This is a genomic window from Microbulbifer maximicatervae (SeqCode), from assembly GCF_052468295.1.
The window spans coordinates 4,360,001-4,415,567 of sequence record NZ_CP174340.1 but is presented as its reverse complement, the minus strand read 5'-3'; the positions used below and the strand labels follow the sequence as shown (position 1 = coordinate 4,415,567).

The following is a 55,567-nucleotide window of genomic DNA, read 5'->3' as shown; positions in this document are numbered from 1 at the left end:
TTGCAGGAGGGAATGACATTTACCATTGAGCCCATGATCAATCAGGGAAATCGTAAAACTAAACTTAAGAAAGATGGCTGGACTGTAGTAACTAAGGATAAAAAGCTATCTGCTCAATGGGAGCATACGATTTTGGTAACCGGTGACGGTTATGAAGTATTAACGCTAAGGGATGAAGAACGAGTTTCTGGAGTTAAATAGTGATTGATGATGAGCTTTAGATAAATAACGGTGGATAGCGAGGTAGCAGATATCCTCACTATCCATTTTTTGCTTAGTTTATTTTAGGCAGCTAGGGTTTGCCGTATCAAAAGTATTCAGTCTCCAGGTATTAGGACCAGTGCAATCACCGGGGTCACTCTCATCCTCTAAATCGAAGGAATTGAGATCAGAGTTGTCCTGGGATATGTTATCAATAATTTTATTGAGTTCACTATTATCGTCAAGTATACCAATACCACCTCCTGAATTTTTCTCTACTGTATTTTGTGTGATCACCGTATTAGAGGTTTGGCGTACAGGAATACCCCAGTTGAAATTAGAGGTAATATGATTTTGTGAAATGATGGAGAAGTCGGCATTATCGTCCTCATTACCCCCCCCTACGGCAATTCCATTAGAAACAGTAGAAATAGTATTTGAAAATACATTGGTGAATTGTCCATTTACTTCGATACCTTCACCAAGGTAGCCACTTATGTCGTTATGGCTGATATTATTAAAAACCCCATTCAGCTTGATGCCATCACTATCAGGCAGTCCGCCTGCAATAAAATTTTGGGTTACTGTATTAAAGTCCTCTTGAATATCTATGCCATCGCCGGTACTAGGTACACTTCCGATAAGAGTATTGTCTTTCACTACGGTGTGATTGGTTTCTATATAAATTATGTCGTCATAACTATCTTCAATCATCATAGAGTAAATGCTATGTGATCCATTCCCTTTGGCCACAATGCCTTTTGTGCAGGCGAAAATCATCCCATTATATAATTGTGCACTAGTTCCGCTGAGCAGAATGCCTGTACCTGACTGACTAGAGTCAGCGCCAACACAGGTTATGCGATAGCCATTCATGTCAAGTGAGCCCGATGGCCCTTCCACAGTTAAAACGACTTGATCTGCGTCTGTTACCTCACAGATAAGCTCCTCTGTCAGCGTGGTTGGAGCAGTAATAGTATCGCCACACTCAACTGCTTTTGCGAAAAGTGGAATAAAAAATCCTAAGAATATAGTAGTTGCATAAACGTGATGTATTTTCATAGTGCGAACCTATTGGGCGTTATAATTTCCATGCTATCTATAGTGTTCAGCATGCATATTTTGTACAACCTAGAGAACTTTATTTCTTTTGAATAATACATAATTGAAATTTATTTTTTACTAGTTATAAGGATTTAAAATTTAATAAGCTATTAATGGATTAATGCGCCAGAGACTCATTTATGTCCTCATAAGGTAAAATGTATTTTTTCCGAATAGTGAAAGTGGTGGCGTTAATTTATTGTCTCCTTGACAGATCCACAGGAAACCAAGATATACTGTATTTTTATACAGTATATTGAGTGGTTGATTATGCGCCCCAGAGTTATAGTTTTTGATAGTGAGCCGATTCGTATCTGCCGCTATCGATCCAGTTACGACAACCGCCCTATGTACGCGATTAGTATTTTGAACTATGAAAAGTACGTACGTCGGTTTTCTGTTGCTGTGGGAGTGGATTTACGCAAGGAATTGGAGTTAACCTTGTGCCAGATGAGAGGGATTGAGAGTAATTTAAGGTGGCTGTCCGAATATACTGAGAAAACCAGTTCAGCGGGATAAGTGGGAGGCTCTGGGTGTGTAGTGTCTTTGATGTCAGTGATCATGCGGGTATGGAGCGCTTTCTCGATACCTATGGTATTCGAGGTGCCGGACATATGATTTACGGTAGACGCCGGAGGCCCACCCAGCAGGTGTCTATCGTAACTACTCGGAAGAGTGCTGCTCAAATAGAAAATGCCATTTGGCATCTCTACCTTGAAAGGCATGGTGATACTTGGCGGCCCCATAAAAAATACTGGTCCATCAACAGTAATTGGAAGAAACTGGACTCCAGACCGGAATATCGCAAGTCTCGTTGCTTAATACCCGCTACAGCCTGGGTGGAAAGCCAAGGTGGTAAAAATCCGGTGGAATTCAGTTATGGTGAGCCTTTTTTCTTTTGTGGTTTGTATAAAATCTGGGGAAATTTACTCAGTTGCTCAATCATTACTTTGGACTCTCACCCAGCCACTAAGCGCTATCATGAAAAGTCACTTCCCATGGTTGCGCCCAATCGCCCAGATTTTGTAGAGTCCTGGTTAAATTGTACGGGGTCGACAGAAGATTTTAGCCCATACCTGAAACCATCCATTGAGTACTCGGGAAAAATGCTTACGGCTCATCCTTTGCTGAGGGCAACCTCTACGGAGTATATTGGGGACCCTATCCCCGTAATTGAATAATTATTTTCCCTGGGGTATTGGGGTATTGGGGTATAGAAAAATTTAAATTGCATAACCTAAATTGTACTCCCTGCGCGGTATATCAATTAGATTCGTTCTTGAACTTATACTTCTTTCGTGAGGTGCAAAGTATGCGCTGGTTTCATCTAGAAGATCTACAAAGCGATTAAGCCGATGAATTTGTTTTTGGTTTAAATTATCTTGAGCAAGAAGTGCATTGATTTCTGTGCTAGCCAGCTCCTTTGCTGCTATATCTTCTGGCAGGCCACTGCGAGTACATAATCCATAAGTCCCCTCAATAAAGTGTTGCCATTCTTCTTCGATATGTTGAGAAATTCCGGATGAAAATTTTGGGTTGCTGGATTCGTATCCTAAATTTCGCAATTGAGCTGTCTTAGCTATGTATCGATTAGCAAAGCACTGATAAATAGAGTTAAAGTCTTGCTTAGCCTCTATGATACCAATCCAGCTGGCGTAGCCTTTTGCAAAGTACTCAACTGTCTGTTTTTCGGAGTGGGGTCCAAAAAAGGATTCACAGTCCCATTGAATATTGAGCTTATAAGAGGGCTTTGGCATAACACCCTTATCCTGGTAGCGCTGCAATTGTAGTTCGCTGATTTGAGTAGCCTGAATAAGCTGTTCTTTGGTTAGGAAGTGTTTATCCAGATAATTAAGCAATTCCACTGAATGTGCTCCAAGGTAGAAATCGAATGAAATTCTAGCGCCTGGAGCACTTAATATTTCGATGTGAGCCGAAGCATCTTTTCCCTTTCAACAGGTCTTGGAGAATTTATTCCTGCAGGAAGAGAATATCCGTTCTAATAATATATTTGATTCCTCGGGTGATTGGAGTAGAGCTGTGAATTCTGTGTAAGGGATGCATTCCATGGGGGAAGCACAGTACGGCTCCGGCAGGTGTGCGGACATCGATGTCTAATAAAGAGTCCCGACTGGGTTGTTTTAGGGGATCATCTGCATTCACCCTGAATCGGGTTGCACCACCTTCAAAATCTTCACTCAGCAGTACTAAAAACGTCATTTCACTATAGCGATCGGGGTAGCCATTGGTGATCAACTGGTTGTTGTCAATGCGGCTACCGGGCCAGGCGCCATCGGTGTGGAACTGGAAGAAATCTCCCTCACCATAGCGATAAAAGCGAAAACGCCGATTGATGCCGACAGCCTCTCTTCCACCAAAGTAGCCATTTAAGTCCTGCGCCAGGTCTCGGCATCGCTGCCAGATCTGCCGCTCTGTAACCTCGTCAACCACCCAGGTCAGGTTGTCGTTATGGCGGACCTCCCGGGGCAGGGAGACGGCTGCATCCGGTAAATAACCCACCGCTTCAGTGATATCAATGAGCCGTTGGCATTCCTCTTTTGAAAAGACATTGAGCAATTGGAAGGCTCCGGGTACCTCGGCGATATCTCGTCGTGAAACCGGTTGCGGTGCTTGATCGGCCAGCGCCGCCGGGTTTTTACTGCGAGTAGCCCAGGTGGGTAGAGCCGGGTGTTCTGCTCCGGGTTCGCGGGCGATAACAAAAAAGTCATCCAGGTGGGTGACAGTATCAATACTTTCAGTCGTGGACATCTTCTGTACTTCTATAGAAAAACTTTTAAAAGACTTAGCGGTTTAAAACGGTAATTTGGGCAAACTGCCGGTGCCCTTCAGCTCCACCGTGGAAGCCAAAGCCACTTTGCTTGGCGCCTACCCAAGGTGAGCCGCCGGCGCCCTGGTTGATGCCAATCATTCCCGCTTGCAGCTGGCTGGCGACTTGCTCGGCCTGTTTGCTTTCACCAAACACAACCGCACCGAGACCGTAAACAGAGTTATTGGCCCGCTCGACCACATCGTCTACTGAGCTAAAGCGGTCGATGGCTACGATAGGCCCAAAAGTCTCATCATCTTCCACCAGCATGCCCGGTCGAATACCGCTGATAACTGTGGGCGGAATAAACGGCACCTGTGGATCGCGCTCCCCTAAAAGAAGCTTTGCGCCTTTATTCAGGGCATCGTGGATATGCTCCACCACCTTTTGGTGTTGGCGGTGATTAACCAAGGGGCCGATATCCACCTGTGGCTCCTGCCACCCGCCGACACGATATTGCTTCGCCAATGCCACCACGGCATTTTCGAATTTATCGGCAATTTTTTCGTCCACATAAATACGCTCTGTGGAGGTGCACATCTGGCCTGAATTCTCAAAACTGGAGCCAACGGCAAATTGTGCCGCCTGGGGAATATTGGCGCTCTGCAACACGATCATCGGGTCATTGCCACCCAATTCCATAACCAGGCGTTTCAATGCCGGAGCGGCATTGGTCATAATTTTTTGGCCCGTTGTTCGCGATCCGGTAAAGGCGACCATATTGATGGGGGATTTCACCAAGGCTTCACCGGTGGCGCCATCGCCGTGAGCAATTTGTAAAATGTCTTGGGGCAGGGTTTGATTGAGTGTTTTCACCAATAAGTCAGCGACCAATGGCGATTCTTCTGAAGGTTTCAAAATCACAGCGTTGCCGGCGACCAGGGCGGGAACAATCAGGTTATTGGCCATGGCAAGTGGATAATTCCAGGGGGAGATAACCGCAACAACGCCCAGTGGTCGATATTGAATTTCGCTGCCGCCACTGCGTTTTGCCCGCAGGGCTTCTCCGGCATCCCCCGCTAACCAGGCACCGCCTTGGACTACGCCGCCGGCTTCATATTGTGCACGCCGGGCATCTTTGCCCATTTCACGGCTGATAAGTTGTGCCAGCTCTCCCTCTTCCGCATTCAGTTTTGTGTAAGCCTGCTGAAGTAGTTGTACCCGCTCCTGAAGAGATTTTCTCGACCACACTCGCTGCGCTTTGTGGGCTTTCTCCACCATGTTCTGAATATCTTGGGGCTTGCTGACAGGTAACGATCCGATGGCCTCTCCGGTTAGTGGATCAATCGATCGAAGTATATTTTCCATAATGAGGTCTCACTCAATCCGGCCACTTTATTGAGTGGCCGGGTGTTTTCTTAAAAGCGTTGGTGTTATTGGTCAAACAGGACAATTGTGCGAATTTCCAGGCTGGTTCTGCGTGGAGCCCCTGCACTTCCCGGCAGGTCGAAAGCGCAGTGGGGAACACCGGTTACATCGCCTCGGTGCTGGCTATCGAAGACCCGCAGTAAAATGCCTTCGCCGGGCTGCATATCGCTAAACCAAATCCAGCGGTGAACCGGGTTGAAACTCAACACCGAAATCTGCCCTTTTCGCTCTGGGTAAATTAATCGCATATTGTGGAAATCACTGGCGGCGACAGTGCGCAGGTCCACCATTGCCAACGGCGACTCCTGCACCGGGCGCAATAGGGGCAGCCAGAGATTAATAAACTGGTAGCGCGGATAATCTGATGGCTTGTACCCCCGGGCCTCCAGGGTTTCCTTTAGCTGGCGCTCCGCGGACCAGGGTGTGTAGTCGTTGTGCACCAGTTTCACCGGGGATCGGCGACTGCGGCTCAGCTCTGGTGTCGCATCAGTCGATGGCTGGGCTCGCAATGTGTGGTCAAAGGTCAGTACCTTTGCTGCACCCAGGTGAGCGGCTATCCAGGATTCAATGGCTGGATACCATTGGGTGCGAATCAACTGGTCGCGCTCCTCAGGGCTGGGGCCACTCCCTGAGGGTTGGTCCAGCGCGTGTAGCGCATCATCCAGCTGGCGCAGGTTAATGCCGAGCATAGGGCGTACCAGCTCAAATCCCTGGGTATCGATACGAAAACGCTCCCCGGCGGTTTTCAGGGCGCGACCATCGTAGATGTGAACCTGCTGGGAAATAACATTCTCGACCAGATTGGCGGGCCCTGGGCCCTCTGAACGCTTGTCGTACACCAGATCGCTACTGGGATCAGCGTAGTGAATAATTGCTGTAACTAATTGATCCTGAAAGGAGGATCGGGCTGCGGTTTGCATAGTGAACTCTCCCCCCACCGAAGTGGATGCCATACGGGCCAATCTACTCACAATGCTAGGGTTACGTGGATACAATGAAAACCTAGTAACAGTTGTGAGTGATACAGGTTTGAGCAGAAATCATCGGGCGAACCCACTGGAGAGGCTGGAGTTACGTCAACTTCGCTTAATGAACGCTATCTTGCGGGAACTGAACTTATCCCGGGTGGCTGACCAACTGGGTGTGAGCCAGCAAACAGTCAGTGAACAATTGAAACGCCTGCGGGAAATCTTTGATGACCGGCTTTTTATTCGCACCAGCAACGGTGTTATTCCCACCCCCCTGGCCGAGCGCCTGGCTCCCAAATTGGATGAGATCCTGAATAATGTCGCGGCGCTGCTGCGTACGGATGAATTTGATCCGGCACAGCATCGGGGCATCTTTACCATCAGTGCAACGGACTTTGAGCAACGGGTGGTACTGCCAGTTCTCCTCAAGCAACTGCGTCAGCAGGCCCCGGATATAAAAGTCGTGGTGCTTAAGTTGGAGATTGATCGCATGGCCCAGCAACTGCAAACCGGTGAAGTGGATCTGGTGTTTAGCACGCCGGGATTTGTGCCGGATAACAGTCCCAGCATGTTGTTGTATCGAGAGCACTACGTCTGTGTATGTTGTCAGCACACCGATATGCTGCACAGCGCCAATCAGCCTTTGGAAATGGAAGAGTTGGCGGCATTGCCACAGCTGGTGGTATCACCTTCCAGGGGAGATCTGCGGGGCATGGCGGATAGTTGGTTTGAGCAGTTTGGTTTGGAGCGCAATGTGGTGCTTTCTGTCCCCTCTTTTGCCGCCGCAGCCGAGTGCATTGCCTCTACCAATACCGTTGCCTTTTTGCCCTCGCGACTGTTGCCTGACCCCCGCCTCAAAACACTGCCTATTATCGAACAGCCCCCGGGATTTGATGTGATTGCCGCCTGGCATACCCGCAGCAGTCAGGACCCTTTGCACAAGTGGATTCGCGCCCTGTTAGCACAACAATTTCCCAGTAATTAGCGAGGGAGGCAGCGCTGCTAAACTTGAGCATTCCAAGGGTTCAGCTAGTGGTCGCCATGCGTGCAGCATTTTTTCTACTGATATTTTTAAGCGCTTCTGTTTACGCTCATACCGATTTTACCGAGCAAGTGGGTATCCCCCACTTATTTGCCAAGGACGCATTGGTTGAGGAAATTAAAAAAGTGGATTGCACCCTCTCTGAGGGGCGCAAGACCCAATGCTGGATGATTGTGGTAAAGGCTGAACCCAAACATAAAATGGGGCCCTGGTGCCCACACAATGTTGTCGACCCAATTACGTCTGGCGGCATGATGTTTATCAAGCAGCAGATAGTGCCGATTGATGGACCTTTCGTTAAAAATGCCGCGACCTTTTTCTCTGATCCAAAATGGAGCCTATATGATCCCAAAACCGGGGCGATAAAGGTTACCGATTCGAAGCAGGCCTGCGAGATGGCCGCGCGGCCTGATGTGGCACCGCAATACAACAATTACTGCGTGGAGTGCCTGGCCAGCTATATGGGCCCGGATTTTCATACCCGCTACCTGATCCCCGTACAGCCTGAGAAGGCCAAGTCAAAGCAGAACCCCGATGGTTTTTCCGGTTATGGAGTCGCTTTTAATGGGGCTAAATTTGATATCGCCGCGCCTATCGGCGCAATTTTAGGTGCACACACCTTAGCGCCAGTGGATGCCTGTGGTGGTCATGTAAACCCCCATGTGGGCTATCACTACCATGCTGCCCTGGGTTGCAGCCAAGCCTACCCATCTGCCGCAAGCCATGCAGCGATTGTCGGTGTCGCCATAGATGGCTACCTGATCTATGCGCGGGAGAATGCCGATGGCCGCGAGCCCGATGACCTGGACGAATGCCGTGGCCACGAGTTTGCCGACCTGGGCTACCACTACCACGCCAACCTCGCTGCAGAAAACGATATCCTGCATTGCCTAAAAGGGGAGAGAGGTTGTGCCCTGGCCGGCAATCAAAGCCAGTGCGATTTCTCCCACCGGGGACCTCCCGGATCACCCAGGCGTTAACTCAGGCCCAATTGTTGCTTTAAATAGTGAAAGATGAAGAGAGCCTCAGCGCTCTCTTTGGTATTGATATCAATAAATGGCGTCGAATAACTGCCTTATAAGTCCAGGACTTGATCTGACCGTCAGGTTTCCTTAATGGCCCTGGGAGATAATGCCTCTAACTATTTCAGGTAATCCGGAATACCAACAATGAGCAATGGTACAAATTTCTATCTGATCCGAATGGTGGAATCCCTCGGTGTGCTGGTGCGCACTCGCCTGTGGATGCAGATAGTGGTCGCCATGATCCTGGGGCTAACTGTCGGCCTGCTGCTATCTCCTGAAGGGGCCGCGCTGGTGAGCCAGGATCTCAGTGCGGCATTGGCCAGCTGGTTTAAGCTGCCGGGCTCCATCTTTCTGAATATGATCCAGATGGTGGTGATACCGCTGATTATGTCCTCAATCATCCTGGGGCTCAGTGGCAGCGGGAATGTCAGTCAGCTTAAACGGGTCGGGCTGCGCATCGCCCCCTACTTTGTAGGCACTACCACCGTTGCGGTGATTATTGGGATTATCCTGGTCCAGTTGATCCAACCCGGCGACTATATCGATGAGTCCCTGCTCAGCGCCGCCACCGAGTTGCAGGTTGCGAGCGCGCCCCAGGTTATGGAGTCCAAACCGCTTCCCGAGCGTATTGCTGAATTGATTCCCGCCAACCTCAACGAAAGTATCGCCATGCGCAATATGTTGCAGCTGGTGGTCTATGCGATTTTTATTGGTGTTGCAGTGATGCTGTTGCCGCAAAAGCAGCGGGAAACGGCGGTATACGCTTTTGGCATTATTCAGGAGGTGGCACTTAAGGTAGTTGGCTGGGCCATGCTGTTTGCGCCCCTGGCCGTATTTGGCCTCCTGGCAGATATTGCTATTCGCGTCGGTCTCACTGCAATTCTCGGGATGTCCGTGTACGTGGGCACCGTGATTCTGGGGCTACTTATTCTTCTCAGCTTTTACCTGATAATTGTTTCCCTGGTGACCTCCGTCGGCCCGATCACATTTTTGCAGAGAATTAGCGGAGTGCAGCTGCTGGCATTCTCCACATCCAGCTCTGCTGCGGTAATGCCGCTGTCAATGAAAGTTGCAGAAAGTCCCCTGGGAGTAAAACCATCCATCGCCAAATTTATTGTGCCCCTGGGCGCTACTGTGAATATGGATGGCACAGCGCTGTATCAGGTGATTGCCGCGGTATTTTTAACTCAGGTATATGGCATTGACTTAACCACTGCACAGTTGGTTGGTCTCACCGTGACCACTGTGGGAGCATCTATTGGGTCTCCCAGTACTCCCGGAGTGGGTATTGTTATCCTTGCTACTATTCTGGCCGGTATTGGTGTCCCACCGGAAGGTATTGCGCTGATTCTGGGGGTGGATCGGATTCTCGATATGTGCCGTACAGCAGTCAATGTGACCGGGGATCTGACAGCCTGTCTGGTGATGGACCGCTTGTTAGGCAGTGACAACCTGGAGGAGGAAGCCGCCCAAACGGCCTGACTGTTAAAGTGATGGCTTAAATGAGGGTTCCCGGTTTCTATTGCGGCATACCTAGAATTTCCAGAATACGAGGGTCTTTTTGACTCTCGTAGTATTTCTCCAGGACTGTATCAAACAAAGTTCTACCCTCTTCTGCCAATGCGAATAAGTCCATAGAATATTTCATCTTTAAATCTTAATTACTTCTATTGTATCTAAAGGAAGCTTGAAATAGAGAAAAAGTGGCATATGTAAAGTATGGGTGATCTTTATAAAATGAAAAAATAAATATAAGCTATTTAATATCGTACTAGTCATTATATTTTATCAGAATTTATCTGGTTTAAAAATATGTATAAATACTAAAAATAATTTTTAGAGATAAAACCCCAAGTCTGTTCATACAGTAATTGATGTCCCTTGGGGTTTGCATGGAGGCCATCCTCTGAGAGAAGGGTAATAAATTCCTGATCTCGCCATAAATTGTCAAACTCCAGTATGGGGATCATTTCGGCAGTGGCAGATTCTCTCATAGCTTGGTTATAAAGGTCCGCATCAGCCTGATAGAAATAGCTATCACTATTCCGAAAGGGAGTAGTTCGTTGCTCATCGAACGGAATACCTGTCATTAGGAATGACGGCGCGATGGTTTTAGACGTCTGTAATATCTGTCGCACTGTTTGACGGAAAGAGTCCAGCGCTACAGAGTTCTCAGCCTTTGGCCCCCCGATGCGGCAAATATCATTGAAACCAGGATATATCCCGATTAAGTGTGGCCTTCTTGGAGGCAGTTCTCGGGAAAGTCTTATGGCTAAAGAGTTCGCGTTCTCTCCGAATATTCCCAGAGCGTAAACTATATTATGGGGATCTAAAGTTTCGAACCGAAACCGGAATCGTTGAACAAATCCGCCTAGTTCTGTATCACCTTTTCCATAGATAGAACTGGAGCCAATAAAGACAATTTTTTTGGGGACTCTTCGTGCCATAGAAAGTCGCTAATTTGACTGAACTTTGGATTTTATTTGCCGTTACCATTATAGACATCGACCAAGTCCAGGTTGTATTGATTAGTATCAAATCGTGATTTCGAAAAGTTGAGAGTTCAAGACTGGAGTAGGAATAGCCTTGTTAAAAAACAATTAGAAATCGAATGGAGAGAGTTCTAAGGTGGGTTGTAGATTTACAGTTTCTTTGGAGGGGGGAAAGAGGTGCTGATCGGTTTGGCTTAAAATGATGAGGAAAATTTAATACGGGTAGAGTGGTAGATTCTGTGAGTATGGATACTATAGCTTATACGCCAATATAGTGGTTTAGATCATGATTGCCATCCAGCCTTTCGATCATAAAAAAAGCCCCATCCTTGCGGGCAACTAATGTTGGACAGGAACTTTCAGTATCTCGAAAGTACGAAGGTCCTTCTGTCCTTCATAGTATTTTTCCAGCACCTCATCAAATAGCTTATTTTTGGGATCGGCGATAGAAAATAGCGTCATGGATGACTTAAGTTTTACATCATCCGGTGAGCCGAATATCTGGTAAGCGGAGTAATTATTCAGTTGCAATAACTCCTTGCAGCACTCTTTGAGCCTGGGGCCGAGCACAGGGTGCTCCAGGTAAGCCCGGGCTTCATCCAGGTTTTTAATTGCAAAATGTTCGGATGTCGCGCTGTGCCCCAGGCCGGAGATCTGGGGGAATATATACCACATCCAGTGGGAGCGCTTATGGCCGCTATGTAACTCACTCAGGGCACTTTCATAAGAGCTTTCTTGCGCCGTCACAAAACGCTCAAGGTGAAATGGTTGGGCCATGCTTTGATTCCCTTTATTCTTATTCCTTTGCAGGCCCAAGGTTAGCAGCAATAAGGATGAATGCGAGAGGATGAACTGCCTGACGGCTGAACTTCCACCAATTAATTGATATTCATCATGATCTCAGCAAGGGCGGGCTCCTTGGCTCCCACTGGAGAATCTCCCAATAGGTTCTTCATATCGGCATAGGAAAGTTGAATTAGCCGATGTATGTCATTGGAAGTGTCAGCAGTACAAGGAAAACTACCGCTGACAAAGACGGAAATTGAATTTGTTCGCTGAGTATTAAAAATACGAATTTCCCGCCTGAAAAAATCATTGCCGCGACAGGATGCCGCTCTTCCTGATGGAATACTATTGCCTGCGGGAACGCTTAGCAGTACTTCTTTAGATCTTTCTTCAAAGGGGCCACGTCTGTAAATTAGCATCTCTCGTAGGCCTTTAGACACCGGGTGGTTAAATTCCAAATCTCTAATCGCATCGACAACCTGCACACTTTTGATATCGTAGTAGCTGTGAGCCTGTCGATCAAAAGGCCCTTTCAATCCATAGAGAAGCTCGCGCAAACGTTGAGAAACATCAGATTTAATAGGTTGTTTTTCAATTTCTCCAATTAATTCAGGATCTGTGGGTAAATAGAAATTGCCAAACTCTTTAAGTAACGCCTTGGATTCACGCCGAGCTTCTTCGTCCTGAAAGAGTTTGTCCAGTACAGCTCTAATTGAAACTGCACTGTTGTTACCATCCACTTGTAGTTCTAGCTCGCTATTTCCTACTTTGATACGTAAAGAGCCAATTTTTTCACTTTTATATAGCAAAAAGCAAAAACTCAACACAATTAAAACGAGAATGCTCCCGTAGATAATATGAATATTTTTATTGGGCTTTCCCGCTGACATCTACATACCTCTGATATAAAGCAAGAATTTATCTATTATTGATGGCTTTGTTGAGCCTGCACTTGATGCAGAAAAAAGCACCCATTAGAATATTTTACTACAAAAAGCGTGTATTAAAAAATTTATTTGTGGGTCTAGACAGTGAGTGTGGTGTATATATTTATTAGTGCCCACCGGCCTGGGCATGGGAGGCAGCCCGATAGACTGCAATTACAATCGAACCCCACTAAATACTTAGGATCAGGCTGTGGTAAAGGGTTGCAGGAGATCTCTGAGCTAGTGGGAGCCATTGCACTTTTCAGTCACCCTAGATAAAGATTCATAGTTATTTTATTCCTTTATTTATAAGGCTAGCGAAATTAGGCTGAATAACTCAACAAATCGGCGTCTGCCGAAAACTAAATTCACCATATCAATATTAATGCAGTCACGCACAAGCCCAATGGTTCGAGCGAGAACTCTGCCCTGGTTACCTCCCATGAATCCAGGTACATGCACAATGCTCTCCTAGATATTTAGCGATTGATGCTTGCCAAAGAGCTAAACTAAGGTAGCCCATCGCCTCCAGTGTGCTCTTAAACTTATCGATATAAAAGAGCTGTCCGTACAAAATTTTTCGAGTATAGTCATACAGTAATGCAAACTCCTATGAAGTATGCATATCAGCTGTGGTTACCTCATATTCACGTATTAATTTATGTTTGTTGTCCATGCAGATTTAATTCTTTTATCTGTAACATCTCTCATTGCTTTTCTTAGTCTAGTGAGTATCAAAGTCTTACTGTTACTTGGTTTTTAGGTTTTTCCTGCTTACTTTAAAATCTTACCTAATTACCACTCTTGCTAAGTTATGCGTAACTGTATATAAATACAGCTATCTCGTTGATCTGCAAGGGAATACGCCATGGCTCGCAACAAGGTACAGTTTCAGAAGGGTATTAGTTTGACCCAATTCCTCAAAATGTACGGCAGCGAGGAACAGTGCTTCGATGCACTGTCGCAGTGGCGTTGGCCCAATGGCTTTAGTTGTCCTCACTGCGGGCATGACAAGCATTGCGACCTCGCTTATCGCAAGCTTAAGCAATGTAACCATTGTCGGCGTCAGACATCGATTACCTCTCGTACAATTTTTGACTCCACGAAGCTCCCCCTCACCACCTGGTTTCTCGGTATTTTCCTGATTACTCAGGATAAGAAGGGCATTTCCTCTATGGAGCTATCTCGACATCTAGGTATCTCTTACAACGCAGCATGGCGTATGAAGCAGAAACTCATGCAAGTGATGATGGAGCGAGACCAACGATACAAACTGTCCGGTTTTATTGAACTAGATGATGCCTATCTCGGTGGTGAGCGTACTGGATGCAAGCCCGGGCGCGGAGCCAAGGGTAAAACTCCCTTTGTGGCGGCCGTTGAAACAACCAAGGAGGGACGCCCAACCCGTATTAAGCTCTCAATTATCAAGGGCTTCAAAAGCAGTGAAATTTCAACCTGGAGTAAAAAGTACCTTTGCAGTGGCAGCACAGTCATCTCAGATGGTCTTCCATGCTTCAATGCCATTAAGGAGGCCGGTTGTGCACATGACAAAATTGTTTGTGGTGGTGGCCGAGCTTCTGTTGAAGAGCCTGAGTTCTATTGGGTAAATACAGTACTTGGTAATTTAAAGAGTGCGCTACGTAGCACTTACCATGCTATTAGGCCGAAATATGCACAGCGCTATTTGGCAGAATTTCAATATCGCTTTAATCGGAGGTTTGATTTGTCGGCACTCATTCCAAGATTGATTTACGTCTCTCTTCGGACACCACCGATGCCAGAAAGGTTGCTAAAAATTGGCTTAGCATAAGTGGTAATTAGGAAATCTTATATACCTAACTTCCTCATTTTCTTCTCGACTACTTCAGTAGTTCGGTATATTGATAAAGTTGGCATAAATTATTTGTACTTCTGAGCACTATATATTTACGTTTTAAGATGGAATTGATATCCGAAAGTGGGTATTTCATGATTCTTATCCGTATTAGTTATTCCAAAAGTAGACAGGTTGTTTTCGCGTGTTGAGTGTGTTGTATATTAAGCTAGATGTAGATATAAAGTTTTTATAAAAATAGGCCTTTCATAAGGCGAATGTATTTCGCCAGATGTTAAAAACTCTTTAATAGTAGTTCTATCTAGTTCAGAATATTTTAAATTGTCTAATTTTTAGAGGTGCGCTAAATCTAGAATAACTATTCGGTAGACGCTCTTATAGTGTATTGAATTACAAAATCTTACAGGCTTGGTACTTACGTATAGCTTATTCCTTATAATTTTATGTGATTTGGCTTTTTTTTAGTCAAAAAAACGCTTTAAGTGGGGCGAAAGCTCCATTTTCGATTTGAATGGCACAGCTGTGCTTTTTAATCATCTGTTCTTCGATTTTTGTTTGTTTTAAGATTCGCGCCTTCTTAAACCTCAAGTTGGAAATTAAAAATGATAAATAAAAAAAATGTAGTATTAGCTTCATTTCTTGCAATATTTATTGGTGGATGTGCTTCTTCTGGTGGTAATCAGGCTCTAAAAGAGGAAAGTGAAACTAGTGTTCAAGAAAAAATTACGGAAGGTGTAACCACTAAATCTGATATTAAGTCTATGTTTGGATCTCCGAATAGTACCAGCTACACTGATAGTGGGAAAGAAATTTGGCACTATTTTTTGACGGAAAGCCAAGTTGACGCAGTGAGCTATGTTCCCGTTGTAGGTTGGTTTGGGGGTTCTACATCAGGAACACAAAAACAACTCGTAGTTATGTTTGAGGGCGATGTAGTCAAAAAATATAACATGTCAGAATCTGATATCAGCAGCAAGTCAGGTGTTTTTAATAACTAGAGAGGCCTTAGGAAATTGGTTTTTCATCCGGCACTTCACGTTATCGTAAAAGAGCTGGCTATTTTTCTGAATCCCAATTTTCTATATAGGTGTATCCCCATTTGATTACTTGAAACCTGAGACCTTCGGGTTTCAAGTATATTTATGCTGAACTAGTGGGTCACGCGGAAAGTAATACTTAGATTGTCAGTATAATTGACGCAAGCATACTCGCTAGAAACTTCAGCGAACGCAAGTACTTAAACATTTTCCTTGAAAGCCCTCAGTGATAAATTATTTAGCAACTGAGCGGTTTTTATATTTCTTTAGTTTCATTCGTTTAATAGTTTATTTAGAGTCAGCGCTTTTCAGTTCACGATCAAGTACCTTCATGACGAAATTAATCTGAACCCCATGCCGCAGATGCAATAGCGAGATATAAGTATTCTCACAAATTATAGTAAAAACGACTGAGCTGAATAACTCTATTCATTGGGAGCTACGATCTGGTATCGTTCTTTCAAAGCAGATGGCTGGAATGAATTTCCATGAAACTCCTGGCTTGTTGGTGTGGAAACTGCCTGATATATAGTCAGTTGGTCTTCTTCGTTATCATCATGTGTGTCGGTTATTGTAGTAGTCTAGGTTTGAATTTATCGTATGTAGGGGATTATTATTTTTGAAATTAAGATTGAGCTTTTCTTTATTCTCAAAAAGTTATCCAAAAGTTGTCCTATATTTTCTTTCTTTTTTAGTTGTATTGGAGTCATTTTTTCTGAAAGTAGATGAAATTTTTGTGCCTTATACTGAATGCAAGTTCATATCGGCTGCTGCTTTCAATTCATGATCCGGCCTTCCTTGAGCGGCGTAGCTTGTGATTATTTTAACTTTATTTGATTTTTATTATCACAAACAAAGATGGAAGGTTGGGAAGAGTTTATCTTGTCATTATGTTTAAATAAAGAATGACTCGGTAATGGTGTAGAGTGAATAATAAAAATATGCACCCAAGTAATTCGATTGTACCATTTACACGCCATTAATAACTGTAATTAATATAGCCAAGTTATCTTTATTGCTAGAAATAATCTGATACTATGATAAATTGTATGTTGTGTTAAAGCGGATATTTATGGCTGAAGAATTATATGGTCTGCTCGAAAGGCGAGCTCTTAGTGGATACTTGAGATATCATTTCCCTAGATTTGAAATTTTATTTGATACCGTTAGTCATTATCATGAAGATGGGTTTCGAATCTTAGATATTGGTAGGTCTGATTTTACTGAAGTCCTGATCAGTAAGTTTCAAAATGTAGACACATTAGGTCTTGAGCGCGAAAGTGATAACTCTATCTCCCGTCACTTTAATTTTAATTTAAATGATTGTAGAGATAGGTCATTGTGGAGAAGGGATGTCCCTAAATACGATATAATAATATTTTCTGAAGTTATTGAGCATTTATATACTTCCCCAAGTCAGGTTTTAGGCTTTCTTAAGACTCTTCTAAATAAAGGGGGCGTTATTATAATACAAACGCCCAATGCCGTTGCTCTACATAAAAGGCTGAAGATTATATTTGGTAGAAATCCATATGAGTTGATCCGAGAAAATCATAACAACCCAGGGCATTTCCGTGAGTATACCAAAAAAGAATTGAGTTTTTATTTGGCAGAGCTAGGCTTTAGTCTGCTAAAGTTTAGATATGAAAACCATTTTGATTATAGATTTTCAGATCACTCAAATAAAAATGTCCTCTCAAAAAATGATAAGCGGAAGATTTTTAATATTATCTCCTCGGCTCTTCCTGGGCCGCTCAAGCCTGGTATGTTTTTTGTTGCTCAAAACCCCTGAGTGTAAAGAGTTAAGTTTGCCTATAGTTCACTTCTTAGATGTTGTCGCTAATGTGAATTGAAGGTAAGGGCGCTAATCGGGGCAACACTATTTAAGACTATACATGGAATCTGCTTTCTTTTAGTTTCTTAAAGTTGCGCCGATTATCGGGCTGCTTTTTCTGCTAGTCCCTAGCGCAAGTTTTGGCTTTGTATCGGTTGAAGTGCCAATGTAGTTTAACGCTAGGATACCCTTAAGGGTTGGGCTTTAGTGCGAGACATGGCGTTGGCTGAGGGGTTGCTTTAGGGGCATAAAAAAAGCCCCATCCTTGCGGATGAGGCTTTTGGATATGGTGCCCGGAGGCGGAATCGAACCACCGACACGGGGATTTTCAATCGCCTTTGATTAACAATACACCATACTTCACAATAGGGGCAATTTATGTAACTTATTGATTTGTAAGTATTAATTGATTGGCTTAAGCTGTTTTTAACTGCTGCTTATTCAGGGGAACTGTGACAGCAGTGTGACGTAACTATTGTTGATGAACTTCTGACTCAACAAGATGCAGTATCCACCACTGGGTCTTGGGAATTGAGCGATAAAACTCGCCGTTACTTGATACCCAAACCCCTTCATTCAAGCCGAAATTATTCTCTTTTCCGCATTGCCAATGCTTTCGGCTGATTATTTTACAATCCTTGTGTTCATTTATTGGCCAGCCTTCACTTGTTTCCCAAGATAACACTGTTCCAGTCGATTCATTGACTTTAAAAGTTCTCCTTGGGATGTGGGCCCACTTACATTCCTCTCTGTCATCACACTTCTTTTGCTCAAACTGGACAGTTACTTCGTCCTTCCAAGGTCCCCTGATATCAAAGTGCCAGCATGCCCAGATAATTCCTGCAAGTATCAGTACGGGTGTTATGTCGGCTTTTAGCAAGTGCATGAAGTAGGTGTCCTAACATGGCAGATATGTATAAAGGTGCCCTTCAGAGAGCCCTGAGTGGATATCAGAAGTATTTGAGGCTAGACCGTCTGAGAGCCATACAGAGAACTGGGTTGCGGAGAATAGGGCCTTGTGAGGGCCCTGGCTAGTCCGTTAGCGGGACTGGGAGTTTTGTATTGAGGAGTGCATTGCGAGTGGAATAGGTGGTGCTGCTGTATGTTTTACCTCGAGCTTGCCTGCACATTCATCAATGGGAAGCCATGTAAAGGCATAGAGGCTGCATTTGTTGAGGCCACCTTGCCGGGTAAGCATTACCAGGTCCACATCTATAAGGGCCTTGAGCGCTCTTCTAAGGGTGCTGTTAGAAGTCCAACCTCTTGAACCCATAACCTTTAGAGTTACGCTAAAATCACCGTTATTGCGCCCGTTATACTGCCTTGCCATGTCCATAAGTAGCGACTTGGCTGGGTGTGGAAGTGCAATGTAGGCTGGAAGGTCTAATAAACGATGGTATAGCTGGAAAAAGGGTGGTGAAGCGCCCTTCTTCCTCATTTTTAGTCGGCTCCTAGCCATCTCATTTCTCGCTATTTCGCCGTTTTTCCCAGGTCAGAACCTTAAAAGCATACTTTTGTCCTTGTTCTCCCGCGCGCATGATTTCTTCTGAAGGCAGGTAGTACACACAGTAGCGGGCATTGCGCCCAGTGGGGTCTAAAGTACGCTCTTCGCGCCATTGGCTGATGATAGGCCAGCCGAACTCATTTCGAAGCCTCTCTATGGGAGCAGATAGTCGATAAGAGGCCGTTTCATTTTGAAAGGTGCGATGGGAAATTCTTTGGGCCCGGAGTAAACGAGTGAGTGCTCTGGAGGGCATTGCTCCAATTTGTGGAGGGTACTTCACCTTATAACCCTCCTTTATCAGCTTGTTCGTCAAGCCAGGATTCAAAGGCATCAAGGTCTATCAATACTTTCCTGCCGACTCTAACAATGCAGACTGAGAAGCCATTTTGCGATGCATTAAAGATTAACCAGCGTATGCTGCTTGGAGTGAAACCTGCATCAGGGTAGTAAGATGGTAGGTTCTTTACTGTGGTAAGTCGTTTCGTGGTAGGCATTTATAGTTCCATTCATTAAGAGTGAGGCTTAATTGTGGATTTTGGCTGCCTCCCAAGAAACGGGAGTATTTAGCAATTTAAAAACTGAAATTATCTCCTTGCTTTTTTTAAGATGTCTTTAACCCTGTCGGAGATGTATTTGACGTCATATCCAGGGTATATACCCATATGAAATAGGCACGTAGCGGTAAACTGCTGATTTTTCTTTATCGCTTCATCGTTTTTACTTTTGAAATAGAGCTCGTTTAAATCAAATACAAGGTCTTCAATTAGCAGCCTCTCTATATTCTTGGGGCCCCTCTTATCTGAAATACTATCTAGTATTTTCAGGTTTTGGTTAGCATTTTCAGCTAAAATATCTAGTGTTTCTTGAAGCTCAAAAAAGTTGAAAGAAGTGTGTGGGCACTGGCTTTTTAGTGAGCGCTTTTCTTGAAGAGAAAGCTTGTTAATAACCTCTGAGAGCCCCCCAGCTAGTTTTGAAATATTCTTATACTTCGGTACTGACTTAGTCTTTGTCGGAGCTCTTTTGTCCTGTTCCAGATTTATGTAGTGATTGTTATATAGCCCATTTAAAAAAGTGGCGATGTCTTCTGGTGAAATCTTAGTTAAATCAAATTCTTCAATGATATCCTGACAATTATGCTTACCATCAGCTAGCTCTTCAGTCGTTGGAACGAATGGATTATTTACTTCCCAGGAGGTCAGGGAGTCATCACTCAAATTTTGATTCATTTTCATGAGCCAACCCCAAAGATGGTGCTATTCATCGACTCAAGTACCTTAGAAGTGTGTTGCTCGGATAGATGTGCATACCGCTTAACCATTTGTAAGGTTTTGTGCCCTAGAATTTCTGCAATCTCAGTTAGGGATGCGCCGTTCATGGCGAGATAGCTAGCTGCTGTATGGCGGAGGTCGTGGAACTTGAAATCGCTTATAGCAGCCTGTTTAAGGGCTTTACCCCAAGGCGAGCGGATAAAAATTGGAGCTGTGGGTTTAGAATCACTGAAAAAGAGTAAGTCAGTATCTAGGCGGCGAACTTTGGCTAGTTCCGATATGAGCCCTTTTGCGTGTCCAACGAGAGGAACAGAGCGACGCTCCCCATTTTTTGTTTCGTGTAAAGTGATGTAACCACGGTTAAGGTCTATATCGCTCCATTTCAGCCCCATAATTTCTGACTGACGCATGCCTGTAGACAAGGCCAGAACGACTACCGGATATAGCTGCCTGCAGTTTGAACTTTTACAAGCAACAAGAAGTTTTTGTCTTTCGCTCTCACTAAGGAATCTCACCCTCCCTCGTGGTTCTTTGGGTTTACGAACTTTACGTAAGGGGTTTTCTTCGAGCCACTCCCATTCGTTAACTGCGACTGTGAAGGCATGAGAGAGAGCTGCCATGTATCTAACAACAGTCGCCGGTTGGCGCCCTTGGTGAAGTTTGTCGCGGGTTTCTGAGAGAAGTGCGGGTGTAACATCAGCTAAAGGGCGATAGCCTAGTTCATTTTTCCACCAGGTAAGTTGTCGCCCTTGAGCGTTCATGCTCTTTGGTTTGGTCGGGAGTACATCGCTGATGTAACGATCGATTAATTCGGCAAGTGTTCGGCGTTTAGATTCTGTTGTTTTAAAATGGCGGCCTTCCCGAATAGCTGCTTCGGTTTGTTGAATCCAGCGCTTCGCATCAGTCTTGCGAGTGAAAGTTGCGTTCTGCGGAGGGAAACCTTTTAGGCGTACTTGTGCCTGGTAGCGCACCTCCCCTTTGCTAGTTTTTCTTTCCCTAATTGAGGCCACTGAAATCCTCCTTGCCGCTTTGGAAAACTGTCCAATAAGGTATGTGAAGTGCCAAAAAAGCACAACAAAGGACTAATAATCACCGTATGGGTTATTGGGGAGCCTAAAAAAATCTAGAAATATCATTGAGTTACTAGATTTATTGAGTGGAGGCTTTGAGGCGAGTCACACATAGGACGCACTAGGATACCGAGGTGCGTTGAATGAGATAGGTTGCCTTGTGAGGTGGTTTGTTATCGTCAAGTGTGACAGGAGTGTGACGCGGCTAGAAACAAAAAAGGCCTACAATTTCTTGCAGGCCTCTATTTGTATGGTGCCCGGAGGCGGAATCGAACCACCGACACGGGGATTTTCAATCCCCTGCTCTACCGACTGAGCTATCCGGGCTTTGCGATCTTGCTGGGCTTCCCCTGCGTCGCGAGGCGCGTATTAAAGCCCTTCCCCGGGTCAGAGTCAACCCCTTGATTATAAAAAAGTTTTTTTTCTTTGCCGGGAAAGCTTCGGGGCCTTGTGTTACTGCTGTTCCGGCGGAACATAACCGTCGGCTGCGTCGTATTCCTCGCCGCTCAAGAACTTCATCATCTGCTCGCTCAAGTAGGCGCGGCTTGAGGGTTCCATCATGTTCAGGTGCTTTTCGTTAATCAACATGGTCTGGTGGGACATCCACTCCAGCCAGGCCTTCTTGGAAACGTTCTCGAAGATATCCATGCCTTTGGGGCCTGGGAAGGGCGGTGCATCCAGACCTTCCAATTCCTCTTGGTACTTGCGGCAGAATACGGTTCTGGACATGGACTCCTCCTGGTTTTAGTCGGCAGTGGTCGGCGTGAGCAGGGGAGCCTGCAGCGCCAGTAGTTGTTTTGCCAGCTTGACGATAGGGGCGGGTAGCCCCAGTTCCTGGGCCGCACGAGGGCGGTTTAAACGCCGCAGTTTATACCAGCCAGCGCCGCTCTCCGCCACCTGTGCTGGGACTTTGCTCAGTTGTACCCACACCGGGGAAATCTCCAGGTGAAAGTGAGTGAAGGTGTGTCGCAGGGTCGGCAGGGTTTGGACGTCACTGGCACGCCAGCGCTTTGCCTTGAGCCAGTCGCTGCTATTGTCGGCTTCAGGCGGGCTCCAGAGTCCGCCCCAGATTCCGCTGGGCGGGCGCTGTTCCAGGTAGATTTCACCTTTGTGTTCAAGCAAGAGCAGGGTGGCGCTGCGCACCGGCTTTTCCTTGCGCGGTTTCTTGCCGGGGTAATCCTGTGGGTTGCCCTGGGCGTGAGCCACACAGGATTTTTTCACCGGGCACTCCTCGCAGCGTGGTTTCGAGCGGGTGCACAGGGTGGCGCCCAGGTCCATCATCACCTGGGTGTAGTCGTTAACGCGTTGGTTTGGGGTGTAGGTCTCGGCCAGTTGCCACAGTTGATTGGCAACCGCTGTCTGTCCGGGCCAGCCCTCCACGGCGTGAAAACGGGCCAGCACCCGTTTGACGTTGCCATCGAGGATCGGTGCCCTGAGTCCCATACTGATACTGGCAATAGCGCCAGCGGTGGAGCGGCCTATGCCGCTCAATTCGGTCAGTTCCTCTACGTCCTGGGGAAACTCCCCGCCGTATTCCTCCAGCACCGTCTGGGCACACTTGTGCAGGTTGCGGGCGCGGGCGTAGTAGCCGAGGCCGCTCCAGTGAGCCAGGACTTTGTCCTGAGGCGCGCGGGCGAGGCTTTCCAGGGTGGGGAAGCTCTGCATAAAGCGCTCAAAGTAGGGAATCACCGTGGTGACCTGGGTCTGTTGCAGCATGATTTCGGACACCCAAACCCGATAGGGATTGATGTCCTGCTGCCAGGGCAGGTCTTTGCGCCCGTGTTTGTCGAACCATTTCAGGACGGCATTTTGGAACTGCTTTGGGGTCATGGGGATACTGCGGGCTGGAATCTGTGGTTGAACGCTGGAGTTGTGCACCGGGTGGACCCCGGTGCACTTTAGCGGGGCCTTAGCGGCCGAAGAGATTTTTCAATTTTTCTTTCAGCTCGTCGACCTTTTCTTCAACTTTATCGCCATATTTCTTTTCGGCTTTGTGCTTCAGTTCTTCCCGCAGCAAGTCGTCGAGGCGGCGGCTGTCGGGTTTACAAGTGCTGATGTTCACATCGTCGAAGTCGCCCTTGCAGCGCAGTGGCAGCGGGCGGTTGCGCCAGCGCTTGTTGCGCACGGTACAGCCGTCGGCGGAGGTGCTCTCGCCCACCAGGGCCAAGCCGAGCTTGAAGTCGAAGTCCTGTTTCTTCAGGTCCACCTCTCCGTCACCGGTCAGGGCGATATTTTCGATACCGGCGAGAATTTCGCTCACATCTACCTGGTCGCCTTTCACCGCGATGGTGGCGCGAAGATCCTGCAGTCCGGTGCTGTTGGGCCAGTCCCGGGTGGGCATTTCGGTATTTTCCGCGTAGCTGAATAGCTGGCACATGTTTTTCTCCAGGTTGAATGGAGAAATCGACATTTCCTTGCTGGAAACCTCAACGGAGGCGCGCAGGTTTTTCTCTAAAGCTGTGGATGTTTTACCTTTGGTGCTGGCACTCCAGTTAACGCTGGCTTCCCCAGCCAGCTGGACTTCTTCACTGGGGAAGAGGGCAGCTTGGACCTTGCCGATATCCACATTGGTGAGACCGCCGCGCATCTGCGCCTCGGCGGACTGGGCGCGAGCATTGAGCTGGCCATTCGTGTTCAGCTGGCCACCATAGATATCGGCGCTCAATTTTTGCAGGCGGTAAAGGCCGTTATCCACAGTGAGTTGGATTTCCGGGCTGTCCATTTGCAGGTCAGCGGCTTGCAGTTGGTCCAGTGCCAGGCTGATATTGGCGTTGAAGCCGCGCAGGTCGCTTAGTGGCAGGGGTTCTGCCTCGGGAGGCTTGGCAGCTACTGTTCTCTTTGGTTTTTCTGCAGTTTCAGTTTGATCACTCTGTGTCGCCTGCTCTCCCTGCTTTTTGCCTTCAGCGGCGGGAGCCTGCGCACTCTGTGCTTCCACTCCCTCGGTTTGTTCCGCCGAAGCGGCTCCAGCCTCATCTTCGTTCGAAGGGGGCAGATAGTTGTCCAGGTTAAAGGCGCCGCCGCGCAGGTTCAGGTCCAGCCCGGGCATTTCTGCGTTGCGCAATTGGGCGTTGCCGCTAAAGGTGACGTCGTCCAGTTTCAATTGCAGCGGTGTCAGGTCGAGCTTTTGTTCGGTACCTTCCACGCTCGCTTCGACACTCAGCTTTTGCAGTGCCGCTTTATCGCGGGTATCGATTTCGGTGCCCGTCAGTTCAAACCAGGGGCGCAGAGGGTCGGCATTGGCGTTGACGTTTAGTTGTATACGCCAGGGTTGGGTGTTGCTGTCCCTGCGCAGGTAGCCGCGCATATGCAGGCTGGCCTTGGCGCTGTTCTCAGAGGTGAGGTCTACTTGTAGCGGTTGCAGGCGCAGCCCATTGAGGCCCTCGTCCAGGGCGAGGGTACTATCAATTTTTAGCTTCAGTGGGTGTTTGAGGTCGCTGCCGGTAAGGTCTGCTGCGGCAGTGAGTTTGCCCGGCTCGCCACCCGGCACCAGGTTAATAACGCTTACCTGCAGGTCTTGGACTTTGTACTCTTTGTTAGTCTGGGCATCGCTGTAGAGCACCACGCCCTTCTCGATACGCAGCTTTTGCAGGCTCAGGTCGACCTGTTGTTGTGATGGCTCTTCCTGTTCCTTGGGGATAGAGAGTTTGGGAGGTTGCTTGCTCTGAGCTTCCAGGGCCTCGCTAATCAGCTCCCAGTTGCTGCGCCCTTCTTTGTCGACGGTGAGTTCAATTTGCGGAGCTACCAGGACTATCTCTTCGGCCTCTACTTTGCGTTGCAGTAGTGGCTTTAGGGCCACGCCAATGGCAATTTTTTCTGCTTTCACCAGAGTTTGTTTTGGTAGCTTTAATGGTGCCAGCTGTACATCTTCAAGTTGCAGGCCGAGCTTGGGCCACAGCTGCCAGCCGATATCACCTTCCAGTTGCAGGGAGATGCCCTGCTTGGCAGCGAGTTTTTCTAACTGGGGTTTGTATTGGTTGATGTCGAGTCCTGCTAACAGCCAGGCAACGGCGCCAGCGAGTAGCAGGAAAACGATTAAAAGTGCGATAAAAGTGCGCTTTATCCAGGCCATGGAGAGCATTGTCCCTGTGTATTTGTCGTGTGGTGTCACGCATATGACGCCGCAGCGCGGCTCGATGTTCCCGCGCACTTCTACAAATAGGTTATGCCGGAATTGTAGGAGATGCAGCCCCGCGAGGCTGGGAAAGCACTGCGGGGCCATTGAAGCAGGTGTTTATTAGAAAATAAACCGCACACCGGCTTCGACGCTGCGACCAGCTTCAGGAGCGTAGTCGCGCAGTAGTGAGGTGGAGTTGCGAATTTCTTCGTCGAGCAGGTTGCGGGCGCTGGCGAAGATCACCGCGTCGCTGCTGCCGATGTTGAAGTTGTAGTGGGCACTCAGGTCCATGCGGGTATAGCCGTCGGTTTCCTCTTCGTAGGCGCCGGCGCGATCCTGGTCCGCAGCTTCGACTGTGCGCCATTCCCAACCCCACTGGTCGTACTCTGCTCCCAGGGCGAGACCCAGGCGCAGGGGAGGCATGCGCGGCACATCGGAACTCTCACCGGCGATATCTTCGTCGAAGCTCGCGCGCACAACATCGCCAAACAGAGTCAGGTAGAAGTTGCTGCGCAGGGGAAATTTCACCGAGGCTTCAGCACCGTAGAAGGTGGCGTCGCGGTTGCCATAGGCGTAGATGGGCAGCTCTTCTTCAAACAACTCATTGGTGTTTTGCGCGTAGATGTAGTCGCCGATGCGGTTGTAGAAGACGCTGGCTTCAATCTGCGCTGCATGCCAGCCACTGGCCGCTTCGTTGTGGTGGTGATAGCCCAACTCCAGGTTAATGGATCGCTCTTTGTCCAGGTCACTGTTGCCAATTAAGTATCTGCCCTCGGCCAGGTGCTCGCCGTCGGCAAACAGCTCTTCGGCTACCGGGGCGCGTTCGGAGCGGGTGGCACCGACGCTGATATGCTGGTGCTCTTGCAGGAAGTACTGCAGGGTAGCGCTGGTGCTGAACAGGTTGAAGTCGCGATCCTCTGCGGTCTCCGGGTCGACATCGACACGCTCAATACGCGCGCCCAGGTCCAGGTGCCAGTTGCCCCATTCGCGTTCCTTCATGGTGAAGAGGCCGGCGCTGCGGGTGCGGGAGGGCTGGATAAATGCCCCCTTGTCAGCGGTAAAGTCTTTATCGGACAACTGCAGGCCGTAGGCGCCACGCCACTCGCTACCGCTGTCGTGGGTGATTTCCAAGCGACCTTCCCAGGCTTCGTTGGCATAGCGGGTACCGGCTGCGTCCTCTTCCAACTCTACGTGCTCGTAGTCGTTATAGCCGATACGCAGGCGTAACTTGTCCCAATAGTTGCTGTTAAAGCGGTGCTCGCCTTTGAGGTCGTAGCGAGTCTGCGCCATATCGATACGCACAGCTTCGACTTCGCTCTCCTCCTCATGCTCTTCGTGTTCCTCGTGATCGTCCTCGTCGTGCTCCTCATCATCGTGGTGGTGCTCGTGAGTGCCGAGGGGAATGCCGTAGTTGTTCTCAAGCTTGTTTACTGACAGACCGATATAGCCACTTTCAGTAATCCAGGAAACTCCACCGCTGTAGCTGTGGGCGCGGGCGTTGGTGTTGCCGACGTAGCCGTCGGTGTTGAATTCTTCCTCGTGCTCGCCTTCGTCCTCGTCGTGTTCTTCGTGTTCCTCGTGCTCGACAATAGCGAGGCCGGGAATTTCCGTGTCGTCATTTTCGCGGTAGACACCGTCGAAGTACCAGGCCAGCTGCCCGGCACCGCCGGTAAAGCGGAATACCGAGGCATCCTGGCTGTTGGCGGTGTCGTGGCGCATCTCAACCGCGCCTTCAACTTCCTCGGGTACCTCAGTGGGGATGCGACCGTCGATAATATTTACCACCCCACCGATAGCGCCGCTGCCGTAGCGCAGTGCCGCCGGTCCGCGCAGTATTTCGATGCGCTCCGCCAGTAGAGGTTCGATACTGGCGGCGTGATCGGCGCTGGTGTTGGAGGCGTCAGAGACATCCAGGTTATCGTTCAGGATCTTCACCCGGTTGGCGCTCTGGCCGCGAATAACCGGTAGGCCCACGCCACTGCCAAAGGAGGCGTTGGCCACTCCCGGCTGGTTCTTCAGGGTTTCGCCCAGGGTGGCGGAAGCGGCTTTGCGCAGGGTCTCGCCGGAGAGCACCGATACCGGGGCAGCTACTGCGTCGGCGGGCTTATCCAGGGGAGAAACGGTGACGTTAACTTCTTCCAGTTTGTTGCTGTCTTCTGCGGCGCAAATAGCGGGCACGGCCAAGCTGGCAATAGCCAGGGCCAAAGTATTGAACTTAGTCATTGTTTTTTATTCCTGTCACAGGCGGACAATGCCATACGCGCTCCAGCGCGGGCATTCACTAAAAAAATATCGGTTTTTGGGTGTTAGCTGAGTGACAGGAAGAAGGGAGGGGCGCGCGCACTCTGGCGCTCTGGCTGGCAATCGCGCGCGGTTGGCGCAGAGGGCCGTTCGTAGTGACTTTGGGGCTCAGCCTGTACGAGCAATGGCTCGCTGCCGAGTGCTGCAGGTGAATGCATGCAACACAGGTCACACATCTCTACCTGGGTATTGCCCAGGTGGAAGTGCTCCGCCCACAGCGGCTGAGCTGCTACTACGGCGAGTAACAGGAACAGGCTGGCCCAGTAATGGGATTTTCGGCGCTTTAGAGTAACCATGCGGTGCATGATAGGGCTAAACAATTACGAATCAAGTTTCATCTGACACTAGAGAGCCACAGGGGATGTCATTCATCCTATAATTTGCGCCCTCTGTCTTATCGTGCAAATAAGGATCGCTTTCGATGCGTACAGCTAGCGTCACCCGTGACACCCTGGAAACCAAGATTCAAGTCAGCGTTAACCTGGACGGCCAAGGTCATGGCAAGTTCGCGACTGGGGTTCCTTTCCTGGAGCATATGCTCGATCAAATTGCCCGCCACGGCATGATCGACATGGACATTAGCTGCGATGGCGATATTCATATCGATGACCATCATACGGTGGAAGATATTGGCATTACCCTGGGCAAAGCCATTACCGAAGCGCTGGGTGATAAAAAGGGGATGACCCGTTACGGCCACAGCTATGTCCCATTGGATGAGGCGCTCTCCCGGGTCGTAATCGACTTCTCCGGGCGGCCCGGCCTGGTTATGGATGTGCCTTTCACCCAGAAACGGATCGGCAACTTTGATACCGAACTGTTTTTTGAGTTCTTCCAGGGCTTCGTCAATCACGCGCTGGTAACCGTACATATTGACTGCCTGCGTGGCCACAACGCTCACCATCAGGTGGAAACTGTATTTAAAGCCTTTGGCCGCGCCCTGCGTATGGCGTTGACCCCGGACCCCCGTATGGCCGGCACCATGCCCTCCACCAAAGGAGTCTTGTGATGGGTAAGATTGCGGTACTCGATTACGGTATGGGCAACCTGCACTCGGTGGCCAGCGCCCTGAACAAGGTAGCGCCGGAGGCCGAGGTGGTGCTGGCACAAACTCCGGAGCAGGCCGAGGGCGCAGAGCGCCTGGTGGTGCCCGGTGTGGGTGCCATTCGGGATTGTATGGCAGGGTTTGTCGAGGCGGGTTTTTCGCCGCTGCTTCGCGAGGCTATCAGTGTGGGTACCCCGGTGCTGGGTATCTGTGTGGGTATGCAGATTATGATGCACCACAGCGAGGAGAATAATGGCGTTGATTGCCTGGGGATTTTCCCGGAGCCGGTGAAATTCTTCGGCGACCACATTCCCCCGGCGCAGAGTGCTGAACGGCTCAAGGTGCCCCATATGGGCTGGAACAGTGTTCAGCAGCGTCAGCCGCACCCCCTGTGGGCCGATATTGCCGATGGCAGCCGTTTCTACTTTGTCCACAGCTACTATGTGCCGGCTGCTGAAAATCCGGATATTGCCGGGCAAGCCGAATACGGCATTCCCCTGGCTGCCGCAGTTGCCAGGGAGAATATCTTCGCCACCCAGTTCCACCCGGAGAAGAGTGCCGAGGCTGGCTTGCAGCTGCTAAAGAACTTTGTCCACTGGAACGGCCGGGCCCAATAGACCCAGCTCACCGATCACACTGAAATTACTGCCGACGTAAGAAAAGACATGATTGTAATTCCCGCGATTGATTTAAAAGACGGCCAATGCGTGCGCCTGCGCCAGGGCGAGATGGATGACGCCACGGTATTTTCCGATGATCCCCTGGCGACAGCCCAGCATTGGGTGAACGAGGGAGCCAAGCGCCTGCACCTGGTGGACCTGAATGGTGCCTTCGCCGGCAACCCGGTGAACGGTGAAGCGGTAACTGCTATCGCCAAACAGTTTCCCGGTTTACCGGTGCAAATTGGCGGAGGCATTCGCGATTTGCACACTATCGAGCGCTATCTGGATGCCGGTGTGCAGTGGGGGATTATCGGCACCGCGGCGGTAAAAAATCCCAAGCTGGTGGAAGAGGCGTGTCGCGAGTTCGAGGGCCATATTATTGTCGGGCTCGATGCTAAAGATGGTTTGGTCGCAACCGAGGGCTGGGCTGAGGTCTCCGAACTGAAGGCCACAGAATTGGCCAAGCGCTTTGCCGATTGTGGCGTCAGCTCTATTGTTTATACGGATATTGCCCGCGACGGCATGATGCAAGGCGTCAATATTGAGGCGACCCTGGAAATGGCCCGAGCAGTGCAGGTGCCTATTATTGCCTCTGGCGGTGTTAGCAGCATTGAGGATATCGAACAGCTGCTGGATGCCGGTGAAATCTACGGTGCGATTACCGGCCGGGCGATCTACGAAGATAAGTTGAACCTGCGCGAAGCGCAGCAGCTTTGCGACCAACGGAACAAGTAATGGCTCTGGCAAAACGTATTATTCCCTGTCTGGATGTAGACAACGGTCGCGTGGTGAAGGGCGTTAACTTTGTCGATATCCGCGATGCCGGCGATCCGGTGGAAATTGCCCGCCGCTACAACGAAGCCGGCGCGGATGAAGTCACTTTCCTCGATATCACCGCCACCCACGAACAGCGCGATACCATCCTGCACACGGTAGAGAAAATGGCCCACGAGGTGTTTATCCCCCTCACTGTCGGCGGCGGTGTGCGCACCTTGCAAGATATCCGCAATCTGTTGAATGCCGGTGCGGACAAGACTGCAATCAATTCTGCGGCGGTGAAAAATCCCGAGTTTGTACGCGAGGCCGCCGAGCGCTTTGGCAGCCAGTGTATTGTGGTGGCCATTGATGCCAAACAGGTAGGAGAGGGCCGCTGGGAGATCTTCACTCATGGCGGGCGCCAGCCCACTGGCATTGATGCAGTGGCTTGGGCTCGGCAGATGGCCGAATACGGTGCCGGCGAAATCCTGCTGACCAGTATGGATCGCGACGGCACCAAGAACGGTTTTGACCTGGCCCTGACCCGGGCGGTTACTGAGGCGGTTCAAGTGCCAGTCATTGCTTCCGGTGGTGTGGGAGATCTACAGCACCTGGCGGATGGCGTATTGCACGGCGGTGCGGATGCGGTATTGGCGGCGAGTATTTTTCACTTCGGCGAATACACCATTGCCGAAGCGAAAGCGTTTATGCACAGCGCAGGGATTGAAATGCGGTTGTAGGTAATGCTGGGGTAGTCTTGCACGGCGGGCCCTGGGCCCGCCGTACTTTGCTTACTGCTGTTCGTCTGCGCGGGCAAGGCGCTCGCGCAAACCCCTGTCCCTGTGAGCGTAGAGATTGAGGCCCTTGAGTACATTGAGGGCTTCGAAGATTTGGTTGTCACGATCCATCCAGTCTTCCCGTTCTTCCTGTTCTCTCGAGCGGTCTTCAGAAGTCCGGTCGGCACCACCGTTACCGTTGTCCAGATGCCCGGCCAAATCCGCTTCAGTGGGTCTGGGAGAGTCGTCCAAGCGGGTGACTTTCACCCGCTCTACCACGATATCCGGTGTGATGCCCTGGGCCTGGATTGAGCGGCCATTGGGGGTGAAGTAGAGAGCGGTTGTCAGTTTGATAGCGCGTTCATTATTGATAGGGATTACCGTTTGTACCGATCCCTTGCCGAAGCTGTCGGTGCCCATCACCACTGCGCGGCGGTGATCCTGTAGGGCGCCGGCGACAATTTCCGCTGCAGAGGCGGAGCCCGCGTTGATTAGTACAACCAGCGGAGCGCCTTCGGTTAAATCGCCCGGCTCGGCGGAATAGCTCAGGTTGGCGGCTTCATTGCGACCTTCGGTGTAGACCACCAGGCCCTCTTCCAAAAATGCATCCGCTACTTCCACCGAGGATTGCAGCACGCCACCGGGGTTGTTGCGCAGGTCGATAACCAGCCCTTTAAGTGCGCCTTTCTTCTGCAACTTGATCAGCTCGTCGGCCACATCGGCGCCGGTGTCCAGCTGGAACTGGCTGATGCGCAGATAACCGTAGCCATCATCGAGGACTTTGCTGCGCACACTGCGCACGCGCACGGTGTCCCGCTTGAGAGTGACATCGAAAGGTTCTTTAAAACCTTTGCGAGCGATGGTCAGGGTGACACTGCTTCCTTTGGGCCCGCGCATCCACTCCACCGCTTCATCCAGGCTCACGCCCTTCATGGATTTGCCCGACAGGCGCAGTATGACATCGCCGGCCTTGAGGCCAGCGCGGGAGGCGGGGGTGTCGTCCATGGGGGTGACGACGGTGATATGGTCGTTTTCGATGCCCACCTCGATCCCGAGGCCGGCAAACTCACCGGTGGTGTTGGCTTGTAAGTCGTCAAAGGAGCGGCGATCAAGGTAGGAGGAGTGCGGGTCTAGGCCTTGCAGCATGCCCTTGATGGCATATTCCAGCAGGGTGCGGTCGTCCACTTCCTCGATATAGCCCTGGCGAATTTGCTCGAAAACTTTGGCAAAGCTGCGCAGGTCTTCCAGCGGCAGGCGGGCTTCAGTGTCTGCAGCTACCTGGGGATGGCTGTCGACGTCGGTCAAACCCATTAAAGGCAGGGCTGTCAGAGCGGCTGCGCCGATCAGGGTTGTCAGCGCCTTGGGGATAAACATGTTGTTGTGACCTCTGCCTTATTTCTTCGCTGCTTTGCGAAAGTGTAGACCGCAGAGATTGGCAGGGATTCTAAGCGGACGCCAAATTCTACAGTGTCACGATCTTAGTCGTCATAAGCCCAGGGGTCTTACACCTGGGTTGGCTCCCGCTCTTATTCTCTTTTGGCGATAAAAAAGCCGATACTCCGCAGCTTTTCGTCGTGGTGCTTTCTCATTTAATTAGCACAGCGGCGGGAGTCGTGAGATGAAGTGGGGAGCATTAGGCGGGTGTGTAATCCCGATCGCTGTGATTTGCGAGGGGGCTCTATAACGGGTGCGTGGAAAATGCCCGGGATTTTACGCCTCGTATTATGCCCTCTGTGCCAGCTCCGATCAGGAGCGGCACCAAACTGTAGGGTCCTGCGCTTTACCCCGGTGGCGAATTTCGAAGTAAACACCGCTATGGCTGAGTCCACCGCTATTGCCAACCCGAGCGATGGTGTCACCACTTTCCACCCACTCGCCAATATTGTGGGTGAGGGACTGGTTGTGGGCGTAGAGACTCATGTACTCCTCTCCATGATCCAGGATAACCAGCATGCCGTGGCCGCGCAGGTAATCGGAGAAAACCACACGGCCGCGGTGGATTGCCCGCACCGGCTCCCCTTCATTGGCGCGCAAGGTGACACCTTTCCAAGTGATGCCATTGGCGCGGCGCTGTCCATAGGCATTGGCGCGGCGGCCATCAACAGGCCACTGCATCTTGCCCCGCTGGCGCGCAAAGGGCTTTTGCTCGCTGGGGTTTACCAGTGAGGCGATGGCGCGGCCTACTTCGTCGATCAATTTTTGCAGGCGTGTGCGATCTCCTTGGAGCTGCTTGAGTTCACCGCTGCCATCGGAGAGCCGCGCCGCAAGTTTATCCAGCGTGTCCTTGCGATTCTGCTGTGCGACGCGCAGTTTGCTCTGGCGTTTCTGCAGCTGCTCTCGCTCCGCTTTCAGGGTCTCGCGCTCGCGCTCAATGGAGGCGGATACGGTTTCCAGTGAGGTGAGGGTTTCAAGGTAAGTGTCTATGATGCGGCTGCGTTCTTGGAGGAAGTAATCGTGGTAGCGGAGATGGCGGGCGACGTTCTGTGGATCTTGCTGGTTGAGCAGGAGCTTGATTTGCTCCTGTCGGCCTAGTCGGTATGCGGCGGCGATCTCCTGCTCGACCCGCCGCTGCATACTTCGTCGCGACTCTTGCAGTTGCTGTTGTTCCTGCTGGAGTTCGCGCAGCTTGTCCGAGCGGCTGCGCATATCCTGTTTGATCTTGTCTATGCGCTGGTGCAGCCCGGAAATATCTTTCTCGTTCTCCTCCAAATCCTTGAGCAATTGGTCGCGCTGGCCCCGCACCTGATTGAGTTCCTGTTGCAGGGACTCAATGCGTTGCTTGATTTGCGCCAGGCGCGCCTGCTCATCTCCCTCTGCCTGGCTCCAGGCGGGTAGGGAAATCAGTGTGATCAGGAGGAGTACGAGAGTTTTCATCAGTCCATTTTTACCAAACTTTGGCCGGTCATTTCCGTCGGCTGTGGCAGATCCATCAACGCTAACATGGTTGGTGCTACATCCGCCAGACTACCTCCGTCACACATTTGCACATTGCGCTCGCCGATATAAACAAAAGGCACCGGCAGAGTGGAGTGCTGGGTGCTGACCTGGCCGGAGTTGGCGTCGAACATCTCTTCCACATTGCCGTGGTCGGCAGTAATCAGCACTTCGCCGCCGGCAGCCAGAGCGGCGTTTACGACGCGCTCTACACACTGGTCCAGGGCTTCGACGGCTTTTACTGCCGCCTCGAAAACACCGGTATGGCCGACCATATCGCCGTTGGCGTAGTTGCAGATAATGGCGTCGTACTCGCCGCTCTCAATCGCCGCTACCAGTTTGTCAGTGACGATTGGTGCATTCATTTCCGGTTGCAGGTCGTAGGTGGCCACATCCGGTGACTTGATCAGTTCGCGGGTTTCGCCGTTGTAGGGCTCTTCGCGGCCGCCGCTGAAGAAGAAGGTAACGTGGGCGTACTTTTCTGTCTCGGCGATGCGCAGCTGGGTTTTGCCCTCTGCAGACAAGTACTCGCCGAGGGAGTTGACCAGGTTTTCTGGTGGGAAGGCACAGCTGGCGTGGATATCGGCAGCGTATTCGGTCGTCATGACAAAGTCCGCCAGCTGCGGCTTGGCTTTGCGCTCGAAGCCGCTGAAGTCCTGCTCGGTAAAAGCGCGGGTTAACTGGCGCGCGCGATCCGGGCGGAAATTCATAAAGATAAGGGCATCGCCGTCCTGGATCGGAGCGGGCTCGCCAATCACCGTTGGCGCGACAAATTCATCGTTTTCACCGCGCTCATAGGCCGAGGCCAGTCCTGCCAGGGCATCACTGGCACTGTGCTCTGCTGTACCCAGGGTCAGCATGTCGTAAACGGACTCGGTGCGCTCCCAGCGCTGGTCGCGATCCATGGCGAAGTAGCGCCCGGCCAGGGTAGCCATATGGGCATTGCCGACGGAGTCACACACCTGCATCAGGCGCGCCAGGGAGGGTTCGGCACTGCGCGGCGGGGTGTCGCGGCCATCGAGAAATGCGTGTACATAAATAGCGCGGGCGCCGCGCTGTGCCGCCAGGGTTATCATGGCGACAATATGGTCTTCGTGGCTGTGTACGCCGCCTTCGGACAGGAGTCCCATAATATGGACGGCGCCGTTGTTGGCGATAGCCTTATCGACCGCAGTGGTGTAAGCGATATTGCGGAAGAAGTCGCCGTCCTGGATGGCTTTGTTGATCCGGGTAAAGTTCTGGTAGACCACTCGACCGGCACCCAGTGTCATATGGCCGACTTCCGAGTTGCCCATTTGTCCATCGGGCAGGCCCACCGCCATCCCGGAGGTCTGGATCAGGGTTTTTGGGCGGGTCGCCCAGATATTGTCCCAGACCGGAGACTTGGCTGCGTGAATCGCATTGTGCTCGGGATTGTCGCTGTGGCCGAAGCCGTCCAGAATCAGCAGGACCAGGGGGCGTTTTTGCGGGGCTTGCGTAGCGGCCATAGCGACAGTATTCCTCTTCCAAGGGTTAAATTGCGGACGCGGATTTTAACCTGTGGGGCTGGTATTTCACCATGTTATTTAGCTTAAGCCGGATTACAAAGAGGCTGGGGCGGAGGGATTTGGTTGATTAGAATTTCGCCATGATCGTGTATACTCCCGCCGGCATTGGGCGCCGTAGCGCCCTATTGATTACCACTTGAGGATTTTGGGGGCGAAGTGGATTTTCTCGACTTTTTAGCTGAGCAGTGGCTGTTGGTCGGCCTGCTTGTGGCATTGCTTTACGCATTTGTTTTGACTGAGCGATTCAAGTCTGGCGAGCCGGCATCACTTCATGAAGTGACCAAGCTGATCAATAGCGACGGGGCCAAGGTGCTGGATATTCGTGATCGCAGCGAGTTCACTGCCGGTCATATTGTCGACTCCCTGCATATTCCCCACGGGGATGTGGCTGAGCGCATTGCCGAGCTGGAACCGTTTAAAGACAAGACCATTATTGTCGCTGACAAGATGGGGCAGCACGCCGGCCCGGTGGGGCGCATGCTGAAACAGAAAGGTTTCCAAGTGCGCCGCCTGCAGGGCGGAATGAGCGAGTGGGCTAACCAGAACCTGCCTGTCGTTAAAGGCAAAGGTTAACCTGAAGTATAAGTTTGACGGAGTTTTGTCATGCAGAATGTTGTCATTTATACCACCCGTTTCTGCCCCTACTGTATTCGCGCCAAGCAGCTGCTGGATAGCAAGGGTGTCACTTATCGCGAAATCCCTGTGGACAATAATCCCGGCTTGCGCGCAGAAATGGCTGACAAGGCGGGGCGCCGCTCGGTGCCGCAGATTTGGATTGGCGATAAGCATGTAGGTGGTTGCGACGACCTGATGGCGTTGGAGCGCGGTGGCCGACTCGACAAATTGCTGAAAGCAGCGGGATAAGTGGAAAACTGACGCGGCCGCCAACATGCGGTCCCCAATTTTTGCTATTTATCCGGTCTGGGCCTTGAAACGTTTTATCGAGGCCCCAACTGTTGAGTTATTACCGGAGTCTTTCTCACGGAAGGCATCAATAAACTTTTTATAATGAACAGGCTGTAACATGGCTGAAGAATTAAATGGCGCAGCGGCAAACGCAGAGGCTCCACAAGTACAATTTGCGATGCAACGCATCTACCTGAAAGACCTCTCCTTCGAAACCCCGATGGGTGCCGAGGTCTTCAAAAAGCAGTGGAAGCCCCAGGTTAATCAGGAGCTGAACACCAAGACCGCGAAGATCGAAGACGATCTGTACGAAGTGGCTCTGACCCTGACTATCACCGTAAAGCTGGAAGAAGACACCGCTTTCCTGGTGGAAGTAAAACAAGCTGGCCTGTTCGGTATCAAAGGTCTGGAAGGTCAACAGCTGGCCCAGGCCCTGAATACTGCCTGCCCGCAAATTCTGTTCCCCTACGCTCGCGAAGTGATCGATAACGCTGTAGTTAAAGGTTCTTTCCCGGCACTGATGTTGCCGCCGGTGAACTTCGACGCCCTGTTCGCTGCTGCCCTCGATAAGGCACAGAAAGAAGCAGAGGGCGCTCAAGCGAACGCTTAATTCGCTTTAGCCCAGCTGGCACGATAAAAAGGTCCCTTAGTGGGGCCTTTTTTTATATCTGTAATCTCCCCGGGGATAGCGTCCATTTTACTGACTATCCCTCCGCAACCGCAGCACAAACCTGGAGCCGCTTATGCAGTGGGATCTGCCAAACCCATTTATCACCAAAGTGACGGTTGGCGCCGAACATGTGGATGGTCTGAGTCATGCCAACAATGCGGAATATGTGCGCTGGTGTGAGGCTACCGCCTGGGCGCACAGCGCAGCCCTGGGTCTGGATGTCACGAATTATCAGCAGCTTGACCGGGGAATGGCAATTCGTCATGGCGAGTATGACTATATACTGGCGGCCAGAGAGGGGGAGGAATTGCTGTTTGGCACCTGGCTCACTGAGGTGGACGGGCGTCTGAATATGACTCGCCGCTTTCAGGTATTTCGCGCCGCCGATAAGGCATTGGTATTGCGGGCCGAATGGCGGATGGTGTGCATTGAGCTTTCCACTGGCAAGCCAAAACGTATGCCGGCGATCTTCAAGGAAATTTACAGTCCGGCAGTGACTGCCCCGGAGGCTGAAAAAAATGAGTGAAGAGTTTGTATCCCTGACCAACAATTCAGGGGCGCTTAAGGACAAGACCATCTTTATCACTGGTGCCAGTCGCGGCATCGGCCGGGCGATTGCCCTCAAATGCGCGGCGGATGGTGCCAATATCGTGATTGCCGCTAAGTCGGCAGAGCCACATCCCAAGCTTCCGGGAACCATCTTCTCGGTGGCGGAGGAAGTGGAGAAAGCCGGCGGCAATGCCCTGGCCCTGCAGGTGGATGTGCGCGATGAGCAGCGAGTAGAGCAGGCTATGTCGGAGGCTGCCGAAAAATTTGGCGGCATCGACGCTGTGATTAATAATGCGGGCGCGATCAACCTGACCAATGTTGAGTCGACACCACCCAAGCGCTACGACCTGATGCAGAGTATCAACAGTCGCGCGGTGTATCTCACCGCCCACTTGGCGACTCCCTACCTGAAAAAAGCTGACAACGCCCATATCCTCAGCCTGTGCCCACCGCTGAATATCCAGCCCAAGTGGTTGGGGCCCTTCGCTCCTTACGCCCTGTCAAAGTTTGGTATGACCATTCTCAGCCTGGGCTTGGCGGAAGAGCTGCGTGAGGCGGGGATCAGCGTGAACACCTTGTGGCCGCGCACGCTGGTGGCCACCGCTGCGATTGAGTTTGCGGTGGGTAGTCGCGATATGTTTGAGCAGAGCCGCAAGCCCTCAATTATGGCCGATGCGGCCTACGAGATACTGACGACTAAAGATGTCGCCTTGAGCGGTCGCCAGCTAATCGATGAAGAGCTGTTGGCAGAGCGCGGTGTGAAGGATTTCACCGGTTATGCCCACAATCCAGCCAATGCAGACAATTTAACCAAGGATTTATTTCTCGACTGACGCTGGCAGGGGGTATTTGTGAGCAGCGACAGCAAATTATTTAAAGACGCTCTCGGTGAAATGGGAGACGTTAAACCGCTGGCGCAGGAGCGCCGCGTCAATTTGCGCAAGGAGCCGAAGCAATCTGAGTCTATGTTGCGGGAGCGTCGCGCCGCTGCCACGCGCCTGACAGAGCGGGAAATGAACCCCCTGTCCGGTGAATATATTGATCTGGTAGAGCCATGGGATCCGTTGGAATTCAAGCGCGATGGTGTGCAAAACGGGGTCTATCGCAATTTGCGCCTGGGCAAATACAGCATAGATGCGCGCCTGGATTTACATCGCCACTCTGTGGAGATGGCGCGCAGGGCCGTGATGGAATTTATCCGTGATTGTGTTGAAGCGGATGTGCGCTGTGCCCTGATTACCCACGGTAAGGGTGAGGGGCGTAAGCAGCCGGCGTTATTGAAAAGCTGTATCAATCACTGGTTGCCGCAGCTGCATGAAGTATTGGCTTTTCACAGTGCGCAACCCCAACACGGGGGCTTGGGAGCGACTTATCTGCTGCTGAGAAAGAGTGAACGCAAGCGGCAGGAGAATCTGGAGATACATCAAAAACGCCGTTAAGGTTCTTTTGTAACTTTTCTGTCACTTATGCAAATTAAGATGCGCCGCTGAGGCTTTCCCCTCAAGAGTGCTTTTTTAGACTCCTAAAGCTCATCTTTTTGATTCTTCTTGATTGTCATTCTGGCGACCCAATGGGTCGCCTTTTTTATAGGGTTGGGCCTGGCGATAGCTGCGGTCTACTTGTTCAAACTCAATATAGGCACTGCCATCGGTATTGCTGATCATCATCTTGTTACCCACGATAACAATCAAATCAGACTTTCTCAGGGCATTGAGGTAATCGATCTCCAGTTCATCGCTGGGGTGTGCTCCCCCCATGCGCGCAATAGCGGGAATCCGCTCCCAGGTGAAAGCACCGCTGCTAGTGAGAGAAAATCGCCCCAGGTACGGATTGGTGCCACTGTTGCCCCTAACATAACCAAATTGATCGCATTTGAAAAAGGGTCTATCCCGCCAAAACCTGCTCCAGCTCAGGGTTGAGTCATAAGTGCGCCCGGAGTAATACAAGCTCGATAGCACCCACTCGTGCTCACAGGCAGACCAAGCTGATCGTTGGAGTTGGGGAATAGGGGGATTGGGGGTGCTGCAGCCTGCAAGCACCAGGTTGCATACGATAATACTCAGTAGTAAGTAAAAAGCACGACGTGGCATGATGTCGTTCTCATTGATTTTGCGACATTTAACCTAAAAATTTACAGGTCTTCTGTGGCGGCGTTCAAGGTCCGGCCTTTACGTATTCTATATAGATATCACCGGAGGGGTCACGAAGTATCAAACGATTCCCGCGCGATTTGGTAAATGCCTGGCGAGTGGCGGCGAGGGCACCGAGGTAGGCATGCTCTTGCCGCAGCAAGGGTTCGGGGCCGCCCATCTTGGTAGAGACAAAGCTGGAGGTATCCCAAAGTAACTGCCCGTTATCGGTTACCTGCACCTCTCCCCGATAGGTGTTTATGCCACTCCTCCCCATGACATTGCCTTGGAGATTGCACACAAAGGTAAAGTCCGCAGGCCTCTGGATGTCGACCACCCCACCATTGACGCGCAAGCGTACCAGCTGCCACTTCTTACCACAGACTGCTCCCATACTGCCTGAGGATTGAACAACTTGGGCTTCTTCTATTCGGTTTGTTAGACATCCGCCGACAACTAATAGGGCTCCCAGAAGCCATATTTGTACCAACCTACTCATCGACGAATAACTCCCAAACACAAACCCTTCTCCAGCCCACACCCAAGCCAGCCACTTTTCGGCTTTCACAAAAGCTTAGTTGTTGGCTGCCGTGACGAGACGACAGCAGTGACAAGCTATGCTTGCACTGATGTAAAAAAATAGTATTTGGCCATCGATTAAAGGACGGTCGTCGATATGATCAGGCGCACCAAAATTGTTGCCACCCTGGGTCCAGCTACCGATAAAGAAGAAACACTTCGGCAATTAATCAAGGCCGGTGTGGATATGGTTCGCCTGAACTTCTCTCACGGAAAAATCGATGATCACCGGCGCCGTGCAAAATTTGTCCGTGATGAAGCCGAGCGTCAGTGCAGACATATTGCCCTGCTGGGAGATTTGCAGGGGCCAAAAATTCGTGTCGGAAAATTCACTGATGGGCGTATATATCTGCGCAAAGGTGAAGAATTTATTTTGGACCCGGATTGGGATAAAGAAAGTGGCAGTCCTGAAGGTGTCTGGGTTGATTATGAAGCACTCGCAGAAGACTGTAATGAGGGAGACTGCCTGTTACTGGATGACGGCCGATTGAGTTTGCGCATAAAAAAAATTATTGGTCTGTCGTTAAAAACTGAAGTTGAAAATGGTGGCTGGTTATCTGATAGAAAGGGAATAAATAAGCAGGGAGGTGGCCTTACTGCGCCGGCACTGACAGAAAAAGACCATCGGGATATCAAAGTTGCCGCCGAGTTACAGGTAGATTATTTAGCCGTTTCTTTCCCTCGCGATGCTCGCGATATTCACAAAGCGAGAAAGTTACTTAGAGAGGCGGGTGGCACCGCACATATTATTGCCAAAATTGAAAGGGCTGAAGCGGTATCCAATGATGCTCGCCTTGAGAAGCTCATCTTAGCCAGTGATGCCATTATGGTAGCGCGCGGTGATCTCGCCGTGGAGATTGGTGATGCAGAATTAATGGGAGTACAAAAACATTTAATCAGCTATGCCCGCTATCTCAATCGGGTAGTTATTACTGCGACACAAATGATGGAGTCGATGATTTCGAGCCCGGTACCTACTCGAGCAGAAGTCTGCGATGTGGCCAATGCAGTACTGGATGGTACTGATGCGGTAATGTTATCTGCTGAGACAGCGGCAGGTGAATATCCTATTGAAACCGTTAAGCATATGGCTGAAGTGATTCTTGGGGCAGAAAAACACCGTAAAATTTATTCCACGCCGGAAAGCCTTCGCGGCGATTACCCTGCGGGTGATGCGTGTATCGCCATGGCCGCCATGATCATAGCGAATCATTGCCGAGAAATTAAAGCCATTATTTGCCAGACCGAAACTGGAAATACTGCGTTATTGATGTCGAGAGTATGTGCATTAATTCCTATTTACGCTTTTTGTCGGCACCAGAAGTGCTGCAATCGTGTAGCCCTCTACAGCGGCGTTGACCCTGTATTAATGGATGTTTCTAATATGGACGGCCCGCTGCGAGATCAAAAAGCAATTTCTTATTTGCTGGATCAGGAACTGCTAATTTCAGGGGACTTCGTTTTGATATCCCGGGGTTATCAACAGGATATTGGTGGTCACACCGATACCCTGCGTATTGTCCGCGTGCCCTGATACAAACGATTAAATTACAAATTCTTACAGTGCAAATAACTTACCCCGCACGAACACATCTAACCAGTACCTTGGTCTCCAATTCCTGCTCAACACAGCGAAACTTCTGACCGTCAAGGGTTAATGACTTTGGGCTTCCCTGGGGCGCGGTTGTCGAACAACCGGCAACTCCTGTCGCCAGGGCCACGGCAAGCAGAATAAGTAGTATTTTCTGCACCGCAGTTACCTCTTTGAGTAATGTGAGTGACGCATTCCCGAAGAACTTGTTTATTCAGGGTAGAGGTAATAGCTGTCATTGAGATGTATAGCGCGCCAATTTGTTAAAAGTGGCGACAGTGAGCTTGGATGGTGAGGCTATTTAAGTGGGCGGTTGCACTGAGGTTGGCGATTAACTTACCCCGCTGCGTCTTTTGATGGTTTGCTACAGCGGGGTTAGTTACCTAATAAAGCTTGGAGTTAGCGTCTACCGCGATGGTGTCCACCGCGAACACGATAGTGGCCTCTATGGCCCCGGTAGCCGCGATAACCGCCGCGGTGATAACTTCTATAGCCTCGGTGATGGGCCCGGTAGCGGGCGTGGGGTGACCGAGGATAATAGAAACGGTTGTAGTAGGGCATTCCGCGATAGTAGTAGCGAGCCCGGTAGCGAGGGTGGCCGCGGAATGATGCGGATCGGTAACTGGCGTAGCCACCGCGGTAATAATAGGTATTCACCGGCGTGAAACCAACGGTTTGGTAAACCGGTGTCCTGTAGGAAGTTAAATAGACATTACTCGAAGCGTAATAGTTGGGTGTGGCATAGGGATAAGCGTAGGAGGAGGTGTAAGCGACTTGCCCTCCACTTGGGCCACCGTAACTGGTGTAGGTGGTGTAGTAACCATCGGTGGCACAGGCACCCAGGGCTAGGGCTGTGCACACCGTGGCGGTGAGAATCACCGTTTTAACAGCTCTATTCATAGTGCTTTCTCCGGTAAGTGGAATTTCCCCCCGGAGAGGCCCGGCAGGGGCCAAGCCCCTAGGCGCGCCAACTAGGCGAGCACAGAATCTCAGACTTAGTAAGGTCTTGCGCGCGGCGGTGGATCGACAATTTGATACTGGGTATTTACAACCGCAGGCGGTCTCAGGCGATAAAAGTTGCCGTCCCAGTAGAAGTTACAGTGCTGCATATTGTGACAGGTGCCATCCGGGTGGCAGTGGGCATAGCGGCCACGCAGGTTGTAATACGTCTTGTTGTAATAAGGGCTGTATCCGTAATAACTGGCGGAACAATCGTTGCCTCCGCAGGGATAGCCGGATGTTCCATTACAGGCCGATAGAGCCAGTCCTGCTGCGATGGCGAGCGCACAACCTGAGCCTCGCAGCAATCTAGTGGGCAGCGGTTTCATCAAGACCTCCACACCTATTGGCGGGTAACACTTCTACATTCAGCCTAGCATTTTTGGCGCGTGAATCATCACGGGGCAGAGTAAATGTTCTAGCAAAGCTGAATACCGAGGCAGGTCTGTGTTGGTTGCTGGAAACTCTTCAGTTTCGATTTGATAGACCCACTTGTTCGGAGTCAAAAAAGGTAAGGTCGGCGGGCGGGTGAAACCACTAAAAATTCACGCATTGTGAGAAAAAAGGTTCTCTCGCAATGCGCAAATCAAGGCATGAAGGCTCTTTAACTTAGTGACTACTTGGCAGGAGATTGGGGTCTATTGATTCTAAGTAGGCGCCGCTGCTCAGCAATTGTTTCGCCTCTTCAATATCCGGGGCAAAGTAGCGGTCCTTGTCATAGAAAGGTACTCGGGCGCGAAGTTTTGCCTTGGCGGCCTCCAGTTTTTCCGTGGATTTTAACGGCGCGCGGAAATCCAGTCCCTGGCAGGCAGCGAGTAGCTCCACCGCCAGGATGCCACAGGTATTGTCGGCCATATCCCGCAGGCGACGGCCGGCAAAGGTGGCCATGGATACATGGTCTTCTTGGTTGGCGGAGGTGGGCAGTGAGTCCACGCAGGCGGGGTGCGCCATGGATTTGTTCTCACTGGCAAGCGCCGCTGAAGTGACCTGGGCGATCATAAAGCCGGAGTTCACCCCGCCATTTTCCACCAGGAAGGGAGGCAGGCCGGATAGGTTGCTGTCGATCAGCAGCGCCATACGACGCTCGGACAGGGAGCCGATTTCTGCCAATGCCAGCGCCAGGTTGTCGGCGACCATCGCTACCGGCTCTGCATGGAAGTTACCACCGGAAATAATGTCGGAGTTATCCGGATTTTCCTCGTCGGTAAATACCAGCGGGTTATCGGAAACACCATTTGCCTCGGCCAACAATACTTCTGCAGCGAAGCGCATCTGCTGCAGGCAGGCACCCATGACCTGGGGCTGACAGCGCAGGGAGTAGGGGTCCTGCACTTTTTCGCAGAACTGGTGGGAATCACCGATCTGGCTGGTCTCACCGAGCAGGTCCCGATAAATTGCCGCTACGTCGCGCTGAGCCTGTTGGCCGCGGGCGTTGTGAATACGATCATCGAAGGGGCGGCGTGAGCCCTTGGCGGCTTCCAGGGTAATGGCACCGGTTACTAGGGCGCCGGCGAACAAGTCTTCACTGGCGAACAGGCCGAGCAGGGCAAAGGCGGTAGAAGCTTGGGTGCCATTTAGCAGGGCGAGCCCCTCTTTGGGGGCCAGGGTAATGGGCTCTAGTCCCGCGGTTTTGAGGCCTTCGTGAGCACTCTTGCGCTCGCCCTTGATAAATACTTCCCCTTCGCCGAGAAGTACCACGCTCATATGAGCCAGGGGCGCCAAATCGCCAGAAGCGCCGACAGAGCCTTTCTCAGGGATAGCGGGGTAGACACCGGCATTGACCAGTTGCATTAAAGCTTCGATAACCTGCGGGCGCACGCCGGAGAAGCCGCGCGCGAGCGAGTTGATTTTCAACACCATCAGCAGACGCACGGTGGCTTCACTCATAAAGTTGCCGGTACCGGCGGCATGGCTCAGTACGATAGCGCGCTGCAGGTTTTCCAGGTCGTGCTTTTCAATACGGGTGTTGGCCAATAAACCAAAACCGGTATTAATTCCGTATACCGTTCGCCCTTCGGTAATAACTTGGGCAACGGTGTGGGCAGAGGCTTCAATAGCGGGATAGGCGCTTTTCGCCAGGGACAGCTGCACCGACTCGCGGGCTACGCGGCGCAGTTGCGCAAGGCTCAATTGACCGGGATCGATTTCCAATTGATACATAAATTCATTCACCAAAAAATATTTACTGCTTAGCAGGCTGTTGAAAAACAGCCTGCGCGGGCGGTGCGAAAGCGCCTGCCGCAAAGGTGGCTTGAAAAAGTTGCTTGTTGGCTTTTTCAACACCCTGTTAGGCGCCGGCGGCGCAGCCCGATCAAAGTTATTCGGGCTGTAAAAGATTTCCGCCGGCGGTATTTTTATTGCGGTAAAAAATCAGTCGTTCAGCATGGGCAGGTCCAGGCCCTGCTCTTTTGCACATTTTTTTGCAATCTCGTAACCGGCATCGGCGTGGCGCATTACGCCGGTGGCGGGATCATTCCAGAGAACCCGTTCGATACGTTTGCGCGCAGCTTCGGTACCGTCACAGACAATGACCACCCCAGAGTGCTGGGAGAAGCCCATGCCTACGCCACCACCGTGATGCAGGGATACCCAGGTAGCGCCGGAGGCAGTGTTCAGCAGGGCATTCATCAGCGGCCAGTCGGAGACAGCGTCGGAACCATCCATCATGGCTTCAGTTTCGCGGTTGGGGCTCGCTACAGAGCCGCTGTCGAGGTGGTCGCGGCCGATCACTACCGGTGCTTCCAATTCACCGTTGGCTACCATCTCGTTAAATGCCAGTGCCAGGCGCGCGCGATCTTTCAGGCCCACCCAGCAGATACGTGCGGGCAGTCCCTGGAAATGAATCCGCTCGCGGGCCATATCGAGCCAGTTGTGCAGCTGCGGATCGTCGGGAATCAGTTCCTTAACCTTGGCATCGGTCTTGTAGATATCTTCCGGGTTGCCGGACAGGGCCGCCCAGCGGAAAGGACCGACACCTTCGCAGAACAGAGGGCGAATATAAGCGGGTACAAAACCGGGGAAATCGAAGGCATTTTCCACACCTTCCTCGAGAGCCATCTGACGAATATTGTTGCCGTAGTCGAGGGTTGCGGCTCCGCGCTTTTGCAGCTCCAGCATGGCTTCAACCTGAACCGCCATAGACTGTTTGGCTGCCTTTACTACTGCGGCTTCATCTTTCTTGCGCATCTCCGCTGCGTATTCCATGGTCCAGCCCTGGGGCAGGTAGCCATTTAAAGGATCGTGAGCGGAAGTCTGGTCGGTAACCGAATCTGGCAGAATATTGCGTTTTACAATTTCCGGGAAAATATCTGCTGCGTTGCCCAGCAGGCCAACGGAAATGGCTTCGCCTTTTTCCATCGCGACTTCAATCATTTGCAGGGCTTCGTCGAGGCTGGTGGCTTTTTTGTCTACATAGCCAGTGCGCAGACGGAAATCGATACGGGTTTCGTCGCACTCTACTGCGATCATGCTGAAACCGGCCATGGTCGCCGCCAGTGGCTGAGCGCCACCCATGCCGCCGAGGCCACCGGTAAGAATCCATTTGCCTTTCGCTTCGCCATTAAAGTGTTTGCGTGCGACGGCGGCAAAGGTTTCATAGGTACCCTGGACGATGCCTTGGGAGCCGATATAAATCCAAGAGCCGGCAGTCATCTGGCCGTACATGGCCAGGCCTTTTTTATCCAGCTCGTTAAAGTGTTCCCAGTTGGCCCAGTGGGGTACCAGGTTGGAGTTGGCAATTAATACCCGGGGTGCATCGGCGTGGGTTTTAAAGACTCCGACAGGCTTGCCGGACTGCACCAGCAGGGTTTCGTCGTCTTCCAGGCGCTTCAGCACTTCGACAATCTTGTCGTAGCACTCCCAATCCCGCGCGGCGCGGCCGATACCACCGTACACCACCAGGTCCTCCGGGCGTTCAGCTACCTCGGCGTCCAGGTTGTTCATCAACATGCGCAGGGGAGCTTCGGTGAGCCAGCTTTTGGCATTGAGCTCACTGCCGCGAGGCGCGCGGATTTTGCGGCTGGGATCGTGGCGTTTGTCGGTAGACATAGCTTCCTCGTCAATTTTTCTCGTAAAAAAATTCACACGTCCCGGATTTGATTGTTTCTTTTCCCAGGGCGCGCGGGATAAATCAATAACTAGAATCTCAGTTGTGCACCGAGGCGGTATCGATTGCCTGGGTGAACCAGGCGCGCGAAGCTCACGGTGCCGGCACTGCATTTAGTGCGCCGCCAAACCTGGAGGCACGCATCTCCGGGGGCAATTTCCAGAGCGTGGGCGATAGCGGCTTCCGCAGCTATGGCCTCGACGGTTGTATCGGCCTCGGTCAGCGGTGCGACTTTGGAAAGATAGGCGTTGGGGGTGGTGTGGGCGAAGTCCTGGTCCAGGTAATCTGGAGCCAAGGCTGGATTGGTAAACCGCTCTTCCCACTGCACCGGCAAGCCGTTGTCACAGTGCACAATAATGGAGTGAAACACTTTTGCCTGTTCGGGCACTTCCAATGCCAGGGCTACATCGGCGCTGGCGACACAGGGCTGAGCTAACAGAATGCGGTTGCTGTAACTGTGCCCCCGGGCCGAGATCTCGTCGGCGATATTGCGCACTTCCAACAGTGAGCTGGCGGGCACCGGCTCGGCGACAAAAGTACCCAGCCCCTGGGAGCGCATCAGAACGCGCTCATCGGTTAACTCGGTAAGTGCCCGCCTTGCGGTCATCCGGCTCACACTGAATTGCTGTGCCAGTTGGTTCTCCGAGGGCACCTGGGAATGAATTGGCCACTCGCCAGACTCAATTTGTTGGCGGATATGGCGCTTGATGGCCGCGTATCGGGGTTCACTTGCAGTATTCATAGACTCAGGTACAGTGCTTCCGTGGCTTGTATATTGTTGTATATACAAGAATAGTTACGGCTACTATGGTTTCCCTGCTGCGGGCTGTCAAGTCGAAGAGGGGAGCTGTATCCTGCCCGTTACTGGTTTGTCGGTCATCGGGCCGAGCATCTATGGTTTAAAAGGAAAAGCGTGCCGCTAAAAGCTTATGTCAGAACGCTGTGATTTGCTGATTACCAATTTGAATGCCGCCACAATGGACCCATCCATTGCCGGTGGTTACGGTGTTATCGAGGATGCTGCAATTGCGGTAACCAAAGGTCGGATCGTTTGGATTGGTCCCCGCCGGGATCTGCCCGAGTGCACCCCAGACCGCATTGTTGATGGCGAAGGTCAATGGGCAACTCCGGGCCTGATCGATTGCCACACGCATCTTGTATATGGAGGCCATCGCGCAGGGGAGTTTGCCCGTCGCCTGGGGGGAGAGAGTTACGAAGAAGTGGCTCGCTCTGGCGGGGGTATTATTTCTACCGTGCGGGCGACACGGGGTGCCAGTGCCGAGAACCTGTATAAGTTGGCTGAGCCCCGTCTGCACGCCCTGATGGCCGAAGGCGTTACAACCGTGGAAATTAAATCCGGTTATGGCCTGGACCTGGATACTGAACTAAAGCAATTGCGCACCGCGAGACGCCTGGCGCAACACAACTCAGTGGAAATAGTAACGACCTGTCTGGCAGCTCACGCTCTGCCACCGGAATACGACGGTCGTGCCGATGAATATATCGACCTTATCTGCGAGCAGATATTGCCCGCTGTAGCCCGCGAGCAACTGGCCGATGCCGTGGATATGTTTTGCGAGACGATTGGATTTACCGTCGACCAGTGCCAGAGGGTTATCGATGCAGCGAAAAAACTGGACCTGCCAGTAAAAGTACACGCCGAGCAGCTGGCGCGTACAGGGGCCACTGAAATGGCGGCAAAGTCCGGGGCATTATCGGTAGATCATATTGAATACATCAGCGATGCGGATGTCCGGGCCATGGCGGAAAGTGGCACTGTGGCCGTCCTCCTGCCAGGAGCCTTCTATACGCTGCATGAAACCCAAGTTCCCCCTATTGAAAAGTTACGCGAGGCAGGGGTTTGTATGGCATTGGCTACAGACCTTAATCCCGGGAGCTGTCCAATCGCTTCCCTGCGTTTGATGATGAACATGGGTTGTCAGCTGTTTGGCTTAACTCCGGCAGAAGCTCTCGCAGGTGTTACCCGTGCAGCCGCTCGGGCATTGGGTTTATGTTGTTCTCGCGGTGTACTGCGCGAGGGGCTGCGAGCAGATATTGTTCTTTGGCCGATGGATACCCCGGATCAGCTCGCTTATGAAGTGGGCGCTCTAAAGCCTGCAAAAATTTTCTTGGGAGGTCGCGATGTTACAACTTGCTGATATGCAATTATGGAGCGGTCGCACTGATTCTGAGGATGGACGTGCAGGTGAGCGCTGGCACCAGCGGATTTCTCCTTTGCAATTGGATGACCCTCCCGGCCTGACTATTCTCGGCTTCGCATCTGATGAGGGTGTGCGTCGAAATAAAGGGCGAATTGGCGCGGCCAAGGGACCGAGAATATTGCGTTTGGCCATGGCGAACTTGCCGGCAACTTTTGATGCGCCCTTATACGATGCGGGTAACGTCAGAGTCGAACGGGAAGACTTGGAGTCTGCCCAATCGCTATTGGGTGCCCGTATTAATGAGTTGCTCGGTGCCGGTCACTTTCCACTGGTATTGGGAGGCGGCCATGAAATTGCTTTTGGTAGTTATCAGGGGATTGCCCGCTGGATGCGCGAGCATCACCGCGAGAGCAGCCTGGGTATTATCAATTTTGATGCGCATTTGGATTTACGCACACCTGCACCAAAGGGGTCATCGGGTACGCCATTTTTCCAGATTGCAGAGCAGTGCAGGATAAATGGCCGCGAATTTAATTATCTCTGTGTAGGCGCAGCGGATAACGCCAACACACCTGCTCTCTACCAGAGAGCTGATGAGCTGGGTGCCCAGGTTATTCGGGATCGTGAAATCAGTAGTTGGAATCTGAATACGGTTCAGGCGCGAATCCGCGACTTTATTGAGAAGGTGGATTTTGTCTATCTGACGGTATGTCTGGATGTATTGCCGGCGGCAGTAATGCCAGCGGTGAGTGCCCCCTCTGGCAGGGGGGTTTCCATGGAGTTTTTGGAAGTCTTGCTGGATACCGTTTTGGAATCCAATAAAGTTTGTTTGGCGGATATCGCTGAATTTAATCCTTATTTCGATATTGAGGATCATGGTGCGCGTACCGCGGCCCGCCTGGGATTTCAAATTGCAAATCGTGCGGCCAGAAAAATCCCCTGAGTATTTTTAATAATACAGCGCGGCTACTATGGCTTTGAAGGTCGCGTTAACTTCAGTATTAGAAACTACTATTTTAATCTTTATCCACAGCCGTAAGTGACTGGCAGAAAGCTCCGCTTTTGCAGTTGATATGATCAAAGATCTTGAAATTAAGCACTTAAAAACCCTGGAAATACTATTCAGGGTTGAAAGTATCTCCCTTGCCGCAGAGCATCTGCAGGTTTCGCAGCAAGCTGTCAGTTTGCAGCTGAAGAAGATTAGAAAAATAGTTGGGGATGATCTATTTGTGCGCACTGGGCATGGAATGGCTCCCACCAGTTATGCAAAATTTATAGAGCCACAGATTCGACAGGTGCTGATGTTGCTCAGTGAGATTCCCGCCCCGGGTTCTCTTGATTCAAGCCAGACTTCCCGGACCCTGGTGATCTCTGCTACAGATTACGCGCAAAAAGTGGTTGTTGCCGAGTTGATCCAAAGGGTCAGGCAATATGCGCCGAAAGTGAAATTTATTGTCACTAATATTGAAAGCGTCTCGCTCACCCAGAAAATGCATCAGGGAGAAATTGACTTAGCTTTCACATCAGCGGGGTATGTGCCTGATGGAATTAATACACAGGTGCTCTTTAATGAGCGTTATGTCTGTGTATCGGCTAATCCTATATATAGTTTAGATGAGTTGGTTCCTATTGATCAGTTGATGCAATCTGATTTTGTGATTACATCGCCTGGGGTTGGAGGCTTGCGCGGTTCAGCCGATCGTTGGCTAGAGGGGCAAGGTCTAAAAAGAGAGATTGTTGTTTCGGCGCCCTCTTTTTATATAGCCCAGGAGTTCTTGAAAAGGACAGATACCCTGGCCTTTATTCCCTCTAGGTTGATGCCTTGTGAGGGCTTGGTGGAAATTACCTTGGACAAGTATCCACCTGGCTACGAAGTTGTAGCCGCCTTTCATCCCCGAGTGGAAAATGATCCATTGGTAAGTTGGATTCTCAAGGATCTGCACCAACGGTTTTCTAAGTCAATGGCTTCCTGATTGTATCCGTAACAAGCTTTACTCCATAGCTTTGGCAAAGCTGCCTTTCTACTATGATTTTTTCAAAAGCTAGAAAGCGTACAGGTCTGTTATGAGTATTCTGAATATTAATCCTTCTTCACTTTATGATGGCAGTTCTTCCTGCCTATCCCACGCCCGAGTCGATACCAAAACAGGCTTGGTATTTGTATCGGGTCAGGTGGATTGGGATAGTAATTGTGAAGTTAAAAACATAGGGGTTGGTGCTCAGGCGGAAAGCGCCATGCAAAACTTATTGACAGTATTGGATGAGGCCGGATCGTCGGTAGAGAACCTTTTGCAGTTACGTATCTATGTGCGTGGAGAAGTTAGTGAGCATCTGGGGGAAATAGTCCCCGTGCTATCTAAATATTTGGGTACTACTCGCCCGGCAATCACGGGAGTGGGAGTCACATCCCTGGCGTCGCCAGAGACATTGATAGAAATTGAGGCAGTGGCTAAAACGCTGCTTTAAGTACCTGAATAAAAAAGCCCCGCATTGCAGGGCTTTTAAGTTTTACTTGAGGTGTTCCCTAAGCTCGGAGCCTGCTTGATCAAGGGCATCCTGCACTGCGGGCACGTCACTCAGGGCATTTAGTAGGCCGTAGTCGTGAATCATGCCGTTATAACGAACAGCGGTTACGGTCACACCAGCTTCGTTAAGTTTGCGGGCGTAAGCTTCGCCTTCATCTCTCAGCACATCCATCTCAGCAGTCTGCACCAGAGCGGGAGGCAAGCCGACCAACTGGGATTTGCTTGCGCGCAGAGGTGAAGCATAGATCTCGTTGCGCTGTTTGGGGTCGGTAGTGTAGTTATCCCAGAACCACTTCATCATACCCCGTGTCAGGAAGTGATCCTGGGCGAACTGCTTGTAAGAAGCGTTGTTGAAGTTGGCATCGGTAACCGGCCAGAGCAGCAGTTGGAATTGCAGATCCGGTGTTCCTTTCTCTTTCGCCATCAAGGCAACCACGGCTGCCATATTGCCACCAACACTGTTACCGGCCACGGCAAGACGGGACCCGTCGACACCGATCTTTTCGCCATTCTCCGCGACCCACTGGGTAGCCGCATAAGCCTGGTTAATTGCAGTCGGGTACTTGGCCTCTGGAGATGGGGTGTAATCCACATATACCGCAGCGGCGCCGGAGCGTTGAACCAGATCGCGGATCAAGCGTTCGTGGGTTGGGTAGTCACCCAAGACCCAGCCTCCGCCGTGGAAATACATAAAGGCGGGAATCTGGCCCCGGGTGTTTTTCGGTTTAACGATAGTCAGTTCCAGCTTTTCGCCATTAACCCTAATGGTTTTCTTGCTGACTTCAGCGGGCGGCAATTGCGCACCCTCTTGGGCTCCGACCAGGACGGCGCGGGCATCTTTTGGTGATAGTTGCTCAATGGGTTTGCCGCCACCTTGCGCCAGTGCTTGAAGGAACCCCTGGGTATTTTTCTCCACACCAGGGGAAATAGAAGCAGATGCAGAAGCCATACCAAGAGCAAAGAAAAGGGGTAGTGCCAGCTTGGAAACTTTTAAGCCATTCATAACGGATACCTTCAACTCTCTACCGGTTGCTTAAGCGGATATGTGCAGGCGCACATCAACATTGCCTCGGGTTGCATTGGAATAAGGGCAAACTTCTTCGTGAGCGGTGTTGGCAATTTTTTCTGCCGTCGCCTGATCCAGGCCAGGAAGATCGATGTAGAGGTCAATATCCAGACCGAACCCCTTACCCTGGGGACCGATTCCAACTTCAGCGCGCACAGTGGTTTCTTCCGGGACTTTTACTTTCTCTTTACCGGCGACAAACTTAAGAGCGCCAATAAAGCAGGCAGAGTAACCCGCAGCAAACAGTTGCTCTGGGTTGGTGCCATCGCCACCGGAGCCGCCAAGCTCTTTGGGAATACTGAGCTTGACGCTTAACTTTCCATCTGATGATTGAGCTTCGCCATCACGGCCGCCATTTGCGGTTGCTACTGCGGTGTAAACTGTTTGCATTAACCTGTCCTCATTGATGTGTGTTTGTCTGTCAGAAGCCGCCTGGAATGGAGTCCAGTCCTTTTCCCGCTGGATTTATTGAGCTGGGGGTAGTAGTCCGGATTTCTAAGTCAGCTTCTAAACAGCGCGTCAGCTTGGGCGCCAGATAAAGTTATTGCGATAACTATTATTGCGATAATTAAATATCTCTATAAGGGTGATAGCTATAACAAATGGAGTCAAAGCGGGGCCCCGCTAATGGCGGGGCGATAAAAGAGGGAAAGATTAGGGGTTCGCTAAATATTGGCGAAGCGCCTCTATTTGCGTCTTTAGCGCCCGTGCAGACTGAGGATTCAAGCCACAGGCATTCAGCACCTGAGTGGGAATTGAAGAAGCCTCTTTTTGCATCGACCTACCGGCATCAGTCAGCTCGATAATGACTCGACGCTCGTCCTCCGGATCTCGGTGGCGGTTGATCAGCTTTTGATTCTCCAGTCGTTTGATAACTGGCGTTAGGGCACCCTTATCCTGGCCGAGCCGCAGACTCAGCTCCGTAGCGGTGATTCCGTCGTCTTCCCAGAGTACCAGCATCATCAAGTATTGGGGATAGGTTATTCCCAGTGTCTCCAATAGAGGCTTGTACATTTTGCTCATTGCCAGGGAGGCAGAATACAGGCTAAAGCAAAGTTGGTTATCGAGTTTTTGGTCTTCGTTTATGGACTTGGCCATAGGCACACCCTACTTACCGGTGGCAGTTTTGCGCCAGTGTAGCGCAAGTATGGACTTACCACGCTCCTTCATTGTTCCAGAACCGACACATACTGCCAATCGAGAGCAGCGAAACTTTTTGTAAGGTTTTATTTGAAGCCGGTACAGTAATTTGCATAGACGATGGAGTGGCCGGTGGAATTACGGGATCAATTATTTCAACAAGCGACTACGGAATATACCGAAGGGGTTTCCCGGCTGGTACATAGCTATGTGCGATCAAAAGCCGAGCATGATGATCTGTTACAGGAAATCTGGCTGGGACTCTGGCGGGCCCTGCCGACATTTCGCGGTGATGCCAGCTTAAAAACCTTTGTATATCGTATCGCACATAACCGCTGTGTGACCGAGCTGACCCGTAGAAAACCTTATCATGGGAGTGATGATGAATTACTGGAGCTTGAGGACCACCAGCCGGGCCCCGTAGAGCGATTGGTAGCCGAACGCAAGTCTGAACAGCTGGTTCGTGCAGTGCAGAAATTACCCTTAGGACTCCGGCAGACATTGACTCTTCGCCTGGAAGGCATGAGCTATGCGGAAATCTCTGAAGTTCTGGGTATTACCGAGTCCAATATTGCAGTGCGGCTCAACCGGGCAAAAGAGCGTCTCAATATCTGCCTTTTGGGAAGTGAAAAATGAATGAAGCAGACACAGAAAAGCAGTGGCTAGAGCTGGAAAGTATCTGGAAGGGGCAACAGACTAGCGCAGAAATCCCAATTACAGTGCTGAATTGGGTGCGTCGCCAGGAGCGACGAATGCGATTGGTGGTCGCTTTTGAATATCTTTTTGCAATAGCTGGGGTTATCTATTTGCTAGGAGTAATTCTTGCGAAGAACTACCCAGATACCATGTACCGAGTAGCTTTTGTTATTGCGACGCTCGTTTCGGCAATAGTATTTTCGACAGTTAATCGGCGAGGTCTATGGGCCCCGCTAGAAGAATCGGCAAAAGCTTATGTTGAATTAGGGCTGTTGAGGCTTAGGCGAAAACGTCGAGAAGTTTATTTCAGCTGGTTATTCCTGGTCCTGCAGATATTTATTATCAGTTTGTGGGAACTTAGCAGGTTTCTTCGTGGAGCGGCGGAACCTTTGGTCCGTAATCCTCAAGAAGCACTCATAGTATTGTCTGGGTTGGTTGTAGCTCTCGCTTTATATAGTTTTTATATTTATCGGCGCACAGAAAAAGAAGAGAGAGTATTAACTAGCTTCCAGGAAAATTTATAAATTAACTGTAAAGAAAAAAATCCTGACGGGACTACAAAGGGGAATACATATAAAACGAAGGATTGAATAATGTTTACAGATGTGGAGCAATTGCTAAGTGGTTTTTCAGCGTTTCTAAGCGAGTTAAATCTACTCAAAGCTTTCCTGTTTCTTGTTTTCTTCTTGGTTGTCTGGTTTCTTCCTGCATTGATTGCCTTTTTCCTCAATCGGAAGCACTTCGGAAAGATCTTAGTAGCTAATGTTCCCGCCGGTCTTTCCTGGTTGGCATGGTTTGCGTTACTGGCTTGGGCTGTTACCGGAAAAATGCGTAGTAAGAAAGGAGAAGTAAGTGAGTGCGCAGGTGTGCAGGGAGAACGCCCTGCCGCTGGTAAGCCTATAAGTAAATGAGTGGATGTTTGAAATAGGGGTTACTTCTTTAAGTAGCTGAATAACCTCTGATGATTACCTACACCCAAGTGCTGATTATCTTTAGTACGATTTTTAACCAAAAGCCGTTTTGAAAATT

At 50.7% G+C, this 55,567-nt stretch carries 60 protein-coding genes and 1 tRNA gene (1 of these 61 only partly in view); 27 read left to right on the top strand and 34 right to left on the bottom strand.

Features of this window, described 5'->3' with window-relative positions:
• Positions 1-201 carry the final stretch of a type I methionyl aminopeptidase gene (map, locus tag ACJJIQ_RS19610; RefSeq protein WP_445364832.1) on the top strand. 543 nt of this gene lie to the left of the window's left edge, so only the last 201 of its 744 coding nucleotides appear in the window; the start codon falls outside the window, past its left edge; it ends in the stop codon at positions 199-201.
• Positions 202-279: 78 nt separating this feature from the next.
• On the opposite strand, the gene ACJJIQ_RS19605 is transcribed toward map, so the two are convergent.
• A complete protein-coding gene (locus tag ACJJIQ_RS19605) occupies positions 280-1,263 on the bottom strand; it encodes a right-handed parallel beta-helix repeat-containing protein (RefSeq protein WP_445362803.1) in 984 nt (327 codons plus the stop codon).
• Positions 1,264-1,575: 312 nt separating this feature from the next.
• On the opposite strand from ACJJIQ_RS19605, the gene ACJJIQ_RS19600 reads away from it, so the two are divergent.
• A complete protein-coding gene (locus ACJJIQ_RS19600; RefSeq protein WP_413663771.1) occupies positions 1,576-1,824 on the top strand; it encodes a hypothetical protein in 249 nt (82 codons plus the stop codon).
• Between the two features lie 14 nt (positions 1,825-1,838).
• A complete protein-coding gene (locus ACJJIQ_RS19595) occupies positions 1,839-2,486 on the top strand; it encodes an SOS response-associated peptidase family protein (RefSeq protein ID WP_445362802.1) in 648 nt (215 codons plus the stop codon).
• A 42-nt stretch (positions 2,487-2,528) separates the two neighbouring features.
• On the opposite strand, the gene ACJJIQ_RS19590 is transcribed toward ACJJIQ_RS19595, so the two are convergent.
• From ACJJIQ_RS19590 to ACJJIQ_RS19575, 4 genes are all read right to left on the bottom strand, one after another.
• Positions 2,529-3,170 carry a DUF6058 family natural product biosynthesis protein gene (locus tag ACJJIQ_RS19590; protein WP_445362801.1) on the bottom strand — a complete coding sequence of 214 codons (642 nt, stop codon included), beginning with the start codon at positions 3,168-3,170 and terminating at the stop codon, positions 2,529-2,531.
• 106 nt (positions 3,171-3,276) lie between these two features.
• Entirely contained in the window at positions 3,277-4,074 is a 798-nt protein-coding gene (locus ACJJIQ_RS19585; RefSeq protein ID WP_445362800.1) for a prolyl hydroxylase family protein, read from the bottom strand.
• Between the two features lie 34 nt (positions 4,075-4,108).
• Positions 4,109-5,440, bottom strand: a complete 1,332-nt coding sequence (locus ACJJIQ_RS19580) for an aldehyde dehydrogenase family protein (RefSeq protein ID WP_445362799.1) — start codon at positions 5,438-5,440, stop codon at positions 4,109-4,111.
• A gap of 65 nt (positions 5,441-5,505) precedes the next feature.
• Complete coding sequence (locus tag ACJJIQ_RS19575) at positions 5,506-6,420, bottom strand: CmcJ/NvfI family oxidoreductase (protein WP_445362798.1); 915 nt, start codon at positions 6,418-6,420, stop codon at positions 5,506-5,508.
• A gap of 1 nt (position 6,421) precedes the next feature.
• On the opposite strand from ACJJIQ_RS19575, the gene ACJJIQ_RS19570 reads away from it, so the two are divergent.
• The 3 genes from ACJJIQ_RS19570 to ACJJIQ_RS19560 all read left to right on the top strand — a co-directional run bounded on the left by ACJJIQ_RS19570 (position 6,422) and on the right by ACJJIQ_RS19560 (position 10,017).
• The gene (locus tag ACJJIQ_RS19570) at positions 6,422-7,453 is read left to right on the top strand and encodes a LysR family transcriptional regulator (protein ID WP_445362797.1); all 1,032 of its coding nucleotides are present in this window, start codon (positions 6,422-6,424) and stop codon (positions 7,451-7,453) included.
• A 56-nt stretch (positions 7,454-7,509) separates the two neighbouring features.
• Positions 7,510-8,490: a YHYH protein gene (locus ACJJIQ_RS19565; protein ID WP_445362796.1), complete on the top strand. Its 981-nt coding sequence runs from the start codon at positions 7,510-7,512 to the stop codon at positions 8,488-8,490.
• Between the two features lie 189 nt (positions 8,491-8,679).
• Positions 8,680-10,017 (top strand): dicarboxylate/amino acid:cation symporter, encoded by a 1,338-nt coding sequence (locus ACJJIQ_RS19560; RefSeq protein ID WP_282930708.1) that lies wholly within the window; start codon positions 8,680-8,682, stop codon positions 10,015-10,017.
• Positions 10,018-10,054: 37 nt separating this feature from the next.
• Here the strand turns inward: ACJJIQ_RS19560 and ACJJIQ_RS19555 are convergent, their stop codons facing one another.
• The 4 genes from ACJJIQ_RS19555 to ACJJIQ_RS19540 form a co-directional block, all read right to left on the bottom strand.
• Positions 10,055-10,183 (bottom strand): DUF1810 domain-containing protein, encoded by a 129-nt coding sequence (locus ACJJIQ_RS19555; protein WP_445362795.1) that lies wholly within the window; start codon positions 10,181-10,183, stop codon positions 10,055-10,057.
• A 175-nt stretch (positions 10,184-10,358) separates the two neighbouring features.
• Entirely contained in the window at positions 10,359-10,982 is a 624-nt protein-coding gene (locus ACJJIQ_RS19550; protein WP_445362794.1) for a GDSL-type esterase/lipase family protein, read from the bottom strand.
• Between the two features lie 384 nt (positions 10,983-11,366).
• The gene (locus ACJJIQ_RS19545) at positions 11,367-11,804 is read right to left on the bottom strand and encodes a DUF1810 domain-containing protein (RefSeq protein ID WP_445362793.1); all 438 of its coding nucleotides are present in this window, start codon (positions 11,802-11,804) and stop codon (positions 11,367-11,369) included.
• Positions 11,805-11,905: 101 nt separating this feature from the next.
• The gene (locus ACJJIQ_RS19540; protein ID WP_445362792.1) at positions 11,906-12,703 is read right to left on the bottom strand and encodes a hypothetical protein; all 798 of its coding nucleotides are present in this window, start codon (positions 12,701-12,703) and stop codon (positions 11,906-11,908) included.
• A 904-nt stretch (positions 12,704-13,607) separates the two neighbouring features.
• Here ACJJIQ_RS19540 and ACJJIQ_RS19535 point away from each other — a divergent pair.
• From ACJJIQ_RS19535 to ACJJIQ_RS19525, 3 genes are all read left to right on the top strand, one after another.
• Entirely contained in the window at positions 13,608-14,549 is a 942-nt protein-coding gene (locus ACJJIQ_RS19535; RefSeq protein WP_445362791.1) for an IS1595 family transposase, read from the top strand.
• A gap of 626 nt (positions 14,550-15,175) precedes the next feature.
• Complete coding sequence (locus tag ACJJIQ_RS19530; protein ID WP_445362790.1) at positions 15,176-15,571, top strand: SEN1984 family lipoprotein; 396 nt, start codon at positions 15,176-15,178, stop codon at positions 15,569-15,571.
• A gap of 1,111 nt (positions 15,572-16,682) precedes the next feature.
• Positions 16,683-17,402, top strand: coding sequence for a methyltransferase domain-containing protein (locus ACJJIQ_RS19525; RefSeq protein WP_445362789.1), 720 nt, complete (start codon positions 16,683-16,685; stop codon positions 17,400-17,402).
• A 514-nt stretch (positions 17,403-17,916) separates the two neighbouring features.
• Here the strand turns inward: ACJJIQ_RS19525 and ACJJIQ_RS19520 are convergent.
• From ACJJIQ_RS19520 to ACJJIQ_RS19470, 11 genes are all read right to left on the bottom strand, one after another.
• Positions 17,917-18,330, bottom strand: coding sequence for a hypothetical protein (locus ACJJIQ_RS19520; protein ID WP_445362788.1), 414 nt, complete (start codon positions 18,328-18,330; stop codon positions 17,917-17,919).
• Positions 18,331-18,483: 153 nt separating this feature from the next.
• The gene (locus ACJJIQ_RS19515) at positions 18,484-18,882 is read right to left on the bottom strand and encodes a hypothetical protein (RefSeq protein WP_445362787.1); all 399 of its coding nucleotides are present in this window, start codon (positions 18,880-18,882) and stop codon (positions 18,484-18,486) included.
• 22 nt (positions 18,883-18,904) lie between these two features.
• Entirely contained in the window at positions 18,905-19,228 is a 324-nt protein-coding gene (locus ACJJIQ_RS19510; protein WP_445362786.1) for a hypothetical protein, read from the bottom strand.
• Between the two features lie 304 nt (positions 19,229-19,532).
• Entirely contained in the window at positions 19,533-20,180 is a 648-nt protein-coding gene (locus ACJJIQ_RS19505) for a hypothetical protein (RefSeq protein ID WP_445362785.1), read from the bottom strand.
• On the bottom strand, positions 20,177-21,187 hold the full coding sequence (locus ACJJIQ_RS19500) for a tyrosine-type recombinase/integrase (RefSeq protein ID WP_445362784.1): 1,011 nt from the start codon (positions 21,185-21,187) through the stop codon (positions 20,177-20,179). Before ACJJIQ_RS19500 ends, ACJJIQ_RS19505 begins: the two co-directional genes overlap by 4 nt.
• A gap of 350 nt (positions 21,188-21,537) precedes the next feature.
• A tRNA-Phe gene (locus ACJJIQ_RS19495) sits at positions 21,538-21,613 on the bottom strand.
• A 126-nt stretch (positions 21,614-21,739) separates the two neighbouring features.
• Entirely contained in the window at positions 21,740-22,015 is a 276-nt protein-coding gene (locus tag ACJJIQ_RS19490) for an oxidative damage protection protein (protein WP_282930759.1), read from the bottom strand.
• Between the two features lie 15 nt (positions 22,016-22,030).
• Complete coding sequence (mutY, locus tag ACJJIQ_RS19485) at positions 22,031-23,116, bottom strand: A/G-specific adenine glycosylase (protein ID WP_445362783.1); 1,086 nt, start codon at positions 23,114-23,116, stop codon at positions 22,031-22,033.
• A gap of 79 nt (positions 23,117-23,195) precedes the next feature.
• A complete protein-coding gene (locus ACJJIQ_RS19480; RefSeq protein WP_445362782.1) occupies positions 23,196-25,355 on the bottom strand; it encodes an AsmA family protein in 2,160 nt (719 codons plus the stop codon).
• A gap of 165 nt (positions 25,356-25,520) precedes the next feature.
• The gene (locus tag ACJJIQ_RS19475) at positions 25,521-27,623 is read right to left on the bottom strand and encodes a TonB-dependent receptor (RefSeq protein ID WP_445362781.1); all 2,103 of its coding nucleotides are present in this window, start codon (positions 27,621-27,623) and stop codon (positions 25,521-25,523) included.
• Between the two features lie 83 nt (positions 27,624-27,706).
• A complete protein-coding gene (locus ACJJIQ_RS19470) occupies positions 27,707-28,006 on the bottom strand; it encodes a hypothetical protein (protein WP_282930762.1) in 300 nt (99 codons plus the stop codon).
• Between the two features lie 116 nt (positions 28,007-28,122).
• On the opposite strand from ACJJIQ_RS19470, the gene hisB reads away from it, so the two are divergent.
• Genes hisB through hisF form a run of 4 tightly spaced genes read left to right on the top strand, consistent with a single transcriptional unit; the run spans position 28,123 to position 30,904 of the window.
• Positions 28,123-28,710, top strand: a complete 588-nt coding sequence (gene hisB / locus ACJJIQ_RS19465; RefSeq protein WP_282930763.1) for an imidazoleglycerol-phosphate dehydratase HisB — start codon at positions 28,123-28,125, stop codon at positions 28,708-28,710.
• Entirely contained in the window at positions 28,710-29,363 is a 654-nt protein-coding gene (gene hisH, locus ACJJIQ_RS19460) for an imidazole glycerol phosphate synthase subunit HisH (RefSeq protein ID WP_445362780.1), read from the top strand. The genes hisB and hisH overlap by 1 nt, the downstream gene beginning before the upstream one ends.
• A 48-nt stretch (positions 29,364-29,411) precedes the next feature.
• Entirely contained in the window at positions 29,412-30,143 is a 732-nt protein-coding gene (gene hisA, locus ACJJIQ_RS19455) for a 1-(5-phosphoribosyl)-5-[(5-phosphoribosylamino)methylideneamino]imidazole-4-carboxamide isomerase (protein WP_445362779.1), read from the top strand.
• Positions 30,143-30,904 (top strand): imidazole glycerol phosphate synthase subunit HisF, encoded by a 762-nt coding sequence (gene hisF / locus ACJJIQ_RS19450; RefSeq protein WP_282930766.1) that lies wholly within the window; start codon positions 30,143-30,145, stop codon positions 30,902-30,904. Before hisA ends, hisF begins: the two co-directional genes overlap by 1 nt.
• Positions 30,905-30,955: 51 nt before the next feature.
• On the opposite strand, the gene ACJJIQ_RS19445 is transcribed toward hisF, so the two are convergent.
• The 3 genes from ACJJIQ_RS19445 to gpmI all read right to left on the bottom strand — a co-directional run bounded on the left by ACJJIQ_RS19445 (position 30,956) and on the right by gpmI (position 35,361).
• Positions 30,956-32,314 carry a S41 family peptidase gene (locus ACJJIQ_RS19445; RefSeq protein WP_445362778.1) on the bottom strand — a complete coding sequence of 453 codons (1,359 nt, stop codon included), beginning with the start codon at positions 32,312-32,314 and terminating at the stop codon, positions 30,956-30,958.
• A 372-nt stretch (positions 32,315-32,686) separates the two neighbouring features.
• Entirely contained in the window at positions 32,687-33,814 is a 1,128-nt protein-coding gene (locus tag ACJJIQ_RS19440; protein ID WP_445362777.1) for a murein hydrolase activator EnvC family protein, read from the bottom strand.
• Positions 33,814-35,361 (bottom strand): 2,3-bisphosphoglycerate-independent phosphoglycerate mutase, encoded by a 1,548-nt coding sequence (gpmI, locus tag ACJJIQ_RS19435; protein WP_445362776.1) that lies wholly within the window; start codon positions 35,359-35,361, stop codon positions 33,814-33,816. Before gpmI ends, ACJJIQ_RS19440 begins: the two co-directional genes overlap by 1 nt.
• Before the next feature lie 216 nt (positions 35,362-35,577).
• Between gpmI and ACJJIQ_RS19430 the strand changes: the two genes are divergently transcribed.
• The 6 genes from ACJJIQ_RS19430 to smrA all read left to right on the top strand — a co-directional run bounded on the left by ACJJIQ_RS19430 (position 35,578) and on the right by smrA (position 38,985).
• Positions 35,578-35,994, top strand: coding sequence for a rhodanese-like domain-containing protein (locus ACJJIQ_RS19430; RefSeq protein WP_282930770.1), 417 nt, complete (start codon positions 35,578-35,580; stop codon positions 35,992-35,994).
• 30 nt (positions 35,995-36,024) lie between these two features.
• Complete coding sequence (gene grxC / locus ACJJIQ_RS19425) at positions 36,025-36,285, top strand: glutaredoxin 3 (protein WP_445362775.1); 261 nt, start codon at positions 36,025-36,027, stop codon at positions 36,283-36,285.
• A gap of 160 nt (positions 36,286-36,445) precedes the next feature.
• Positions 36,446-36,937 (top strand): protein-export chaperone SecB, encoded by a 492-nt coding sequence (gene secB / locus ACJJIQ_RS19420; RefSeq protein WP_282930772.1) that lies wholly within the window; start codon positions 36,446-36,448, stop codon positions 36,935-36,937.
• Positions 36,938-37,070: 133 nt separating this feature from the next.
• A complete protein-coding gene (locus ACJJIQ_RS19415) occupies positions 37,071-37,523 on the top strand; it encodes an acyl-CoA thioesterase (protein WP_282930773.1) in 453 nt (150 codons plus the stop codon).
• Positions 37,516-38,379 carry an SDR family oxidoreductase gene (locus tag ACJJIQ_RS19410; RefSeq protein ID WP_282930774.1) on the top strand — a complete coding sequence of 288 codons (864 nt, stop codon included), beginning with the start codon at positions 37,516-37,518 and terminating at the stop codon, positions 38,377-38,379. The genes ACJJIQ_RS19415 and ACJJIQ_RS19410 overlap by 8 nt, the downstream gene beginning before the upstream one ends.
• Before the next feature lie 60 nt (positions 38,380-38,439).
• Positions 38,440-38,985, top strand: coding sequence for a DNA endonuclease SmrA (gene smrA, locus ACJJIQ_RS19405; RefSeq protein ID WP_444959364.1), 546 nt, complete (start codon positions 38,440-38,442; stop codon positions 38,983-38,985).
• Between the two features lie 90 nt (positions 38,986-39,075).
• Here the strand turns inward: smrA and ACJJIQ_RS19400 are convergent, their stop codons facing one another.
• Together ACJJIQ_RS19400 and ACJJIQ_RS19395 are read right to left on the bottom strand one after the other, a co-directional pair.
• Positions 39,076-39,636 carry an META domain-containing protein gene (locus tag ACJJIQ_RS19400; protein WP_282930776.1) on the bottom strand — a complete coding sequence of 187 codons (561 nt, stop codon included), beginning with the start codon at positions 39,634-39,636 and terminating at the stop codon, positions 39,076-39,078.
• Positions 39,637-39,700: 64 nt separating this feature from the next.
• Positions 39,701-40,174 carry an META domain-containing protein gene (locus ACJJIQ_RS19395; RefSeq protein ID WP_413663749.1) on the bottom strand — a complete coding sequence of 158 codons (474 nt, stop codon included), beginning with the start codon at positions 40,172-40,174 and terminating at the stop codon, positions 39,701-39,703.
• A 177-nt stretch (positions 40,175-40,351) separates the two neighbouring features.
• Between ACJJIQ_RS19395 and pyk the strand changes: the two genes are divergently transcribed.
• Positions 40,352-41,788 (top strand): pyruvate kinase, encoded by a 1,437-nt coding sequence (gene pyk, locus ACJJIQ_RS19390; RefSeq protein ID WP_444895740.1) that lies wholly within the window; start codon positions 40,352-40,354, stop codon positions 41,786-41,788.
• 40 nt (positions 41,789-41,828) lie between these two features.
• Here the strand turns inward: pyk and ACJJIQ_RS19385 are convergent, their stop codons facing one another.
• The 6 genes from ACJJIQ_RS19385 to hutC all read right to left on the bottom strand — a co-directional run bounded on the left by ACJJIQ_RS19385 (position 41,829) and on the right by hutC (position 47,691).
• Positions 41,829-42,005 carry a hypothetical protein gene (locus ACJJIQ_RS19385; RefSeq protein ID WP_413663747.1) on the bottom strand — a complete coding sequence of 59 codons (177 nt, stop codon included), beginning with the start codon at positions 42,003-42,005 and terminating at the stop codon, positions 41,829-41,831.
• 239 nt (positions 42,006-42,244) lie between these two features.
• A complete protein-coding gene (locus ACJJIQ_RS19380) occupies positions 42,245-42,745 on the bottom strand; it encodes a hypothetical protein (RefSeq protein WP_282930780.1) in 501 nt (166 codons plus the stop codon).
• A gap of 95 nt (positions 42,746-42,840) precedes the next feature.
• Positions 42,841-43,173, bottom strand: a complete 333-nt coding sequence (locus tag ACJJIQ_RS19375; RefSeq protein ID WP_282930781.1) for a hypothetical protein — start codon at positions 43,171-43,173, stop codon at positions 42,841-42,843.
• A 280-nt stretch (positions 43,174-43,453) separates the two neighbouring features.
• Positions 43,454-45,004, bottom strand: a complete 1,551-nt coding sequence (hutH, locus tag ACJJIQ_RS19370; RefSeq protein ID WP_445362774.1) for a histidine ammonia-lyase — start codon at positions 45,002-45,004, stop codon at positions 43,454-43,456.
• A 210-nt stretch (positions 45,005-45,214) separates the two neighbouring features.
• Positions 45,215-46,891: a urocanate hydratase gene (hutU, locus tag ACJJIQ_RS19365; RefSeq protein WP_445362773.1), complete on the bottom strand. Its 1,677-nt coding sequence runs from the start codon at positions 46,889-46,891 to the stop codon at positions 45,215-45,217.
• A gap of 89 nt (positions 46,892-46,980) precedes the next feature.
• On the bottom strand, positions 46,981-47,691 hold the full coding sequence (gene hutC / locus ACJJIQ_RS19360) for a histidine utilization transcriptional repressor HutC (protein WP_282930784.1): 711 nt from the start codon (positions 47,689-47,691) through the stop codon (positions 46,981-46,983).
• A gap of 187 nt (positions 47,692-47,878) precedes the next feature.
• On the opposite strand from hutC, the gene hutI reads away from it, so the two are divergent.
• From hutI to ACJJIQ_RS19340, 4 genes are all read left to right on the top strand, one after another.
• Complete coding sequence (gene hutI, locus ACJJIQ_RS19355) at positions 47,879-49,108, top strand: imidazolonepropionase (RefSeq protein ID WP_444895744.1); 1,230 nt, start codon at positions 47,879-47,881, stop codon at positions 49,106-49,108.
• Positions 49,092-50,054 carry a formimidoylglutamase gene (hutG, locus tag ACJJIQ_RS19350; RefSeq protein WP_108734921.1) on the top strand — a complete coding sequence of 321 codons (963 nt, stop codon included), beginning with the start codon at positions 49,092-49,094 and terminating at the stop codon, positions 50,052-50,054. Before hutI ends, hutG begins: the two co-directional genes overlap by 17 nt.
• A 130-nt stretch (positions 50,055-50,184) precedes the next feature.
• A complete protein-coding gene (locus tag ACJJIQ_RS19345) occupies positions 50,185-51,084 on the top strand; it encodes a LysR family transcriptional regulator (protein WP_445362772.1) in 900 nt (299 codons plus the stop codon).
• Positions 51,085-51,175: 91 nt separating this feature from the next.
• Entirely contained in the window at positions 51,176-51,577 is a 402-nt protein-coding gene (locus ACJJIQ_RS19340; protein WP_282930788.1) for a RidA family protein, read from the top strand.
• A gap of 42 nt (positions 51,578-51,619) precedes the next feature.
• Here the strand turns inward: ACJJIQ_RS19340 and ACJJIQ_RS19335 are convergent, their stop codons facing one another.
• From ACJJIQ_RS19335 to ACJJIQ_RS19325, 3 genes are all read right to left on the bottom strand, one after another.
• Complete coding sequence (locus tag ACJJIQ_RS19335) at positions 51,620-52,639, bottom strand: alpha/beta hydrolase (RefSeq protein ID WP_445362771.1); 1,020 nt, start codon at positions 52,637-52,639, stop codon at positions 51,620-51,622.
• A gap of 30 nt (positions 52,640-52,669) precedes the next feature.
• A complete protein-coding gene (locus tag ACJJIQ_RS19330) occupies positions 52,670-53,092 on the bottom strand; it encodes an organic hydroperoxide resistance protein (RefSeq protein ID WP_445362770.1) in 423 nt (140 codons plus the stop codon).
• Positions 53,093-53,356: 264 nt separating this feature from the next.
• On the bottom strand, positions 53,357-53,800 hold the full coding sequence (locus ACJJIQ_RS19325) for a MarR family winged helix-turn-helix transcriptional regulator (protein ID WP_444906922.1): 444 nt from the start codon (positions 53,798-53,800) through the stop codon (positions 53,357-53,359).
• Positions 53,801-53,974: 174 nt separating this feature from the next.
• Here ACJJIQ_RS19325 and ACJJIQ_RS19320 point away from each other — a divergent pair, with 174 nt between their 5' ends.
• From ACJJIQ_RS19320 to ACJJIQ_RS19310, 3 genes are all read left to right on the top strand, one after another.
• On the top strand, positions 53,975-54,478 hold the full coding sequence (locus tag ACJJIQ_RS19320) for an RNA polymerase sigma factor (RefSeq protein WP_445362769.1): 504 nt from the start codon (positions 53,975-53,977) through the stop codon (positions 54,476-54,478).
• A complete protein-coding gene (locus tag ACJJIQ_RS19315) occupies positions 54,475-55,062 on the top strand; it encodes a hypothetical protein (protein WP_445362768.1) in 588 nt (195 codons plus the stop codon). The genes ACJJIQ_RS19320 and ACJJIQ_RS19315 overlap by 4 nt, the downstream gene beginning before the upstream one ends.
• A gap of 69 nt (positions 55,063-55,131) precedes the next feature.
• Complete coding sequence (locus ACJJIQ_RS19310) at positions 55,132-55,449, top strand: superinfection immunity protein (RefSeq protein ID WP_444915223.1); 318 nt, start codon at positions 55,132-55,134, stop codon at positions 55,447-55,449.
• Positions 55,450-55,567: the final 118 nt, after the last annotated feature.

Coding starts and splice junctions, on each gene's coding strand:
- ACJJIQ_RS19605 (WP_445362803.1), bottom strand. CDS start 1,263: ATGAAAATACATCACGTTTATGCAACTACTATATTCTTAGGATTTTTT.
- ACJJIQ_RS19600 (WP_413663771.1), top strand. CDS start 1,576: ATGCGCCCCAGAGTTATAGTTTTTGATAGTGAGCCGATTCGTATCTGC.
- ACJJIQ_RS19585 (WP_445362800.1), bottom strand. CDS start 4,074: ATGTCCACGACTGAAAGTATTGATACTGTCACCCACCTGGATGACTTT.
- ACJJIQ_RS19580 (WP_445362799.1), bottom strand. CDS start 5,440: ATGGAAAATATACTTCGATCGATTGATCCACTAACCGGAGAGGCCATC.
- ACJJIQ_RS19575 (WP_445362798.1), bottom strand. CDS start 6,420: ATGCAAACCGCAGCCCGATCCTCCTTTCAGGATCAATTAGTTACAGCA.
- ACJJIQ_RS19565 (WP_445362796.1), top strand. CDS start 7,510: ATGCGTGCAGCATTTTTTCTACTGATATTTTTAAGCGCTTCTGTTTAC.
- ACJJIQ_RS19560 (WP_282930708.1), top strand. CDS start 8,680: ATGAGCAATGGTACAAATTTCTATCTGATCCGAATGGTGGAATCCCTC.
- ACJJIQ_RS19555 (WP_445362795.1), bottom strand. CDS start 10,183: ATGAAATATTCTATGGACTTATTCGCATTGGCAGAAGAGGGTAGAACT.
- ACJJIQ_RS19550 (WP_445362794.1), bottom strand. CDS start 10,982: ATGGCACGAAGAGTCCCCAAAAAAATTGTCTTTATTGGCTCCAGTTCT.
- ACJJIQ_RS19545 (WP_445362793.1), bottom strand. CDS start 11,804: ATGGCCCAACCATTTCACCTTGAGCGTTTTGTGACGGCGCAAGAAAGC.
- ACJJIQ_RS19540 (WP_445362792.1), bottom strand. CDS start 12,703: ATGTCAGCGGGAAAGCCCAATAAAAATATTCATATTATCTACGGGAGC.
- ACJJIQ_RS19535 (WP_445362791.1), top strand. CDS start 13,608: ATGGCTCGCAACAAGGTACAGTTTCAGAAGGGTATTAGTTTGACCCAA.
- ACJJIQ_RS19530 (WP_445362790.1), top strand. CDS start 15,176: ATGATAAATAAAAAAAATGTAGTATTAGCTTCATTTCTTGCAATATTT.
- ACJJIQ_RS19525 (WP_445362789.1), top strand. CDS start 16,683: ATGGCTGAAGAATTATATGGTCTGCTCGAAAGGCGAGCTCTTAGTGGA.
- ACJJIQ_RS19520 (WP_445362788.1), bottom strand. CDS start 18,330: ATGCACTTGCTAAAAGCCGACATAACACCCGTACTGATACTTGCAGGA.
- ACJJIQ_RS19515 (WP_445362787.1), bottom strand. CDS start 18,882: ATGAGGAAGAAGGGCGCTTCACCACCCTTTTTCCAGCTATACCATCGT.
- ACJJIQ_RS19505 (WP_445362785.1), bottom strand. CDS start 20,180: ATGAAAATGAATCAAAATTTGAGTGATGACTCCCTGACCTCCTGGGAA.
- ACJJIQ_RS19490 (WP_282930759.1), bottom strand. CDS start 22,015: ATGTCCAGAACCGTATTCTGCCGCAAGTACCAAGAGGAATTGGAAGGT.
- mutY (WP_445362783.1), bottom strand. CDS start 23,116: ATGACCCCAAAGCAGTTCCAAAATGCCGTCCTGAAATGGTTCGACAAA.
- ACJJIQ_RS19480 (WP_445362782.1), bottom strand. CDS start 25,355: ATGGCCTGGATAAAGCGCACTTTTATCGCACTTTTAATCGTTTTCCTG.
- ACJJIQ_RS19475 (WP_445362781.1), bottom strand. CDS start 27,623: ATGACTAAGTTCAATACTTTGGCCCTGGCTATTGCCAGCTTGGCCGTG.
- ACJJIQ_RS19470 (WP_282930762.1), bottom strand. CDS start 28,006: ATGCACCGCATGGTTACTCTAAAGCGCCGAAAATCCCATTACTGGGCC.
- hisB (WP_282930763.1), top strand. CDS start 28,123: ATGCGTACAGCTAGCGTCACCCGTGACACCCTGGAAACCAAGATTCAA.
- hisH (WP_445362780.1), top strand. CDS start 28,710: ATGGGTAAGATTGCGGTACTCGATTACGGTATGGGCAACCTGCACTCG.
- hisA (WP_445362779.1), top strand. CDS start 29,412: ATGATTGTAATTCCCGCGATTGATTTAAAAGACGGCCAATGCGTGCGC.
- hisF (WP_282930766.1), top strand. CDS start 30,143: ATGGCTCTGGCAAAACGTATTATTCCCTGTCTGGATGTAGACAACGGT.
- ACJJIQ_RS19445 (WP_445362778.1), bottom strand. CDS start 32,314: ATGTTTATCCCCAAGGCGCTGACAACCCTGATCGGCGCAGCCGCTCTG.
- ACJJIQ_RS19440 (WP_445362777.1), bottom strand. CDS start 33,814: ATGAAAACTCTCGTACTCCTCCTGATCACACTGATTTCCCTACCCGCC.
- gpmI (WP_445362776.1), bottom strand. CDS start 35,361: ATGGCCGCTACGCAAGCCCCGCAAAAACGCCCCCTGGTCCTGCTGATT.
- grxC (WP_445362775.1), top strand. CDS start 36,025: ATGCAGAATGTTGTCATTTATACCACCCGTTTCTGCCCCTACTGTATT.
- secB (WP_282930772.1), top strand. CDS start 36,446: ATGGCTGAAGAATTAAATGGCGCAGCGGCAAACGCAGAGGCTCCACAA.
- ACJJIQ_RS19415 (WP_282930773.1), top strand. CDS start 37,071: ATGCAGTGGGATCTGCCAAACCCATTTATCACCAAAGTGACGGTTGGC.
- ACJJIQ_RS19410 (WP_282930774.1), top strand. CDS start 37,516: ATGAGTGAAGAGTTTGTATCCCTGACCAACAATTCAGGGGCGCTTAAG.
- smrA (WP_444959364.1), top strand. CDS start 38,440: ATGGGAGACGTTAAACCGCTGGCGCAGGAGCGCCGCGTCAATTTGCGC.
- ACJJIQ_RS19400 (WP_282930776.1), bottom strand. CDS start 39,636: ATGCCACGTCGTGCTTTTTACTTACTACTGAGTATTATCGTATGCAAC.
- ACJJIQ_RS19395 (WP_413663749.1), bottom strand. CDS start 40,174: ATGAGTAGGTTGGTACAAATATGGCTTCTGGGAGCCCTATTAGTTGTC.
- pyk (WP_444895740.1), top strand. CDS start 40,352: ATGATCAGGCGCACCAAAATTGTTGCCACCCTGGGTCCAGCTACCGAT.
- ACJJIQ_RS19380 (WP_282930780.1), bottom strand. CDS start 42,745: ATGAATAGAGCTGTTAAAACGGTGATTCTCACCGCCACGGTGTGCACA.
- ACJJIQ_RS19375 (WP_282930781.1), bottom strand. CDS start 43,173: ATGAAACCGCTGCCCACTAGATTGCTGCGAGGCTCAGGTTGTGCGCTC.
- hutH (WP_445362774.1), bottom strand. CDS start 45,004: ATGTATCAATTGGAAATCGATCCCGGTCAATTGAGCCTTGCGCAACTG.
- hutU (WP_445362773.1), bottom strand. CDS start 46,891: ATGTCTACCGACAAACGCCACGATCCCAGCCGCAAAATCCGCGCGCCT.
- hutC (WP_282930784.1), bottom strand. CDS start 47,691: ATGAATACTGCAAGTGAACCCCGATACGCGGCCATCAAGCGCCATATC.
- hutI (WP_444895744.1), top strand. CDS start 47,879: ATGTCAGAACGCTGTGATTTGCTGATTACCAATTTGAATGCCGCCACA.
- hutG (WP_108734921.1), top strand. CDS start 49,092: ATGTTACAACTTGCTGATATGCAATTATGGAGCGGTCGCACTGATTCT.
- ACJJIQ_RS19345 (WP_445362772.1), top strand. CDS start 50,185: ATGATCAAAGATCTTGAAATTAAGCACTTAAAAACCCTGGAAATACTA.
- ACJJIQ_RS19340 (WP_282930788.1), top strand. CDS start 51,176: ATGAGTATTCTGAATATTAATCCTTCTTCACTTTATGATGGCAGTTCT.
- ACJJIQ_RS19335 (WP_445362771.1), bottom strand. CDS start 52,639: ATGAATGGCTTAAAAGTTTCCAAGCTGGCACTACCCCTTTTCTTTGCT.
- ACJJIQ_RS19330 (WP_445362770.1), bottom strand. CDS start 53,092: ATGCAAACAGTTTACACCGCAGTAGCAACCGCAAATGGCGGCCGTGAT.
- ACJJIQ_RS19325 (WP_444906922.1), bottom strand. CDS start 53,800: ATGGCCAAGTCCATAAACGAAGACCAAAAACTCGATAACCAACTTTGC.
- ACJJIQ_RS19315 (WP_445362768.1), top strand. CDS start 54,475: ATGAATGAAGCAGACACAGAAAAGCAGTGGCTAGAGCTGGAAAGTATC.
- ACJJIQ_RS19310 (WP_444915223.1), top strand. CDS start 55,132: ATGTTTACAGATGTGGAGCAATTGCTAAGTGGTTTTTCAGCGTTTCTA.